This window comes from Pseudomonas oryzihabitans, from assembly GCF_001518815.1.
In the GTDB taxonomy this organism is placed as follows: Bacteria; Pseudomonadota; Gammaproteobacteria; order Pseudomonadales; family Pseudomonadaceae; genus Chryseomonas; species Chryseomonas oryzihabitans_E.
Window position 1 is genome coordinate 2,306,075 of record NZ_CP013987.1, and the last position, 56,849, is coordinate 2,362,923.

Consider the following 56,849-nt stretch of genomic DNA (forward strand, 5'->3'; position numbering starts at 1 on the left):
TGCCCATGGATCGACCAGGCCGTGGTGTCCACGTCAGGCCGCTCGGCGCCCTGCGGATCGTCCGCGTCGAGCAGCAGCAGGTCACTGGCGCGGATGCGCGAGAAGTGCTTCCACTTGGGGTTGATCAGGAACTGCTTGCCATCTGGCGAGACGGCCGCGCTGAAGTGGTTGGCGACGGCCTCGTGCATGCCGAGGTGGGCGATGACGCGAAAGGTCGCGGCCAGATCGATACGCAGCCGTTCCTCGTGAGAAAGTGCCATGGTGGTGACTCCGTAAGGCTCAGGGCTTGGGCATCAGGGTGGCGATATCCGCCTCGGTGGGCGCCTGGAAGTTGTATTTCTCCAGCAGCGCGGCGTATTCGGGAGTGGCGCTGTATTGCTTGAGCGCGTCCACCAGGGCGGTCCTGACCTCGTCGTTGCCCTTCTTCACGCCGAAGCCGTTGAGCACTGGGTAGATCAGGGTGTCCGAGGAGATCACCACGCGATTGCCGAGTTTTTCCACCAGGCCACGGGCCACGGCGGCGTCGGTGATCTGCGCCTCCACGGCCTTGGACAGCAGCGCCTGGGTGGTCTGGGGATCGGTGCCGTACTCGCTCACCGCGATGGGCTTAAGGCCGTTCTTCACGCAGTACTCGTCCGACAGCTTGTGCAACTGCTGCAGCCAGGAGGTGGCGCCCATGGAGCCGATCTTGTGGCCACAGAAGTCCTCCGGCTTCTTGGGCTGATAGCTGCTGCCCTTTAGCGAGATGATCGATTCTCCGCTCTTGAGGTAGGGGATCATGTCGATCACCTTCAAGCGCTCCGCAGTGATGTACATCGAGGAGTTGGTGATGTCGAAGCGTCCCCCCTGCAGTCCGGTGATGAGGTTGGGGAAGCGGGTGTCGAGCGTCTCCACGGAGCGGCCCATGACCTTGGCCAATCCCTCGACGAATTCGATGTCGAAGCCTGCCGGCTTGTTGTCCTGCACGTATTCGTAGGGGAAGAAGGTCAGGTCGGAACCGGCGATGAGCTTGCCTGGCTGTTGGAAGGCCCCGGCGGCGGTCGAGGCCAGGGCGATGGCAGCGCCCAGCAGGGTGGCGGCGAGAGGGCGAATCGAGACGCTGAAGCTGTGCATGGCGATGCTCCGTGACGGATAGGAAGGATCAACCGGCGGCCTGGTCGAGCCCGGCCTGCTGGACGAAGAAGGAGGCGCCGCGCGGCTTCTGTGGCAGGCGCACGCTGTTGGCCACGCTGCGCACCAGACCGCTTTCCTGACCGGCCACCAGGACGCCGGCGTGTTCGCTGGGCAGCGGGTTCTCGCCGAAGGGCAGGGCGTCCTCGGCGGCATAGACGCTGATGAACAGGGTGCGCGGCAGTTCGGTTTGGTTGGGGCTGGAGGCATGCAGCAGGCGGGTGTGCATGAAGCACACCGAACCGGCCGGCCCGAAGCAGGCGGTCGGCTGGCCGCAGTGCTCGGCGACCACCCCGTCATCGACGGCGCCGCTGAAGCGACCGTCCTGCCAGTGCGACCACAGCGGACCCTGGTGGCTGCCGGGAATGACGGTAAGCGGGCCATTCTCCGGCGTGACCTCGCTCACCATCAGCAGCGCGGTGACCACGTCGTCGTTGCTGTGCGGGGTGAACAGAAAGTCCTGGTGCCATTTCACTTGGGTGGCGGTATGGGGCAACTTCGAATTGATCTTGCTGTGGTGAAAGCGGGTGCCGTTGCCGCCGATCAGTTGGGCGGCGACCTGCGCCATCCGCGAGGAAAGAGCGACCTGGCGATAGGTCGCGGAGATTTCTGTGGGCGAGCTGACCCGGCGCAGGGATGGGTGGTCGGGCCGATGGTCCAGCTCCACGTCGAAGCGAGCCCGACCATCCTGGGTCTCGCCCCAGGCCTCGGCATGGCTGCGGCTGTCTTCGACCCAGAGATCGAAGTCGGCCTGCAGGGCGGCGATCTCCTCGGCCGACAGCAGGTTCTCGACCACCAGGTAGCCGTCTCTGTGGAACTGGTCCAGTTGCGCTTGTTCGATCATGTCGTTTCTCCGAAAGCCAGGGGTGGGGTCAAGCCAGGGACACGTCCTTGAGGAAGGCCTCGACGCGCGGGTGCTGGCCGTTACGTAGTACCTCGGGCGCGTCGTCGCAGACCACGCGGCCCTTTTCCATGAACACGATGCGATCCGAGACCTTGAAGGCGAAGTTCATCTCGTGGGTGACGATCACCATGGTGATGCCCTCCTGGGCCAGGGCCTCGATCACCTGCAACACCTCGTTGACCTTTTCCGGGTCCAGCGCCGAGGTGGGCTCGTCGAAGAGCATGATCTGCGGCCGCATCATCAGCGCCCGGGCGATGGCCACCCGCTGCTGCTGACCGCCAGAGAGCTGGTGCGGATACTTCCAGGCGTGGTCGAGCATCCCGACCTTGTGCAGCAGGGCGTAGGCCTGCTGCCGCAGGGCAGCTACGGTATCCAGGCGGTGATAGCGCGGTGCGAGCAGCAGGTTGTCCAGCACCGTCAGGTGGGGAAAGAGGTTGAAGCTCTGGAACACCATGCCGATGTCCAGGCGATGCTCGCTGTTCTCAATGAAGCGCGGTTTCTGGGCGCCGTCCTTGTGCAGGTGAAGAAAGGGCTGGCCGTTGATGCGGATCTCACCGTTATCCAGTTGCTCCAATCCATTGAGCAAGCGGATCAGCGTGGTCTTCCCCGAACCCGAGGGGCCGATCACCGAGACCACCTCGCCTGGGTGGATGCGCAGATTGACCGAGCCCAACACCTCGACGTCGTTATAGGCCTTGTGCAGGCGCGCGGCCTGCAGCGCCGGGGTGGTGGCGTCCCATTGCGGCTTGGCGCTGGCGGTCGAGGCCTGGGTGGCCAGGGCAAGCACCTGGGCGTCGGGGGTACGCACCACCTTGCGCTGGGTAACGTCGAGGAAGCGCTCCAGGCGTTTGAGCAGGAAGTCGAACAGGGTGACGATCAGCACGTAGTAGAAGGCCACCGCCACCATGGTTTCCATGACCAGGAAATTCTGCGAATAGAGGCGCTGGCCGACCATGAGGATCTCGGTGAGGGAGATCACCGACACCAGGGAGCTGAGCTTGACGATGGAGATGTATTCGTTGGCCAGCGAGGGCAGGGCCACCCGCAGTGCCTGGGGGATGACGATGCGCCACTGGGTGCCAAGAAAACGCAGACCCAGGGCTCGCGCCGCCTCACCCTGGCCCTTGGGAATCGACAACAGGCCGCCACGGTGGATCTCGGCGACATAGGCCGTCTCGCTGATCACCAGGCCGATGAGCCCGGCCCAGAAAGGGTCGGCCAGTACCACCGAGGTGGCCGGCAGCGCCTGGGGCAGGTTGTAGATGAAGATCAGCAGCACCAGCAGCGGCACGCTGCGAAAGAACCAGATGTAGCCCCGCGCTGGCAGGCTGAGTGCGGGCAGCCGGGATTGCTTGGCCAGGGCGATGAAGAAGCCCAGCGCGATGCTGATGATCCAGGTGAGAGTGCTGAGCTTGATGACCGTCCAGGTTGCCAGCCAGAATTGAGTGTCGCCGATAAGGCCGAACATGTAGTTCCAGTCAAAAGTCATCGTCGAAAGACCCGTTGCCATTCATTGAAAGTGCGTGCCCGAAGAGGCGCGCTGTAGCGGTAATTACAGAATTGGCAGTCAGTGGACTTATCGTCAATTAACAAATTACGGGCCTTTGTATAGGACTTGCCTATACAGAAAAACCGCTTTTTTAAGCCTCTGATTCATATGCCCCGATACAGGGCAAGGCGCCGTCATTCAGGGCGCTAATGCGGGATTTTGGTGCAGTCTTGCGGAAGGGTCGGGAGTTAATAGCGGGCAGGATTCGCTGGCTATACAGGCATTTGGCCGTTGTTTGAGCAGAATGTCGGATGGCTGGCACAGCTTTCGCTTCAAGGGTAGAGGCTATGCAGAACCATTCTCTGCACTGTTTTTTCCTATAGGCGATATGTGACGCATTTTACGCTGAGACAACTTCGTTACTTCGTGGCAGTGGTCGAGGAAGACAGCATTGTCGAGGCGGCGCGGCAACTCCATATATCGCAGCCGTCGATATCCGTGGCCATCAAGAATCTCGAAGAAAGTTTCGAGCAGAAGTTATTCATTCGCCATCACGCTCAGGGTGTTTCCCTGACGGCCAGCGGGCGTCGGCTCTATGAGAAGGCCAAGCAATTGTTGCGGCTTTCCCAGGAACTGGAGCAGAACGCCCGGGCAGAAAACGAGATGGTCTCGGGCACGGTGGCCATCGGTTGTTTCGAATCCGCAGCGCCGCTCTATCTGCCCAGGCTGGTCGCCGGCTTCAAGCGGCTCTATCCGGAAATCACCATCCAGCTGCAGGACGGCGAACAGCACGAGCTGATGCATGGGGTACATCGCGGCCGTTTCGACCTGGTGTTTCTGTATGACCTGGAGCTGGGCGACTCCATCACCAAGGAAAAGCTCAACGCGCCGCACAAGCCCTACGCCTTGCTGCCCATTGCCCACCCGCTGGCACACAAGAAGGCGGTGACGCTCAAGGAGCTGAGTCGTGAGCCCATGATCCTGCTGGACGTGGTACCCAGCCGCAATTACTTCATCGACATCTTCAAGGAGAAGGGCTACCACCCCACAGTGGCCTACAGTTCACCCTCCATCGAGATGGTGCGCTGCATGGTGGGGCAGGGCCTGGGCTTCTCGGTGCTGGTCACTCGGCCGACCACTGACCTTACCTACGACGGCAAGCGCCTGGCGCAGGTGAACATCCATGACGACATGCCGGCCTCGACCTTCATCATGGCCTACCTGCGCAACAACGAGCCTACCAAGGCGACCCGGCTGTTCATGGACTATTGCCGGTCCGTGGACCTCTCGCCGCTGGCGCCCGAGCCCGCGGCACGAGACTAACCCTCGCCGTTCGAGCCTTTTACCTGAGCCCGTGCGCACGATAGAGCGCCCGGGACTGGTCGATGCCAGTGCCTGTAAAGTAGAATCAATATCATCTAGGCATCATCAGGTAGCAGCCGGCATGAGTGATATGGCTCTCGAGTCCTCGCGCACCCTCCAGGCGTTCTATCGCGACCACAGCGGTTGGCTGCAGGCCTGGTTGCGTCGGCGGCTGGGCAGTGAGTGGGATGCCGCCGACCTCAGCCAGGAAGCCTTCCTGCGGCTGCTGCGCAATCCCCAGGTAGTGGCCGAGCTGCAAGAACCCCGTGCCTATCTGCTGACCATTGGCAAACGCCTGCTGATCAATTTCCAGCGTCGGCGCAGCCTGGAGCAGGCCTATCTCAATGCCCTGGCGGAATTGCCCGAGGCCTGCGCCCCGTCACCCGAGCAGCGCTGGGTGTTGCTGGAGACCCTGCAAGCCCTGGACGAACTGCTCGACGGCCTGCCATCCGCGGTGCGCCAGGCCTTTCTGCTCAGCCAGCTCGAAGGCCTGACCTATCGCGAGATCGCCGACCAACTGCAGGTCTCCGAGCGCACCATCAAGAGATACATGGCGCAGGCCTACGAGCACTGCCTGCTGGCCGAATTGTGCTGAGCGACCCCCAGGACCGCCGGCGGACGGCCATCCGCGAAGCGGCTGGTTGGTTGGCGCTGCTGGAGTCGGGTGAAGCCACTGCGCGGGAACAGGAGCTCTTGCAGGAGTGGCGCGAAGCCGATGCCGAGCACGAGCGCGCCTGGCAGGCGGCGCTGACGCTGCAACAACGCTTCGCCACGGTGCCCTCGCGGCTGGCCATGGCCAGTCTGCGGCCAGCCGATCGCGGTCGCCGCACGGCCTTGCGTCAGCTGCTTGGCCTGGCGGTGGTGATCCCGACCGGATGGTGGCTGATGCGCGAGCTGCCGCTGGACGCCTGGACCGCCGCCGTCAGCACCGCTACCGGTGAACACCGCAGCCTGACCCTGGCCGACGGTAGCCTGCTGCAACTCAATACCGCGACCGCCGTCGACTTGGATGAGACACGCCGCTACCTGCGGCTGATCCGCGGCGAAGCCTCGTTGCAGGTGCCCGGCGCCCTCCCCATGACCCTGGATACCGGCTTCGGCGCGGTGACGCTGCGCCAGGCCGAGGTCTGCGTGCAGCGGCATGACGAGGGGTGCGACGTGCGCGTCGTCAGCGGCAGCGTGGATATCCAGCCGCTGGCGGGGCCTCGCCTGGAGCTGGGAGAGGGCCGGCAGCTGCGTCTGAGCGCCCTGGGCGTCGGTGCCATCGAGCCCTTCGCCGCGACCGTGCTGAGCTGGCGCCAGGGCGTGCTGATCGCCCAGGACCAGCCGCTCGGTGAGTTCCTGGAGGAATTCAGCCGTTATCGCTTCGGCCTGCTGCGCTGGGACCCGGCGGTAGCCGATCTGCGAGTGACCGGCAGTTTCCAGCTCGCCGATACCGACCGCGTCCTGGCGCTGCTGGCCGCCACCCTGCCGGTGGACGTGCAGTGGCGGACCCGCTTCTGGGTCACCCTAGTGCCGCGCTCGACCACCGCCTGAAAAAAGCCTGTCCCCTTTTACGCGCTCGTCGGTCATTACCGGCATAGGACAAACAACAGGAGGGGGATTCGATGGTGGCGTTGGTATGGCGTCCGTTGCTGCGCACGGGCTTGCTGGTAGCGTTGAGCGGTACCCCCTGGTGGGCCGGGTCGGTCTGGGCGCAAGAGGCTGCCCGGCGCCACTATGAGATACCGGCGGGCAGCCTCGCCCAGGCGCTGACGCGCTTCGCCGCGGAGTCCGGCGTCAACCTGGCCGTGGATCCGGGGCTGGTGAGCAATCGCGCCAGCGCCGGCCTCGATGGCAACTACGGCGTGGAGGAGGGCTTCAGCCGCCTGCTCGCCGGCTCGGGGCTGCGGCTGCAGCCGCTGGGCGAGCGGGACTTCACCCTGGCGCCGGCGCCGCCGGAGAGTGGCGTCCAGGAGCTGGCCAGCACTTCCATCGTCGCCACCAGCCTCCAAGCCGACGAAGCCCCCTACGCCGGCGGCCAGGTCTCACGCCAAGGCTCCCAGGGGTTGCTGGGCAAGCGCGATTTCATGGACACGCCCTTCAGCCAGACGGCCTACACCACCCAGACCGTACAGAATCAGCAGGCGCGCACCCTTACCGATCTGATCGCCAGCGATCCCTCGGTACGTTCCACCAATCCTTCCGGTGGGCGCTTCGAGCAATTCACGATCCGCGGTCTCAGCCTCTACAACAGCGACGTGGCCTACAACGGCCTCTATGGCGTGCTGCCGACCTATTCCATCGACCTGGAGATGGCCGAGCGGGTCGACATCCTCAAGGGGCCGAGCCAGCTGCTCTATGGCATCTCCCCCCGCGGCAGTGTCGGCGGCGGCATCAACGTGGTGCCCAAGCGCGCCACCGACCAGCCCATCACCGAATTCACCGGCAGCTATGCCTCCGATAGCCAGGTGGGTGGGGCCGTGGACATCGGCCGTCGCTTCGGCGAGGACAATCGCTTCGGGATGCGCTTCAACGGCGTCAAGCAGGCCGGCGACACCACCTGGGATCACCAGCACGTCGACCGCCAGATGGGTGTGCTCGGCCTGGATTACCGCGTGGAACGCCTGCGCCTGGGGCTGGACCTGGGCCACACCGAACGTGATACCGACGCGCCCCAGGAACGGGTGCTGGTAGGCGCCAATGCCCGGGTGCCCGATGCCGACGACGTGCGCCACAACTATGCCCAGCGCTGGACCCGCGCCCAGACCAAGGACACCTTCGGTGCCTTGCGCGGCGAATTCGACGTGGACGAGTCGCTGATGGTCTACGGCGCCGTGGGGGCGCGCCGCAGCGATCATGATTTCCTGCGCCACAACGTCTCCCTCACCAACGATGCCGGCGACTTCACCGTCCAGCCGCGCGACTTCACCCGCGACGAGAATGTACGTACGGCCAACATCGGTGCGCGCAAGTGGCTGCAGACCGGACCGGTCAGCCACGAGCTCAACGTCAGCGCCGACTACTTCTACATGGACTTCGAGAACGGCGGCGGACGCTATGCCACGGGCACGAGCAACCTCTACAGCCCCCGCGACCTGCCGCCGCCAGGCGTGCAGACCCGCTCCGATGGTGAGGACTACACCGAGAACCGTTTCAGCGGTGTGGCCCTGGCCGATACCCTGGGCTTCTTCGATGATCGTTTGCTAGTCACCGTCGGCGCTCGTTGGCAGCGGGTGAAGGTGGACGACTGGTCCGACGGCGTGAAGCAGGACACCGCCTACGACGAGGAAAAGGTCTCGCCCTCGGCCGGCGTGCTGTTCAAAGCCACCGAGAAACTGTCGCTCTATGCCAACTACATGGAAGGCCTGAGTCAGGGCAAGATCGCTCCCTCGAGCTCGATCAACGAGGACGAGATCTTCCCGCCCTTCATCAGCCGCCAGGCGGAAGTGGGCGCCAAGTATGACTTCGGCGCCGTCGCCGTCACGGCCAGCGCCTTCCGCATCAAGCAGCCCGCCTACGAGACCAACGCCACCAGCCGGGTCTTCGGCCCCAATGGCAAGCGAATCAACGATGGGGCGGAGCTGAGCGTGTTCGGCGAGCCGCTGCAGGGCTTCCGCGTGCTTGGCGGCCTGATGTACATCGACAGCGAACTGAAGGGCACCGTGGGTGGCACCTTCGACGGCAATCGCGCCCCGGCCACGCCCAAGCTCAATGCCAACCTCGGCGCCGAACTGGATATCCCGGCGGTGCCCGGCTTGACCCTGACCGGTCGCGGGATCTACACCAGCTCCCAGTACCTGGACCAGGCCAACAGCAAGGAAATCGATGCCTGGCACCGCTTCGACGTGGGCGCACGTTATGCCTTCAAGGTCGACGCTACCCGCGTCACCCTGCGCGCCTCGGTGGAGAACGTGATGAACGAGCGCTACTGGGCCTCGGCGGGTGCCCCGGACGATGCCGAGCCGGGCCTGACGATTTCCACGCCACGCACGCTGGTGTTCTCGACCAGCCTGGCGTTCTGACGGCCTTGGCGTTGCGCATTCCTGGCGGCTCCGGTCTGACCCGTCGCCACCTGCTCAGGTGCTGGGGTGGGCTCGTCGCCGGCGCCGCCTTGGGCCCAGCCATGGCGGCTACCCAGCCGGCTCGCGTGGCGACGCTGTTCCAGGGCGCCACCGACAGCACCGTGGCCCTGGGGCTCAGGCCCTGCGGGGTGGTCGAGTCCTGGAGCGAGAAACCCGTCTATCGCTACCTGCGCCCGGCGCTGGCCGGTGTGCCCTCGCTGGGCCTCGAAACCCAGCCGAGCCTGGAGGACCTGGCGCTGCTGGCGCCGGATCTGATCATCGCCTCGCGCTTTCGCCATGGCCGGATCGCGCCGCTGCTGCAGCGGCTCTGTCCGGTGGTGATGCTGGAGGAAGTCTTCGAGTTCAAGCAGACGCTGCTGGCCCTGGGCACGGCCGTGGGGCGCGAGCCGGCCGCCACGGCCTTGCTGCACGCCTGGCAGGCGCGCATCGCCAGCCTGCGCGGCGCGCTGCAGCGGCACTACGAGGCTCAGTGGCCGCCAACGGTGGCGGTGCTGGACGTGCGCGCCGATCACTTGCGCAGCTACCTGCCCGACAGCTTCGCTGGACGGGTACTCAGTGAGCTGGGCTTTGCCTGGCCGGCAGCCAGCCAGGGCAGCGCCGCGCCCTCGATCAAGCTGACCTCCCGGGAAAGCCTGCCGGTGGTGGAGGCCGACGTCTTCTTCGTCTTCCTGCGTGCGGACCAGGCGTCACAGCGCAACTATGCGAGCCTGATCGAGCACCCACTCTGGCAGCGTCTGAGCGCGCCCCGGCGCGGGCAGGTCTGGCGGGTCGATGGCGTCGCCTGGAGCCTGGGCGGCGGTATCCTCGCGGCCAATCTACTGCTGGACGACATCGAGCGCGTGCTGGCTTCCAAGGAGGCCGCATGACCGCGCCTTTGCGACTGCTGTTGCTGGCGCTGGCACTGGTGCTTACCGCCTGGCTGAGCCTCTCGGTCGGCGCCCGCTGGATCGCGCCCGGCAGCGTGGTGGCGGCCGTGGTGCAGGATGCGTCGTTCGCGCTGGACGCCACCCTGGTCAACACCACGCGCCTGACGCGGCTGCTGATCGCCCTGGTAGTGGGCGCCAACCTGGCGGTGGCCGGGGCCCTGATGCAGGCCATGACGCGCAATCCCCTGGCCTCGCCGGGACTGTTCGGCATCAACGCCGGTGCCACCTTTGCGTTGGTGTTGGGGATCACCGTGCTGGGGCTGTCCAGCGCCGAAAGCTGGATGCTCAGCGCACTGCTGGGCGCGACGTTGGCGGGAACGCTGGTGTGGACGCTGGGCAACAGGGGCCAGGCACGCCTGACGCCGCTGCGCATCGTGCTGGCTGGCGCGGCCCTGGCGGCGCTGTTCACCGCCTTCAGCCAGGCACTGCTGGTGATCAACCAGGAGGGGTTGGACAGCGTCCTGTTCTGGCTGGCCGGCTCGGTGGGCGAGCGCAATCTCGCCGCCGCCACACCGTTGCTGGTGTTCGGCCTGCTGGCCCTGGTCGCTGCGTGGACACTTGCCGGCCAGCTCGATGTGCTGGTCGCCGGCGACGACCTGGCCCGAGGCCTGGGGCAGCCCATCGGCCTGATCCGGCTGCTGGCCGGGGTGCTGGTGATCTGCCTGGCCGGAAGCGCCGTGGCCCTGGCCGGCAATATCGGCTTCATCGGCCTGATGGTGCCGCATCTGGTACGCGGTCTGTTGGCGCGATCGCGCCATGAGCATCGCTGGCTGATCCCGGGCTGTGCCCTGGGCGGGGCTCTGTTGCTGGTGCTGGCCGACAGTCTGGCGCGGGTGGTAATCCTGCCTCAGGAGGTGCCCGTGGGCATCATGACCGCCCTGTTCGGCGGGCCCTTCTTTATCCATCTCGCCCGCCAGGGAGGTCGCCATGGCCGCTGAACGCGTCTGGCGGCTCGGCCATTTTTCCCGGCGCCTGGCCCCGGCCATCCTGGGACGGCTAGCCGCTGCACTGTCGGTGGCTCTGGTCGTGTTGCTGCTGTGCCTGTGCCTGGGCAAGGTCTGGCTGGCGCCGACTCAGGTGTTCGCCGCGTTGAGCGACGCACACCACGGTGGCCTGGGCTTTATCGTCACCCAGCTACGCCTGCCGCGTGCGCTGCTGGCAGCCCTGGTCGGAAGCGCCCTGGCGCTGTCCGGCCTGCTGCTGCAGGGCCAGGTACGCAATCCCCTGGCCTCACCGGACCTGCTGGGCATCACCAGCGGCGCCAGTGCCGGGGCGGTGTGCTATCTGGCCCTGCTGGCGGGTAGCTCCGGGCCCACGGGCCTGCCACTGGCGGCCATGCTCGGCGCGGGCCTTGCGGCGCTGCTGGTCTACGGCCTGGCCTGGAATCATGGCGCCTCACCGCTACGCCTGGTGCTGGTGGGGGTAGGGGTGTCGACCATGCTCGCCGCGGCCACTACCTTCCTGCTGGTATTCAGTCCGCTGACCACCACGCTGTCCGCCTACGTCTGGCTGACCGGCAGTGTCTATGGCGCCAGCTGGCCAGAGGTCCGCGCCCTGGCGCTCTGGTGGCTGGCCCTGCTGCTGCCACTGGCTGCCCTGGCACGGCACGCCATGCTGGCGCAGCTCGACGACGACCTGGCCCGCGGCCTCGGCGCACGCCTGCAGCGGCAACGTGCAGCCTTGCTGGCGCTGGCCGTGGCCCTGGCCGGGGTGGCCATCGCCTGGGGCGGTGCCATCGCCTTCGTCGGCCTCATCGCGCCTCACATCGCACGCCGCCTGGTCCCGGGTGGCTTCGCCGGTCAGGCCTGCATGGCGACCCTGGTGGGCGCCGTGCTGGTCATGCTCGCCGACCTGCTGGGTCGTACCCTGTTCCTGCCTCTGGATCTGCCGGCTGGCATCTTCGTCGCCGCCCTGGGGGCGCCCTTTTTCCTCTACCTGCTGATCCGGCAGCGTCCCTGAAGGAGTCCTCATGGCAACCCTGGCCAGCCGTGCCCTGACCCTCGGCTATGGCACCCAGACCATCATCGAGGATCTCGACCTCGAACTACCGCCGGGACGCGTCTCGGTCCTGATCGGCAGCAACGGGTCCGGCAAGAGCACCTTGCTCAAGGCCTGCGCCCGCCTGCTGGAGCCGCGCCGGGGCCAGGTCCTGCTCGATGGCCAGGACATTCATCGGCAGTCCACCGCGGCGCTGGCTCGGCAACTGGCGGTCCTGCCGCAGATCCCGGTGGCTCCCGAGGGCATCAGCGTGCGGCAGCTGGTCAGCCTGGGCCGCTATCCGTACCAGAATTGGATGCGCCAATGGTCGGCGGAGGATGCCGCGGCGGTGGACAAGGCGCTGCGCCTCACCGACCTGCTGGACCTGGCGGAACGGCCGGTGGACGATCTCTCCGGCGGTCAGCGCCAGCGCGCCTGGATTGCCCTGACCCTGGCCCAGGACACTGACTGCCTGTTGCTGGACGAGCCCACCACCTACCTGGACCTGGCGCACCAGATCGAGGTGCTGGATCTGCTGCGCCAGCTGAACCGGGAGGAGGGCAAGACCATCGTCATGGTGCTGCACGACCTCAATCTCGCCTGCCGCTACGCCGATCACCTGGTCGCCGTCCACCAACGCCGTGCCTTCGCTCAGGGCGCACCTGCGGAGGTATTGACGGAAGCCCTGGTACGCGAGGTGTTCGCACTGGAGTGTCGGATCATCGCCGATCCCTATTTCGGCACGCCGCTGTGCATTCCCTTCGGCCGCGAGGTGCCGCCATGTGCCTGAGGCCGACCCTGGATAGCGCGGCGCGGGACGAGCTGCGTGCCACCTTCGGCCTGCGCGAAGCCAGTGAGCGCGACGCGCTGCACAGCCAGCCGGTCGCCGCCTGGCTGGACGCCGCGCGCTGCGCCGAGCTGCTCGACGACCTGGCCGTGCGGATGGAAGCCCCCACGCGACGGGTCGCGGCATCGCTGCTGACCAAGCGGCTGGGCTTTCTCACCACGGGGGTAGCCTTCCATGCCCTGTCGGCCTATGACCGGCGCCTGGACCTGACGCCTGGCAATGTCTGGATCGAGGACGGCCATGCCCAGGGCCGCTGGCGAGCGATGCTGCCGCTGATCGATACCCGGCCGCTGCCCGCCCTCGACGATCACGCCACCGCACGGGCGTTGCTGGCCCGCACCCTGTTCGGCGACCTACTGCGACCGCTTTGGGAAACCCTGGCGCGGGTCGGCCGCGTCTCGCCACGCATCCTCTGGGAGAATGCCGCGGTGCGGCTCTACGCGCTGTACGACCGCCGCCTCACCGAGCTGGCCGATCCCGCGATCCGCGCCCGCTGCGCCGAGGACTTCGCCTGGCTGCTGGCCGCCTCGCCGAGCGAGCTGGGGCTGGAGACCAATCCGCTGGCGCAGTTCCGCCGCTCCGCGACCGTCAATAGCGCGGGCCGCGCGGTTCGCTTTCGGCGTACCTGCTGCTTCTACTACCAGGCGACGACGCCGGCGGAATACTGCTCCAACTGCCCGCTGATCAGGCCCCGGGAGGCCTAGGCAGCGGGGCAGGCTACTCCGGCTTGGTCCCGATCTGCTCGCGCAACAGCTGCAGATAGCGCCGTGCTCCCAGGCCCTGGGGGCGGTTCTTGATCCAGATGACGTCGATCCAGCGACGGATCTGGCTGGCCATGTTGTCGAAGCCGACCGGTTCGAGCAGGCCGGCGGCGATCAGGGGGCGTACCAGCGGGTGGGGCAGATAGGCCCAGCCCAGGCCGGCCTGGACCAGGTCGAGGGTGGCCAGGTAGCTGTCGGTCAGCCAGACCCGCTGCGACAGCACGATCTGCGGGTCCGAGGCGTTGCGGTCGCCGCCGGCCACCACGATTTGGCGGGTATCGGCCATGAGCGTCTCACCTAGTGGTCGGCCCGCGCGAGTCGAGGGATAGCCGGGCGCTGCGACCGCCGTGAGCAACTGGCTGCCCGCCTCGGCGAAGCCCTCGTGCTCGTCGATCCCCGGACGCTCGAAGATCAGCGCCATGTCGACGCTGCCCTCGTGCAGCAGCCGGATCGCCTCGGCGCGCGCCGCCGAGCGGATCTCGATCTCCAGTGCCGGAAACTCCTCGGCCAGGGTGGCGAGTGGCCGGCTCCAGGCGCCGGTCTGCAACTCGGGCGCCATCACCAGCACGAAGCGCCGCTCCAGGCCTGCGTGCAACTGCAGAGCGTGGGCATCGAGCAGATTCAGCTGACTGGCAACCTGCCGCGCCTGGGGTTCCAGGGCGCGGGCGGCAGCGGTGGGCAGGGCCTTGCGGGTGGCGCGGTCGAACAGCACCAGGTCCAGCTCGGCTTCCAGCTGGGAGATCGCCATGTTCACCGCTGATGGCACCCGCCCCAGGACGCGGGCAGCCGCGGAAAACGAGCCCTCGTCGATCACGGCGAGAAAGACCCGAAGCGTTTCGCTGGTAAAGGCCATGGTTGTCAATTTCACTGATAACGATCGTCTTTTTGTATCAGCCAGACAGGCTTAGAGTCCAGTCAGACCACAACGGAGACAGCGACATGAGCGAGTCGATGGCGGGCCAGGTGGCCCTGATCAGTGGTGCCGGCAGTGAATCCGGCATCGGCATGGCGATCGCCCGCCGCCTGGGCGCGGCGGGGGCACACCTGATCGTCACTGCCAGTAGTGCCCGGATCGCCGAACGGGTGGAGGAATTGCGCGCTGCCGGTTTCACGGTGGAGGGGCGGGCACTCGACCTTACCGAAGAGGCGGCGGTCAGGGATTTCGGTCAGTGGGCCGAGGCCCGCTGGGGCCGCATCGACATCCTGGTCAACAACGCCGGCATGACCATGCAGGGCAGTCCCGAGCCCCTGGTGGAGGTGGCGCGGATGACCCTGGCCGACTGGAATCTGACCCTGACGCGCAACCTGACCACGGCCTTCCTGCTGACCCGTGCCGTATTGCCCGGCATGCAGGCGCGCGGCTATGGCCGCATCGTCCACGTCAGTTCCGCCACCGGCACCCGGGCGGGCATTCCGCAGGCAGCGGCCTACAGCGCGGCCAAGGCCGCCATGGTCGGCATGAACATGAGCCTGGCGCTGGAGGTGGCCGGGCAGGGCATCACGGTCAATGCCGTGGCGCCCGGCTGGATCGAGACCGCCTCCAGTCTGCCGGAAGAATTGCAGGCGGCGACGCGGGTCCCCGTGGGTCGCGCCGGTCGCCCCGCCGAGGTCGCCGCGGCGGTGGCCTTTCTGGCCTCACCCGAAGCGAGCTACATCACCGGGGAATACCTGGTGGTGGACGGCGGCAACAGCCGCATTGAAAACAAGGGGGCCTGACATGCAGCCGGTCGTACTCATCAGTGGGGTACTGGGTGGCATCGGTGGTGCGGTGCGCGAGCATTTCCTGCAAGCGGGCTGGCAGGTCTTCGGCACCGATCTCGATGACGCCGCGCTGGCCGCGCTACAGGCCGATGGCAGGCTGGCCGGCTACCACGCCGCCGATCTGCGCCGGACCGGCGCGGCCCGCGAGGTGGTGGCCGCCGCGGCGACATTGGGGCGCCTGGATGCCCTGGTCAACTGTGCCGGTGTCTGGCGCGAGGGCCCGGCCGAGACCTTCAGCGAGGAAGACTTCGACCTGGTGCTGGACGTCAATCTCAAGGCCAGCTTCTTTCTCTGCGCTGCCGCCATTCCCGCCCTGCGCGAAACGCGCGGTGCCATCGTCAACCTCAGCAGCGATGCCGGCCGCCAGGGCAATCGCAACGCCGCGGTCTACTGCGCCAGCAAGGGCGCGGTGACCCTGATGACCAAGGCCCTGGCGCTGGACCTGGCGCCCAGCGGGGTGCGCTGCAACAGCGTCTCGCCTGGGGACGTGGCGACGCCCATGCTGAGTTTCCAGGCCGAGCGCTATGGCGAAGGCGATCCGGCCGGCTACCTGCAGGACCTCCTGGCCAAGTATCCGCAAGGCGAGCAGGCGCGCTTCATCCAGCCCGAGGAAGTCGCCGAGCTGGCCTTCTTTCTCTGCCAACCCGCCGCCCGCTCCATCACCGGCGCCGACATGGCCATCGATTGTGGCGTCTCGGCCGGGCACTGAGCCCGGGCCGATCCGCCCTTCACCTCAAGAGGAATCCGACATGACTACCAGTGGCATCAGCGAAGCGGCCGTCGAGACCTTCGCCGCGCGCGAGCGCGAACGCTTTCTTGCGCGCAACCCCCAATCCCTCGCCCTGGCCGAGCGGGCCCGGCAGTCGCTGTTCGGCGGCGTACCCATGCACTGGATGAGCGACTGGTCGATGCCCAGCGCGTTGTTCGTCAGCCATGCCCAGGGTTCGCGTTTCCATGACGTCGACGGTCACGACTACGTCGACTTCTGCCTGGGCGATACCGGCAGCATGTTCGGCCACTCGCCCGAGCCCATCGCGCGCGCTCTGGCCGAGCAGGGCGCGCGTGGCCTAACGACCATGTTGCCGGGCGAGGATGCGGTCGTTGCCGGGGAACTGCTCGCCGAGCGCTTCGGCCTGCCGTTCTGGCAGGTGGCGACCACGGCCACCGATGCCAACCGCTATGTCATCCGCTGGGCGCGCGCCATTACCAATCGCAAGATGCTGCTGGTGTTCGACGGCTGCTACCACGGCACCGTCGACGACGTGATGGTGCGCCACCAGGATGGCCGCACCGTGCACCGTGGCGGCCTGATTGGTCAGGCGCACAACCTGGCCGAGACCAGCCGGGCCGTGCCCTTCAACGACCTCGCAGCGCTGGAGGCAGCGCTGGTGAAGGGCGACGTCGCCGCGCTGCTGTGCGAGCCGGCCATGACCAACATCGGCATGGTGCTGCCTGAACCGGGCTTCATGGATCGGGTGCGGGCCCTGACCCGCCAGTACGGCACCCTGCTGATCATCGACGAGACCCATACCCTGTCCACCGGCCCTGGCGGCTGCACCCGCGCCTGGAATCTGGAACCGGATTTCATCACCTTCGGCAAGCCCATCGCCGGGGGCGTGCCCTGTGCGGCCTATGGCTGCAGCCACGAGATGGCCCAGGCGATGCGCCTGGCGCAGCAGCATGCCAGCGAGACCAGCCACGGCCATGGGCACAGCGGTATGGGGACCACCTTGTCGGCCAATGCCCTGGCTATGCGCTGCCTGCGTGTCTGCCTCGAAGAGGTGATGACCCCGGCCGCCTATGCGCGGATGCTACCGCTGGCGGCGCGACTCGCCGCCGGCCTGCGCGCGGTGATCGCCCGCCATGGTCTTGCCTGGTCGGTCACCGAACTGGGCGCGCGTTGCGAATTCCAGTTTTGCGCCACACCGCCCCGTACCGGTGCGGAGGCCGAGGCGGCCTTCCACGACAGTCTGCAACAGGCGCTGCATCTCTACCTGATCAACCGCGGCATCCTCATCACGCCGTTTCACAACATGACCCTGTGCTGCCCGGACCTGGCGCCCGCAGACGTCGATCTGCTGCTCGCCACCCTCGACCAGGGGCTTGCCGAACTGCTGGCGCTGCCAGGCGCCCGCGAGGTGCAGCCATGAAATTCGCCGACGCCCAGGAAGCTCGGGACTTTCTCGCTGCGCACCCCGAGGTGCGCAGCATCGAACTCATCCTGATCGACGCCAATGGTGTGCCGCGCGGCAAGCTGCTGCACCGCGACGAACTGCTGGCCATCTACGAGCAGGGTCGCCCGCTGCCCAGCTCCATCCTGGCGCTGACCCTGCAGGGCGAAGACGTCGAAGCCACCGGCCTGATCTGGGAAGTGGCCGACGTCGATTGCTGGACCTATCCACTGCCCGGCAGCCTGACCCTGCAACCCTGGCGCAGCACCCCGACCGGCCAGGTGCAGGTGAGCATGCACCCGACCCAGGGCCTGCCGGCGACGCCTGCCGATCCGCGCCATGCGCTGGTGCGGGTGATCGAGCGTCTGCAGGCCGACGGCTACCAGCCGGTGATGGCGGTGGAGCTGGAATTCTATCTGCTCGACCGCGCCCGCGATGCCCAGGGCCGTCCGCAACCGGCCGTCCAGATGAACGGCGTGCGGCCGGGTTCACCGCAGGTCTATGGCGTCTATGAACTGGAACAGTTGCAGCCTTTTCTCGACGACCTCTATGCCGCCTGCGAAGTGCAGGGGCTGCCGGTGCGTACGGCCATCTCCGAATACGCCCCCGGCCAGCTCGAACTGACTCTGCTGCACCGCGTCGATGCCCTCCAGGCCATCGACGAAGGCATTCGCTACAAGCGCCTGGTCAAGGGCGTGGCCAACCGCCATGGGCTGCAGGCCTGCTTCATGGCCAAGCCCTTCGGTGACCAGGCCGGCAGTGGCCTGCACCTGCACGTCAGTCTGGCCGATGCCGAGGGCAACAGCCTCTATGCCAGCGAAGACCCGCACGGTACGCCGCTGCTGCGGCATTCCATCGGCGGCATGCTGCACCGGATGCTGGATTCGCTGGCGATCTTCTGCCCCAACGCGAATTCCTACCGGCGCTTTCAGGCCAACAGCTACGCGCCCCTGGCCAAGAGTTGGGGCGTGAACAATCGCAGCGTCTCCCTGCGCGTACCGGGTGGTCCGGCCAGCAGCCGCCATATCGAGCACCGTATCTGTGGCGCCGATGCCAATCCCTATCTGGCCGCCGCAGCGATCCTGGCGGCTATCCACGAAGGTATCCGCGACGGGCGCGACCCCGGACCGGCCATCGTTGGCAACGGCTACGAGCAGGCCACCGACTTCCTGCCCACCGATTGGCTCACCGCGCTGCAGGCGCTGGAACGCTCTGCATGGATCAAGGAGGCGCTGGGGGACCGGTTCATCGAGGTGTATCTCGCCATCAAGCGTGCCGAGTACCGGCAGTTCATGGCCGAGGTAGGAGAGCAGGACTGGCGCTGGTATCTGACTCACGCCTGAGCGTTTTCTTCAAAGCGCCAGGCTGGCCTGCCAGCGCCGGTCCCGCTGTGAAGGCCGTCGGTGCAGGCGCTCGTCCAGCAGCGCGCCGGCCCTGGTGTGGTCGCCCCCACGTAGCAGGGCGACCAGCAGGGTGTCTTCGATGACTTCGCGCTGGGCGCCACTGCCCCCGATGCGGGCGACATCCGTGCGCAACGGCTCCAGCAGCCGTGCGCAGCCCTCATAGTCCTCGTCGGCGAAGGCCAGCAGGGCGCGGCAGAGCAGGGGTGCGACCGGACCGGCTGGCAGGTTGCCGGCGCGTAGGCGGGTTTCGAGTCCGGCAACCCGCTCCTGCACCGCCTTGCGATCACCGGTTGCCGCGGCGATCAGGGCCATATGGATGTCGGCGAAAGCCAGGCCAGGCTGCTGGAACAGTCCGGTCGCGCTGGTGGCCGTGGCCTGCCAGAGGCCCGCTGGTACCTCGTGGCCATAGAGGCCGAGGCGCCAGAGAAAGGATGCGTTGTCACTGACCCGATTGAGTGGGCCGGCGGTGGACGCCGCCGGTGCTACGAACCGCTGATAGAGATCCAGCGCACCCTGGCTGTCGCCCCGTTCCAGCGCCACCAGCGCACCATGCCAGGCGATATGGCCATGCAGGGTACCGTGCCGGGGATACTCGGGCAGCCAGCCGGCGATCAGGGCTTCCGCGGCCTGGCTGTCACCGGATTCATGCAGGACATGGGTCAGGGCATGGGCCGCGTTGACGTTGTGTCGCCGTAGCTCCAGCGCCCGCTCGGTCATCTGTCGGCCCCGCACCACGTCGCCGTTCTCGCCAAGTGACCAGCCGCGGTAGGTCAGGAACCACCAGTCATCCGCGGCGAACTGGCGGGCATGGCGTTCACAGAGGTCGACCCGCGCCTGGTCATGATCGGCGCGTCCGGAAAATGCCAGCAGGCCAAAGGCTCCCAGGGGCAGGCCCAGGATCAGGATGTCCCGCGGCCAGCGGTTGGCATGCGCCAGCGCGCCTTGCAGCGCCTGGGCGGATTCGCCGGCGATCAGCCGCTGCAGGACCTGCACATGGCTGCGCTCACGCGGTGTGCCGCGTCGCTCCACCAACCGCTGTGCCAGGGCGATGGCATCCCGTGCTGCACCTGCCTGGTTGTCGATCAATTGCAGGCGTGCCCGGGCGGCGTGGGCCAGGGCGAAGTCGGGGTCAGCGGCGATCGCCTCGTCCAAGGCTTCCGATGCCCCCGGCCAAAGCGACAGCAGCAGATCGACGCCATCCCGATAGCGGTCGGCGGCGAGGGCTGAAGAGGTGGACAGTGGCAGGTCGTAGCGGTCGGTATAAGGCGTGGGCATCGTGTGTCTGTCATCCGGGAAAGGGTGCCGCGGCTCGGGCGCCGGCGCGCTGTCAGGCGCCATGAATAGCAGCCAGGCCGGGTGCTGGATAGCGCCCGTCGCTCAAGGTGACATGAGTGAGTCTCATCGTCGGGAACGGATCTGTCTGCGCCAGGCGCGGAAGTCACTCAGGGCGTGCGCGCTGCCCCAGGGCGCGATCAGGTTCACCCTACATTAAGACGAGCGAGCGCCCGCAAACGGCCGATTGTTTTCTGCCCTCGCGCCAAAACGAAACTTCTGGCGAGTGAGGGCGAGGATACTGAAGACACTTCAGACCCCGGAGCCTTCACCCATGTCCTTCCGCCCGTTCAAAGCCATGACCTTCGACGTCGTCGGCACGCTCATCGATTTCGAAGCCGGCATCCTCAATCACGTGCGGCAGGTCAGTGGAGAAGCCGGCAAGGCGCACGGCGATGACGACATTCTTCAGGCATACCGCTATGCCCGGGCCAAGAAGGATGCAGGCTGGTTCCCGGACGACCTGGAGCGCTGCTATCACCTCATGGCGGCGCAACTCGGGCTGCCGGACAGCGAGGATCACGCCCGAGGGCTGGCGCAGTCGGTCAGGAACTGGCCGGCGTTCCCGGATTCGGTCGAAGCCCTCAAGCGCCTGCGCAAGCATTTCAAGCTGGTGGCCATGACCAATGCCCAGCGCTGGGCCCTGGACTTCATGGCCAAGACCCTGGAAAACCCCTTCGATCACGAATTCACCATCGATGACTCGCGCTACGAAAAGCCCGATCCGCAGTACTTCGCCTTCGTGCGGGGGGCGCTGTCGACCGACGGCATCCGCTTCGAGGACATCATCCACACCGCCCAGAGCCAATACCACGACATCGGTGTCGCCATGCGCCTGGGCTATCCGACCTGCTGGATCGAACGGCGCTTCGACAAGCAGGGTTCTGGTGGCACCCTCGAGTCCGAACGCACCGAGCCGACCCATCATTTTCGTTCGCTGGCGGAACTGGCTGACGCCGTCGACGCCGAGCTGCTCAGCCAATCGGCCTGAGCACGGCCATAACCCTCGCTGGCGGACGCCCTGATGACTCCCGATTCCCTCTGGAACGCCACTGCGCTACCAGCGCCGACCTTGCCCGCGCTCCAGGGCGACCACCGCTGCGATGTGGCCATCGTCGGTGGAGGGTTCACCGGGCTGGCGGCGGCCTATCACCTGGTGCAGGCCGGCCAGGAGCCTGTGGTGCTGGAGGCGAACAGCCTGGGCTGGGGCGCCAGCGGCCGTAACGGTGGCGTGGTATCGCCCAAGTTCCGCTTCAGCTTCGCCGGGATGATGGCCCGGCACGGTCGTGAGGCCGCCCTGCAGATGTACCGTCTCGGCTATGTCGCCATCGATGCGCTGGCGGAAAACATCGAACGGCTGGGGCTGCACGAGGCCGAGCTGAAGCTCTGCGGGCACATCGCCGCTGCCCATACCGAGCGCGCGCTGGCCGGCCTGCGGAGCACCGCCGAGTGGATCAGTCGGGAGACCGGTGGTGCCTCTTCGGTCATCATCTCCCGCGAGCAGGTCCGTGAACTGACGGGATCGGACCTCTACCATGGTGGCCTGCTGACGCCCAAAGCCGGCGGCATCCATCCGCTCAACTACGCACGGGGGCTGGCGCGGACCCTGGTCGAGCGCCAGGTCGGGCTCTTCGAGCACAGTCCGGTCGCGTCGGTACAGCGGGAACAGGGCGGTTTTCGCCTGCGTACCCCAACCGGTAGCCTGCTGGCTCGACAGGTGATCTATGCCACCAACGGCTACTCCAACCAGACGGCGGCGACCGCCACCTTGCATCGGCGGCTGATTCCCTTCCGCAGCGCGATCATCGCCACCGAACCGCTGGCGCCGGATGTCCTTGCCCGGATCCTGCCGGGCGGACAGGTCTGCGGCGATACCAAAAGGATGCTGCGCTGGTTCCGCCTGGTCGGGAACCGCCTGATCTTCGGCGGCCGTGGCGCCTTTGGCAGCACCGACTCCGAAGCCGCCTTTCGCGATCTGCAGCGCAGTCTGGGCACGGTGTTTCCGCTGCTTGCCGAAGCACGCATCGATTATCGCTGGTCCGGCCTGGTCGCCATGACCCTGGACTATCTGCCCCACGCCGGTCAGCTGGACGACGGCCAGTTCTATGCCGTTGGCTACAACGGCGGGGGCGTGGCGCTCTCGACCTATCTGGGCCAGCAGGTCGCAGCCCTGAGCCTGGGGGAAACGCCGGAACTGGGCCTTATGGTCAGCCAGGGCTTCAACCCCATTCCGCTGCATGCCTTTCGCGCCCCCGGTGTCCGCCTGGCGGCCGGCTGGCAGCAATTCCTCGACGCGGTCGGGCGCTGAACCCGGCCACGCGGCCCGCCAAACACAATCTGTGCGTCGGCTCTTCCAGAACAGCAGGAAGCGATACCGGCAGCGCTGAAAAGAGCATTTCCACCAGTGGGTACTATGGTGAGATGGCTGCATCGCAGACTCACGGCCATCGCGCCGCAGGAGGAACCATGCAGGGCTTCAACGAAGGCTTCGAGTCGGTCACCATCGACAAGGTGTGCAAGCACTACGGTACCCTCAAGGCGCTGGACAATGTCGACCTCAAGGTCGAGGCGGGTGAGTTCATGTCCCTGCTCGGCCCCTCCGGGTCGGGCAAGACCACCTTGCTCAGCATCCTTGGCGGCTTCAATCGCGTGAGTTCCGGCAGGATCTTCTTCGGCGACCGCGACGTGACCCTGATGCCACCGCACAAGCGCGACATTGGCGTGGTGTTCCAGAACTACGCGCTCTTCCCTCATATGAACGTGCTGGAAAACGTGGCCTTCCCGCTCAAGGCGCGCGGGGAGAAGGCGGCCAGTGCCCGCGAACGGTCGTTGCGGGCGCTGGCCACGGTCGAGCTGAAAGGCTATGAAGATCGCGACATCGCCGCGCTATCGGGTGGACAGCGCCAGCGGGTGGCGCTCGCCCGCGCCATCGTCTTCGAGCCCAGGCTGATCCTCATGGACGAACCCCTGTCGGCGCTGGACAAGCAGCTGCGGGACGTCATGCAGATCGAGCTGCGCGCCCTGCATCGGCGCCTCGGCGCCACCATGGTCTATGTCACTCACGACCAGCGCGAAGCCCTGACCATGAGCGACCGTATCGCGGTGATGAAGGGTGGCAAGCTGGTGCAGGTGGATACCCCGCGTCGCCTGCACGATCACCCGAGCGATGATTTCGTCGCCAGCTTCATCGGTGAGAGCACCCTGGTACCCCTTTCCCGGGGTGTCGGCGGCGAGTTGCTGCTGGGCCAGACGCCCCTGCGCACGGCTCGGCCCGTACCGCTTTCCGGCGAGCTCTTCCTCGCCGTCCAGGCGGAGAAGCTGCTGCTGGACAGCGAGATCGCCGGCGGCGACTGGAATCGCCTGCGCGGCCAGGTGATCGACATCGTCTTCCAGGGCGAAAGCCTGAAGATCTTCGTCGAGCTGGAAAACAAGCAGCGGATCAGCTTCCGCCAGTCCAGTCATCACGAAGGCAATCTGCAGCTGCCCCAGGTAGGGGCGTCGCTGTCCTTGCGACTGCATCCGGAAGACACCATCGTGGTACCCCGCGCAGCCTGACAAGGGCTTGGCCCAGCGGCATTGGCACTGAGCCAATGCCGGCTTTTTCATAGACCACCTGGCTCTTTACCGTCCAAGCCTTATCGCGGCCATGGGCCGCGATAAGGCAGTTGCGCCGCTGCACGCCTTCCCGTCAGGCGTGCTCTTTGCCGCCGCGACCGGCGATCAACACCATCAGCAGGGTGATGGCGACCAGCATGGTGCTGATGGCGGCGATGGTCGGATCGATTTCATCACGCAGAGCCGTGAACATCCGCTTTGTGATGGTCTCGTTGCTGCCGCCGGAGATGAACAGGGCCACCACGGTTTCATCGAGGGAGGTGATGAAGGCGAACAGCGCGGCCGAGACCACGCTGGGTTTGATCTGCGGCAGCGTCACCGCCATGAAGGCACGGAAGCGATTCATGCCCAGGCTGCGGGCGACCATTTCCTGGGTCATGTCGAAATTGCGCAGCCCCGCCAGCACGGCGATGATCACATAGGGCAGCGCCAGCATGATGTGCGCCAGGACCAGGCCAGACAGCGTACTGATGATGCCGACCCGCGCGTAGACGAAGAAGACCCCGGCGGCGATCAGGATGATGGGCACCATCATGGGCAGCAGCAGGACCAGTTGCAGCGTCCGCATGACCCGGAGTGACGAATTGCTGATCGCATAGGCCGCTGCGATGCCCATCGGCAGGCTGATCAGGGTGGTGGCCACCGCGGTGATGAAGCTCACCTTGGTAGCGGACATCCATTCGATGCTGTCGAAGAAGGCCTGGTACCAGGTCAGCGAGTAGGCCTTCGGCGGAAACTGCAGGAAGCGCGCCTCGGAGAAGGACATCGGCACCACGATCAGGATCGGCAGCACCAGATACAGCAGGATCAGCCCGACCAGCAGGGTGAACAGGAGGCGCGACGGTTTGAGCCCTTGCCGGATGTTCATCAGCGCACCCCCAGTACACGTTCGATGGGAATTACCTTGTTCACCGCCCAGAAGATCAGGAACACCACAGCCAGCAGCGTCAGGCCGACCGCACTGGCCGCGCCCCAGGCGTGGTAGAGCTCGACGTTGCGCTGGACCAGCATGGACACCAGCACGGTGCGTCCGCCGCCGAGCAGTTCCGGGGTAATGAAGAAGCCGAGGCAGATGACGAAGACCAGGATCGAGCCGGCCATCACCCCGGGTGCGGCCATCGGCAGGAAGACGCGGCGAAAGGTATAGACGGGCCGGGCGCCCAGGCTGTCGGACGCCAGCAGCAGATCGTTGGGGATCTTCTTCATCACCGAATACAGCGGTAGCACCATGAAGGGCAGCATGACGTGCAGCGTACCGATCACGGTACCCGTCGCGTTATGCACCAGCTCCAGGGGACGGCTGATGATGCCCAGGTCGAGGAGTGTCTGGTTGATGACGCCGCGGCGCTGCAGGAGCACCAGCCAGGCATAGGAGCGGACCAGCACGCTGGTCCAGAACGGCAGGATCACGCAAAGCAGGATGAGGCTCGACAGCAAGCCGCGGGTGCGGGCCGCGGCATAGGCGATGGGAAAGCCCAGCAGGATGGACAGGACCGTCACGATCACGCTGATCTGCAAGGTCGTGCTGAAGGTGTCCCAGTAGATGGCTTCGGTGAAGATGCGGGTGTAGTTGGCGAGGGACAGGCCTTCCTCGCCTTGCACGGATTGCAGGCCCAGCCAGAGCAGCGGGAGCACCAGCAATAGGGCGACCATCAGCAGCGCAGGGGTCAGCAGAAGCACCATCGTCAGATGCTCCCTGCGCTCCTCCTTGACCACGGCGGGGCTGGTGAACAGCCCCTGTTCCGACGTTTGCAAGGCGCCTCCGGGCAAGGTCTGGATCGTTGTCGACTGGGTCATGCGCGGAAGCCTCCGATCATTTGGCCTGGACGAAGGACAGCCAGCGCTCTTCTGCCTTGACGCCCTCGGCCGAGGCCCACCACTTGGCGGACAGCACCGCTTGCTTGGCCAGGTTCTCCGGCGAGGACGGCAGCACCGCCCGCCGCGCGGCCGGGATGGTGCCGAGGCTGAAGGCCTCCGGATTGAGCGGGCCGTAGTCGATGATCATCGGCAAGGCCGCCTGCAGCTTGGCGCTGATGGCTTCATTAACGAACTTCATCGCCGCCTCCCGGTGCCTGGTGCCCTTCAGGACGCAGAGTGAATTGGTTTCCAGGATGCCGTCGTTGTAGGTGAAGGCCACCGGTGCTCCGGCGGCCTGCACGGCGGAGGCGCGACCGTTCCAGATCTGCACCATGTCCACCTCGCCGTCGCTGATGAGCTGGGCGGACTGGCCGCCCGAGGTCCACCAGGTGGTGATGTCCGGCTTGATGGCTTCCAGCTTCTTGAAGGCGCGGTCGACATCCAGCGGGTAGAGCTGGTCGGCCGGCACCCCGTCGGCGCGCAGCGCGATTTCCAGGGTGGGGCGCGGCAGATTGCGTAGCGCGCGAGCACCCGGAAATTTCTTGGTGTTCCAGAAATCGGCCCAGGTCTTGGGCGCGTTCCCGTCATCGAAGGCATCGGTCCGGTAGGCCAGGACCGTGGAATAGCTGATGTAGCCGGCCATGTAGTCGTCTTTCAGCTCGGCGGGCAGCTTGGCCAGGTTGGGAATGAGCTGAGGATCCAGCTTTTCGAACAGACCCTCGGCCTGCCCCCGTACGCAGTCACCGGTGGGCAGGTCGACCACGTCCCAGCTGACGCGACCGCTTTCGACCTGGGTCTTGATGATCGGATAGGCCTTGGGTGAACTGTCCTGCTTCAGCGTCAACCCCAGGTTCCGCGCCGCCGGCTCCAGAATGGCCTTGGCCTGGGCCTCCTGATAGGCACCGCCCTGGGAAACGAAGGTGATCTCTTCAGCGCTGCTGGCGGTCGCCAGACTTGTCAGCCCGAGGGCGACGACCAGCGAGGTGACCTGGTTGCTTAGGTGAGACATGGTCTATCTCCCGTAGTGGCAGAGCTTGAGAATGGCGGAACCTTTGTTATCCCCCGATCGCGCTCAGGATGTTCTCGCCTAAGGTCACTGTAATGATTCTGTTAAATACGAATGCGCTGAAATCTCCGACGCAGGAACGCAATCTCCTGTTTTGCGGGAGGTCGGCGACATGTATTGCTTGGGGAGGCATGGGCGACCTTTGCGGGTATCGGCTTCCTCGGCATGGATACCGCCACGAACGCGCGCGCCACCTCTCGGATCAGATTGGCAGCAACCCCTCGCTCTTGACCTCGTTCAGCACGAAAAAGGTGCGTACCTGGCGCACCCCGGGTAGGGCGATCAGCCGTTCGCTGTGCAGGCGATTGAAGGCGGCGATGTCCTTGACCCTGAGCTTGATGAAGTAGTCGACGTCGCCGGCTACCAGGTAACACTCCAGCACCGGGGGCAGGGCACGTGCGGCCTCTTCGAAGGCTTGGAAGGATTCCGGCGTCGACCTGTCCAGCACCACGCCCACCAGCACCGCGGTTTCCCGTTGCACGGCCTTGGGGTCCACATGGGCCCGGACGCCGGTGATGACGCCGCTGTCGAACAACTTGCGCGTGTGGTTCCAGCAGGCGCTGGGGCTCAGGGATACCTGACGGGCCAGTTCGGCATTGCTCAGGCGCCCGTCCTGCTGCAGGGCTCTCAGGATCTTGCGTTCGACAGGGGTGAGTTCCGCGCTTTCATTCATCGAAAGATTCTCCTTTGTAAGGGGCTTCTGGCTGAAGGGCCTTGCCATTCAGTCAGTTCAGCCAAAAGGAAAGCAGATTTTGGACCGGCTATTCGAAAGCACCTTTTCCAGGGCTTTGCCTAGCATGGAAGGCGACCTTTCATCGCTGGAGCCACCGCCATGTCCCTGGATCTCGAAAAGCGTTTTCCCCGCGTCAAACTCGGCTATTTCCCATCCCCGCTGCACAAGCTGGAGCGGCTGTCGAAGGACCTCGGTATCGACCTCTGGGCCAAGCGCGACGATGTCTCGTCCGGTCTCGCCTATGGCGGCAACAAGGTGCGCAAGCTGGAGTGGCTGGCCGCCGATGCCCTGGCGCAGGGCTGCGACACCCTGGTCTCCATCGGCAATATCCAGTCCAACCACACGCGCCAGGTGGCGGCCGTCGCCGCCGTGCTCGGCCTCAAGTGCCGGTTGGTCCAGGAGGAGTGGACCAAGTGGGACGATCCGGTCTACGACAAGGTCGGCAACATTCTGCTGTCGCGCCTGATGGGCGCCCAGACGCTGCTGGAAGGCGAGGGCTATTCCACCGCGGTGAAGGCGACCTGGGAGCGCGCGCTGGACGAGGTACGTCGCGAAGGCGGCAAGCCCTATGCCATTCCCGCCGGTGCCTCGGACCATCCCCTGGGTGGCCTTGGCTATGCTCATTTCACCGATGAACTGGCTGCCCAGGAACGTGAGCAGGGCATCTTCTTCGATACCGTGGTGACAGCCACCTGTACCGGTTCTACCCAGGGCGGCATGGTGGTGGGCTTTCGCGCCCAGGAGCGGGAACGCCGCCTGATCGGCATCGACACGGCGGCGGACGCCGAGATGACCCGCGCCGCCGTGACCAAGATCGCGCGCAACACCGCCGAGATGATCGGGCTCAAGCAGGAGATCAGGGATGAGGACGTCATCATCGATCCGCGCTTCTGCGGTCCTGACTACGGCTTGCCGGACGCACCTACGGTAGAAGCGATCCGCTACACTGCGCAGATGGAGGGGATGCTCACCGACCCGGTCTACGAGGGCAAATCCATGGCTGGGCTGATCGCCATGGCGCGCAGCGGCGAGATCGCCAAGGGCAGCCGGGTGCTCTATGTTCACCTCGGGGGAGCACCAGCGCTCAACGCCTACCACAACGCCTTCGCCTGAACCCAGGCGACGTCCGGTTATCAGGAGGTCCGGCATGACGATCCAGCCCTGGACAGCGGTAGACGACCTCCGACCGGCCGTGGCGCTGGTCATCCTACATCGCGGCCTCGAACCGGCGGTGACAGTTGAATTACGTACCGGCCTACCGGGTTGCAGCGACCTGCCCGTGTTGCAACTGGAGGACGCTGCCCGTCTGCATGAGGATTGGCTGGCGCGTGGGCCACAAAGCCGGGTCGTGAATCTGCTGTCCCGCCTGGGCAGCGATTGCCTGCTGCTGGTCGTCGAGCCGGAAGGCGCGAGCGAGCTGGAATGGCTGGGATCGGTCGCGGGTCAACGGTTGCAGCATTTCTCGACCGCTACCCCCACGAGCGAACTGATCGCACGGCTGCAACAACTCAGGCGCGAACGCTTGCTGGCGGTGTTACCGCTTTGAACCTGTCCGTCACGCCAGTCGTTCGACCTGTTCGGCAATCAGCGCCTTGATCGCACGCAGACAGCGCAACTCACCGGCGAAGCGGGATCTCAGCTCCGGTCGCGCGCTGGCCAGGACCTGGTTCTCCTGCTCGGTCTGTTCCAGCAGGACTTGAGCTTGTTGCGGCAGGCGCTGACGCAGCCGCTGCAACTGGGCAGCCGCTGGCGAGCGCTTGATACCCAGCGCTTCGGCTGCATCCAGCAGTCGCTCGCGGTCGATGGCCACCAGCCGGTTTTCACCCAGGATTGGCCAGGCGAGGGTGGTTGCGTCCGGCCAACGCTGCTGATCAAAGGCGCGGCTCTCGTATACGGCCGTGCAGAGCAGGTCATAGCAGGGCGCGAGGGCCAGCCCACGGGGTGAGACCAGAAAGCCCAAATTCTTCAGATGGGCATCGGTATTGCCCACCAGCACGTTGAAGGCCAGCCAGTTGAACAGCCGCGTACGGGTCACGGCAGGTGCCACGCACAGCCGGGCCAACTCGGCCAGGCGCTCCAGGCTACCGGCCTGGTACTTGAAGTGACGGTCCAGCCCCAGCACCTGGCAGGCGTCGATGCCATGCTGCCGCTGCCAGCCCCGGGCCGTATGGACCCGGTCGAAGCGCTCGATCAGATAGACCGGTTCGGGTACGTAGCGCCGCTCGACGGCAGGAACGATCAGTCCCACGGTACCCGCCAGGCGCATGGTGAACCACTCGTTGATCACCGAATGAGCGAAGGCCTCGTGAGGGTGATCCGGCTTGAGGATATGGGTCGAGGGCCAGGCCCCCACCGGTTCCTGCAGCCCCTGCTCATCGAGGATCACCGCCAGCTTGTGTTGGGCGCCGGCCAGCGACATGCGTTTGTGCGCTTCATGGGTCAGCGGCAACTGCGGCATGGCGTGGATCCTCCGGGAGAGGTCGGCATCGCTCAGGGGGCGACGATCTCCGGGTGGAAGGTGCTGGCCGTCGGCGAGCAGGGTGAGAGAGCCGGCGGATTCGGCGCCGTACCAGCTCAGGAGCGCGAAGGCATCGGCCGCATCGAGGCGGGCATCCTGGGCGAGTAGGTGTCGCTGGCCTTCTTCGGGAAGCAGGTTGTCGAAGTACCACTGCACCGGCCGCTGCGAGCTGCCGTCGACTATTGGCCCGGACTGCAGGGGGAGCTGCGGGCAGAGTGCGAAGGCCTGCCAATCGGGCTCATATTGGAAGGACCAGATACCGTTCTCGTCCCGTAACCGACCTACCAACCGGTCGTCGATCCAGGCCAGCAGTTCACGCCTCATGGTTTGCGGGCATCTGAGAGGAGATCTACCTCAGGGGGCAGATCCACGATCAGGCGCACGCCTAGGCCTTCGAGCACCTGAAACAGCTTGCCCCACTGAACGCTTTCACCGCCGCGTTCGACCTTGCCAAGGAAGTTTTCGCTGACGCCAAGACTACCCGCGGCATCGTCCTGGCGTAGCGCCTGAGCCTTGCGCGCCTGGCGAACGAGGGGTCCCAGATCGGCGGCATTCTTTAGTATCACTTGCATGATTTATCCTCACGAGCGTGAGGACTATCTTACCGTCGTAGGTTGATTCCATACAATCCTTACGATCGTGAGGATTTTGCTAAGGCCGATAAAGATTTTCTGCTGAATCCTTTCGACCGTGAGGATTTAGTAGCTCGACACGGTCACCTTATCGATCGGAGTGCCGTTTGAACGGACCCGTTCAAATCAGGCTCGACGTCAACGCCGCGCCCCTATCTGCTGGGGCGCGAGAAAAGCACTGTGGAAGTAGCTGCGAAAGGCCTGCATGGCTGGCGTCAGCGGACGCTCCCGGTGCCAGGCCAGGCCCACGCTCATCGGCGTGATGGGCTCCACCAGCGTACGCGTCTCCAGCCGCTTGCCTTCCAGCGACCAAGGGCGATAGACCAGGTCGGAGAGGATGGCCACGCCGCTGCCATTGGCTACCATGCTGCGCACCGCTTCCACTGAACTGGTGCGCAGCAGCACCTGGGGCTCATGACCCGCCTGGCGCCAATAGCGCCTTGCGCTCTGTTCGGCCTCGTCGACGGTAAGCAGGATATAGGGCTCGCGGGCGACGTCGGCCAGGCTGACGTTGGGATGGTCCCGTAGCGGATGGCCGCTGGGTAGCCAGAGGCGGCGCTCGGAGTTGAACAGCGTTTCGGAAACGATGTCCTCGTGGGTCAGGTTGGCGGTGAGCACCACCGCCATGTCGATGCGCTTGTCCAGCAGGGCTTCCTCGATGGCCTGACGCTCCTGCTCGTGGACCGCCACCCGTACTTCGGGATAAAGCTGCGCCAGGCGTTGCAGGTGGTGGGGCAGGAAGTAGCCGATCACCGTGTAGCTGGCGGCGATACGCAGTTCGCCGCTGGCACGGTGGTCGGGCAGGGCGCTGCTCAGGGCGTCATCCACCCCGCGCAGGATGCCGTAGGCATGATTGAGGAAGTGCCGGCCGGCATCGGTCAGCGCCATGCCCTGGGCCGAGCGGACGAACAGACTGGCGCCCAGCAGTCCCTCCAGCTCTTGAATAGCGCTGGTAACAGCCGACTGGGAAATGTTCAGGTGAATGGCCGCCTGGGAGATCTGCCCCAGTTCGGCGGTCGCGGTGAAGTAACGCAGCTGACGCAGGGTAAGGGCCATGGCGATCGTCCTTGGGTATCGATTTTTCCGAACGCTGGACTTTGGATAATAAATCTTCCCAAGGGGGCAGGGCAGTCCTAAGGTCAAGGACAACGCACCGCTGCCAGGAAGACCGCAATGATCGAAGTGGATTTCAATTCCGACATGGGCGAGGGCTTCGGCGCCTGGACGCTGGGCGATGGGGTGGATGACCAACTGCTCGATCTGGTCAGCTCGGCCAACATCGCCACCGGCTTCCATGCCGGTGATCCCAGTCTCATGCAGCGCACCGTGCTACAGGCCAAGACGCGCCAGGTGGCCATCGGTGCCCATCCGGGCTATCGCGATCTGGCGGGCTTCGGTCGCCGTCCGTTGCAGATGCCCGCCGAAGAGCTGGTGGCCGACATCGTCTACCAGCTCGGCGCCCTGCGTGAATTCGCCCGGCTGCATGGCCTGCGGCTACAACACCTCAAGCCCCATGGCGCACTGTTCATGCACCTTGCGCGGGACGAAGTGGCCGCCCGGCTGCTGGTGGAGACGCTGCAGCGCCTGGAGCCCGAGCTGCTGCTCTATTGCCTGCCCAACTCAGCCACCTGGCGTATCGGTCGTGAGCTGGGGCAGCCCCTGGTGCGCGAGTTCTACGCCGACCGGGACTACGATGCCAGCGGCTCCATCGTCCTGGTGCGGCGCATGGGTGCCCTCGATCCCCAGGCGGTGGCAGACCGGGTACTGCGTGCCTGTCAGCAGGGCCGAGTCGCCACGGTGGAGGGGGGCGAGGTCGAGGTGGCCTTCGAATCCATCTGCCTGCACAGCGACACCCCTGGTGCGCTGGGCCTGGCCCAGGCCATTCGTCGGCGGCTGGACGCGGCCGGCATCGCCGTTCGCGCACCCAGCGCCGGCTAGTTCCGCGTTCGACACCGGCGCCTGAGACGCCGGGTCCTTCATCCATTGGCTACGCCTGCCTTTCCGACAACATCGCCTAGAAGAGGAATCGTAATGGCCGAACATTCGGTGCTTTCACCCCTGCCCGGGACGTTCTATCGCAAACCCACGCCCGATGCCGCGCCCTATGTGGATGTCGGCGAAACCGTCACCGCTGGCACCGTGATCGGTCTTGTCGAAGTGATGAAGCAATTCTCGGAGGTCCATGCCGAAGTCGATGGGACCCTGACGGCTTTCGCGGTCGAGGACGGTGATCCGGTCGAGCCGGGTCAACTGCTGGCCACTCTGACCGGAGCGGCCTCGTGAGCTCGGCGGCAGGGGGGATCCGCCGTCTGCTGATCGCCAATCGTGGCGAGATCGCCGTGCGCATCCTGCGCGCCGCCAAGGCCCTGAACATCGAAACCGTACTGGCCTGCAGCGAGGCTGACCAGGATTCGCTGGCAGCTCGGCAGGCCGACGCCGTGGTGGTGATCGGTCCGGCGCGGGCGGATCGCAGTTACCTGAATATCGAGACGCTGCTCGCTGCCCTGCGGGACAGTGGCGCCGATGCGGTCCATCCAGGCTACGGTTTTCTTGCCGAGAACGCCGCCTTCGCCGACGCGGTGGAGGAGGCTGGTGCCATCTTCGTCGGCCCTTCGGGCGACATCATCCGCCGCATGGGCGACAAGGCCGAGGCGCGACGGACCGCCTTGGCCGCTGGTGTCCCCGTGGTACCCGGTTCTGAAACCGAGCCGGTCGATATAGACGCCGCTGTGGTCGCCGCCGAGGTCGTGGGCTACCCCTTGCTGATCAAGGCTTCGGCAGGCGGAGGAGGCCGGGGCATTCGTCTGGCCCGGGATGCCAACGAGCTGGCCCGGGAATTTCCCATCGCCCAGCGCGAGGCCCAGAGCGCCTTTGGCAGCGGCGCCCTCTATCTGGAACGCTTCATCGAGCGTGCCCGCCATATAGAGGTACAGATCCTGGGTGATGGTCAGCGCGCGGTGCATCTGTTCGAACGCGAATGTTCACTGCAGCGCCGTCGCCAGAAACTCATGGAGGAGGCGCCGTCACCGGTTCTGACCGCCGTGCAACGCGAAACCCTCTGTACCAGTGCGGTACGGCTGGCTGAAAGTCTTGGTTATCGCGGCGCAGGCACCCTGGAATACCTGTTCGATGAAGCCAGTGGCGAGTTCTACTTCATCGAGATGAACACCCGTATCCAGGTGGAGCACCCGATCAGCGAGATGGTCACCGGCATCGACCTGGTCCAGGCCATGCTGCGCATCGCCGCGGGCGAACCTCTGGCGCTGCGCCAGGAGGATATCTACCTGCAGGGTGCCGCCATCGAGCTGAGACTCAACGCCGAGGACCCGGCGCGCAATTTCTTTCCCAGTCCCGGGACGGTCGAACGTCTCCAGTGGCCGCGTGGCGCGGGCATCCGCGTCGACAGTCATCTCTACGCAGGGTACCGGGTACCACCGTACTACGATTCGCTGCTGGCCAAGCTCATCGCCCATGGCGCCGACCGTCGCGAGGCGCTGGCCCGTGCGCGTCAGGCGTTGGACGAACTGCGCCTCACCGGCATGGCTACCACCGCGACCCTGCATCGACGCCTGCTGGACGAGCCCTGGGTGATTGAAGCCCGCTTCGATACCGGTACCCTGGAACACTGGCTGGCCGAGGAGATTCCCGCATGACGACCGATATCCGCTACAGCTTCGGCGGCGACGAGCACCTGTTCGTCGAAGTGTCCGAAAGCATGTCCCTGGAAGCCTTTTTCCGCGGCCTGGCCATGACCCGCGCGGTGCAGGAGCTGCAGCTGCCAGGCATCCACGACATCTGCCTGGCCAACGCCTCGTTCCAGATCCGTTTCGATCCCGATGTGCTGCCGCCCGACCAGCTATTGGCGGCGGTCCAGGGTGTAGAAGCCCTGGCAGTAGCCGAGCGCCAACTGGCCACCCGGCTGATCGAGATCCCGGTGCTCTACAACGATCCCTGGACCCACGAGACGCTGATGCGCTTTCGCGATCGCCACCAGGATCCGTCCGCCACGGACTTGGAATATGCGGCCCGCATCAACGGCCTGGCCGATGTCGAGGCCTTTATCGCGGCCCACAGCGGCGCGCCCTGGTTCGTGTCCATGGTGGGCTTCGTGGCCGGACTGCCGTTCATGTTCCAGATGGTGGAGCGCGAGCGCCAGCTGCAGGTACCCAAATACCTGCGGCCACGTACCGATACACCCAAGCAGACCCTCGGTCACGGCGGCTGCTTCGGCTGCATCTATTCGGTACGCGGCGCTGGTGGCTACCAGATGTTCGGCGTGACGCCGGCGCCCATCTACGATCCAGCCCAACGTCTCGACTATCTGCAGGAGCACATGGTGTTCTTCCGGCCCGGCGACATCGTCCGCTTCCGCGCCATCGACCGGGCCGAATACGACCGGATGCTGGCCGAGGTAGAGGAGGGTAGCTTCACCCTGAATATCTGTCCGGTGGACTTTTCCCTGGACGCCTTTCTCGACGATCCCCGTGGCTATCCGCGCACCCTGATGGAGGAGCCGGCATGATCAAGGTACTCAAACCCGGCCTAGCCACCGCGATCCAGGATCTCGGTCGCGAAGGCTACTATCACCTGGGTATCCCGCCGTCCGGCGCCATGGACAGCTATGCCTTGCGCGTCGCCAATCTGCTGGTGGGCAATGCCGCAGGTGCTGCCGCGCTAGAATGCACCTTGCTCGGACCGGAGCTGCAATTCGCCGAAGATGCCCTGGTCGCCCTGAGCGGCGCGCGCATGACGCCACGCCTGGACGGCGCCGAGATGCCCTTGGATGAGGCTTTCACCGTGCGAGCGGGTCAGGTGCTCAAGTTCGATTATCTCAAGGCCGGCGCCCGTGGTTATCTGGCGGTGGCCGGAGGCTTCGACGTGCCCGAGATGCTGGGCAGTCGCTCGACCTATACCTTGGGTGGGCTCGGTGGCTTCCAGGGTAGACGTCTCGCCGCAGGAGACGAACTGACTGTCGGAACCCCGACGACAGGCGCCAAGCCTGGAGCCCGGTTGCCAGGCGATCTGGTGCCGGCTTGCGGTGGCGAGGTGATCCTGCGTGTCGTGCCGGGTCTCTACCATCACCGCCTGACCGCGGACGCGGCCGAAGCCTTTTTCGCCGATACCTGGACAGTAGGCTCCGAAGCCGACCGCATCGGTTATCGCTTCAAGGGCGGCCGACCGCTGGAGTTCACGCCACGCGAGCAGCCCTTTGGGGCCGGCTCGGATCCGTCCAACATCGTCGACAGCTGTTATCCCATTGGGTCGATCCAGGTACCGGCGGGTCTCGAACCCATCGTCCTGCACCGAGACGCCGTGTCGGGTGGCGGCTACGCCATGATTGGCACGGTCATCAGCAGTGACCTGGATCTGATTGGCCAGCTGCAGCCGAATCAGAAGGCACGCTTTGTCGCCGTAACGCTGGAAGATGCATTAGCGGCGCGTCGGGTTTACCAGGAACGTTTGCAGCGCCTGGAGCAGACCTTGGCAGGATGACTGGCGGCAAGCAGCCAGAACGCTCAGCGGTGAACTGAAAGATCCTGAAGACGCGGTCGGTAACCGGCACGTCTTCAGGATCGTCGCTGAACGATCTTGAGTAGAAAAGCTGAGCAGCGATGCGTGCGGGTGATACTGGATGCCGGCGGGAAATTGTTCTGCAGCTGTGTAGAGGTCCAGCGATTCTTCAGCGGCCTGACTAGCGAAGGCAACCTCGCAAGCCAAAGACGGTTTTGTTCGCACCGCGAAGATTCGTCACAAGCTGCAATCGATGCAATGAAAACAAGCTGATCGACAATGTCAGGGTAGGGAAGTCAAAGCCGAGACCGGTCTGGCAGTAAGGGAGAAAGGCAGTGGCTTAATGGATGGCAAAGGGCAGTAGCCAGCACCAGTCCATATTCAATTTAACATAATATACATTATGCGAAGTTGTGGTTATGGAGCGCTGCACCGAGTGTCGGCCTTTTCACGTTGGCTGCTTTCTTCCATTCCCTACGATCCGGCCATTTTGCCTGACATTGCGCCTCCAGGGATTCGGATCGCCGCTTGCCACACACCTGCACCGCAAATTCCGCAGCACTCATTTGTGCAAGACGTCGTCGGCCGCTTTAATCGGATAGCGTCTTTTTGCCGGACCTCGTTGCGGTTGTCGCGCCTCTGCTATGTCACCATGCGCGAACGTCCTGGGCTTCCAACAACTATTTCATCCCGAGGAGTTTTAAATGGCTTATCAAGCCGCATCCGATCGTTATGACCGTATTCCTTACCGCCGTGTCGGCCGCAGCGGTCTCGTGCTGCCGGCGCTGTCCCTGGGTCTGTGGCACAACTTTGGCGACACCACGCCGCTGGATCGCCAACGCGCCTTGCTGCGCACCGCCTTCGACCTGGGCATCAATCACTTCGACCTGGCCAACAATTACGGTCCGCCTTACGGCAGCGCCGAGATCAATTTCGGTCGGCTGCTGCGTGAAGACTTCGCCACCTACCGCGACGAGCTCATCATCTCCAGCAAGGCCGGCTGGGACATGTGGCCCGGCCCCTATGGCCAAGGTGGCGGCTCGCGCAAATACGTCCTGGCCAGTCTGGACCAGAGCCTCAAGCGCCTGGGGCTGGATTACGTCGACATCTTCTATTCCCACCGTTTCGACGAGCACACGCCGCTGGAGGAAACCGCCAGCGCCCTGGCCACGGCGGTCCAGCAAGGCAAGGCGCTCTATATCGGCATCAGCTCCTATTCGGGAACCAAGACCCGCGAAATGGCCAAGCTGCTGGCCGACTGGAAGATCCCGCTGCTGATTCATCAGCCGGCCTACAACCTGCTCAATCGCTGGATCGAAAAGGATCTGCTGGATGCGACCGAGGAAATCGGCAGTGGCGTAATCGCCTTCACGCCGCTGGCCCAGGGGCTGTTGACCGACAAGTACCTCAACGGCGTACCAGCGGAAGCCCGGGTCAACCAGCCCGGTGGCCAGTCACTGCAGCAAGGTCATCTGTCTGCCGAGAACCTGGCCCGGGTCCGTGCCCTGGATGCCATCGCCAAGCGCCGTGGCCAGAGCCTGGCGCAGCTGGCCCTGGCCTGGACCCTGCGCGATCCGCGCGTCACCAGTGCTCTGATCGGTGCCAGTCGGCCTGAGCAGATCGTGGAAAACGTGGCGGCTTTGGACAACCTGGCCTTTACCGCCGAGGAACTGGCCGAGATCGATACCCATGCGGTCGAAGGCGACATCAACCTCTGGGCGAAGCCGTCCAGCGCGGAATAAGCCGCTATCTGGCGTACCTGGCCGTTCGACGATCAGGTACGCCAGCGTCCAGCTTGAGACGCAACCACCCTCACCCGCCCTCGCCCATTCGGCTCACGGCTGGCGTCTGCTCCCGACCAGTGCCCGTCGATACTGGCTCGGCGTCTGTCCCATCTCGTTCCGGAAATGCCGGTTGAAGTTGGACAGATTGGCGTAACCCACCTCGAAGCAGATGGTCGCGATGGACAGCTCCGCCTGCAGCAGCAAACGACAGGCCCGCTGAATACGCAGCTTGCGCGCCAGTTCGATGAAGCCGTGGCCCGTGACCTTCTTGAAAAACCGCGAAAAGCCTGCCTCGCTCATGCCAACGCGCTTGGCGATCACCGGCAGCCGGATATCCTCGGTGAGTTCGCTCAGCAGATAGTCGAACGCCTGATGGACACGTGCGGAACTGCGGGCATCCAGGGCCGGTGCATAACAGGCACTCGCCAAGACCGACATCTCGCTGGTCGGCGCCTTGATCAGCAAGCCAAGCAAGGCGAAGAGCTTGAGCAGCCGCGCGGCGCCCTGTACCTGGCCGATCCCCTCGATCAGTTCGGCGGCCTGCCGGGCCGTGTCACCGCTGAACTCCAGGCCGCGCCTGGCCTGTTCCAGCAAAGGTAGATAGTCGCCAAGCTCGGGAGCCAAGGCGCTCAGCGAGCGCAACAGCTCGCCGTTGAACTGGATGACCACGTCACGACCGGTCAATATCTCACCGGGCGGCAGATCACCAATCCAATCGTGCGGTAGGTCAGGACCGATCATGGCCACGTGGCCGGCCGCGAACGGCCCAACATAGTCGCCGGCCAGTAGCCGTCCGCTACCCTGGCGGATCAGATGGATCTCGTATTCCGGATGGTGATTCCAGCGCGCCAAGGCATAGGGATAGTCGTGCTCGTACCAGCGAAAGCTCTGGTCGGGCGCGGACAGGATCACTTCCAGCTCTGCCGGCCGCGCTTCGAGGAAGGCGGAAGCCTTCATGGTGCCACCTCTGCTTGTTATGGGCCGTTCTATCCTGCCTGAGCCTATCGATGCTTTTTTGATCTGCGACACCTAGGCACTGCCGGTCAAAAAAGTATCGGCACCCGGTCAATGGTCAGTTAGCAAGGGCTTGGGTGCTGCTGTTGTAATCATCTCCAGCCGCCAGGTTGAAATCAAATTTCCATCGGCGACCACGATGCATAACAACAACAAGCTGCCGTTGCGGCAGTCACGGAGAGAAAACCATGAAGCGCCCCTGCGCATTGCTGCTGTTGGCCGGTCTCGGATTGACCGGTGTCGCTCAGGCTGTCGAATCCGTAACCGTTGCCACCGTCAACAACAGCGACATGGTGCGCATGCAGCGTCTGTCACAGGTATTCGAAAAGCAGCATCCCGACATCAAGCTCAATTGGGTAGTGCTCGAAGAGAACGTGTTGCGGCAGCGGCTGACGACCGATATCACCACCGGCGGCGGCCAGTTCGATGTGCTGACCATCGGCACCTACGAAACACCGCTGTGGGGCGCCAAGAACTGGCTGGAGCCGCTCGACAACCTACCGGCCAGCTACGACGTCGAGGATATCTTCCCCGCAGTTCGTCAGGGTCTGTCGGTGAACGACCACCTCTATGCCCTGCCATTCTATGGCGAAAGCACGGTTACCTATTACCGCAAGGATCTGTTCAAGGCGGCTGGGCTGCAGATGCCGGACAAGCCGACCTGGTCGCAACTCGCCGACTTCGCCAGCAAGCTCAACCAGCCAGACAAGGACCAGTACGGACTCTGCCTGAGAGGCAAGGCCGGCTGGGGTGAAAATGTCGCCCTGCTCAGCCTGATGGGTAACGCCTTCGGTGCGCGCTGGTTCGACGAGCAATGGCACCCTGAGCTGACCAGTCCGGAATGGACCGCGGCGGCCAATTTCTATGTCGACAACATGAAAAAGTACGGCCCACCCGGGGCGTCCAGTAATGGCTTCAATGAAAACCTGGCGCTGTTCAACAGCGGCAAGTGCGCCCTCTGGGTGGATGCGAGCGTGGCCGGCTCCTTCACCACCGACAAGACCCAGAGCAAGGTAGCCGACCAGGTCGGCTTCGCCGCCTCGCCCCAGGAGGTGACAGACAAGGGATCTTCCTGGCTGTATGCCTGGTCGCTCGCGATTCCTGCCAGTGCCAAGCACAAGGAGGCTGCCAAGACCTTCATCACCTGGGCGACCTCCAAGGAATACATCCAGCTGGTGGCCGATCAGGATGGCATCACCAATGTGCCGCCGGGCACTCGGCAGTCCACCTACAGCCAGGCTTACCTGACCGCTGCGCCCTTCGCCAAGATCACCCTGGACATGATGCAGCACGCGGATCCGGCCCATCCCTCGGCCAAGCCGGTGCCCTATGTCGGCATCCAGTACGTGACCATCCCCGAATTCCAGGCCATCGGCACCTCGGTCGGCAAGCTGTTCTCCGCGGCCCTTACCGGCCAGATGAGCGTCGAACAGGCCCTCAATGCCGCTCAGACTTCGACGACACGCGAGATGAAACGCGCGGGCTACTTCAAGTAAAGCCCCTCTACCCAAGAGGCCGCCGCCCGCTGCACTAATGACTCGCGCGGCCGGCCTTGCTGATCGGAGCAAGATCATGAACAGACTGGAAGGAAAGAGCGCCCTCATCACCGGGGCCGCCCGCGGAATCGGCAAAGCCTTCGCCCAGGCCTACCTCAGGGAAGGCGCGACGGTAGCCATCGCCGATATCAATATCGAAAGAGCACGCGAGACCGTCGAAGAGCTGGGCGAAGGTGCCTATGCCCTGGCCATGGATGTCACTGACCAGGCCTCAATCGATACCGCCATCACCCAGGTGGTCGCAACTGCGGGCAAACTCGACATCCTGGTCAACAACGCTGCCCTGTTCGATCTGGCCCCCATCGTCGAGATCTCTCGGGAAAGCTATGACCGGCTGTTCTCCATCAACGTGGCTGGTCCGCTCTTCACCCTGCAGGCCGCGGCCCGCCAGATGATCGCCCAGGGCCACGGTGGCAAGATCATCAACATGGCCAGCCAGGCGGGCCGCCGCGGCGAACCCCTGGTCGCCATCTATTGCGCGACCAAGGCCGCGGTTATCAGCCTTACCCAATCGGCTGGGCTCGATCTCATCAAGCACCGCATCAACGTCAATGCCATCGCTCCAGGGGTGGTCGATGGCGAACATTGGGAAGGCGTAGACGCCCTCTTCGCCCATTACGAACAGCGTCCGCTGGGTGAGAAGAAACGCTTGGTGGGCGAAGCCGTACCCTATGGCCGGATGGGGACCGCGGAAGACCTGGTCGGCATGGCGGTGTTCCTGGCCTCCAGTGATAGCGACTTCGTAGTCTCCCAGACCTATAACGTCGACGGTGGCAACTGGATGAGCTGATCACCATGCGGTCAGCTCAGGTCGTGCAGTTCCTTGATGATCGCTGGCCCGATCTGGAGGTCGGCAAAGCTGACCTCCAGGCCCTCGCGCTGCGGCGAGCAGCAATAGGGGCCGACTTCCAGGACCGCGCCCTCTTCGCTCGCGAACCGGCACAGCCGTAACAGCGGCCAGGCCACCCCGTCCAGGGAATACTGGATGCGCAGCACTTGCTCATGCAGCGTCATCCGCAGCCAGAAACCCCGGACGGCATCGGGCATCGGCCCGAGCGCCCAGTCGGAATGCCCCAAGGTCAGGACGCTACCCAGATGCGCGATGCCGTCGTTGATCTCGAGCCCCGTCTTGCACCAGCGCTCGCTCCCCTGCCTTACCATCAGGCCGGCCTGATCGTACAGCTCGGTAAAGGTCCCGGTGATCCGTACCTGCGCAGTGAAATCCTCACCGGCCGCGAAGCCGCGGAAATGCCCACTGTCACGCTCGAAGCCGTATTGGGTCTTTTGCCAGAAGTCGGTCCCGCTATCGGTTCTTATGTGCAGCAGGCCATCCGTGTCGGACCAATGCGTCGGCTCGTTGAGCCATTGGGCAGGCAGGGTCTTCGTTGGGCTCATGGGGAGGCATCCGCAGCTGATGGGCTGCGAACACGATAGATCAAGGATGGGCGATGCGCCAAAGACGGTCCCAAATGGGTGACGCTACAAGGTCATCAACTGATGAGGATAGAGCTTGGTGACCATCATAAGCAGGATGATGAACATCCCCAGAAAGCCGGCTATACCCATCCAGAACCACCAGGCATAAGCTCGCTGGAAATCGGCGCCCAGCAATTCACCACGCTCGGTAGCCTGCCGGGCCAGCTTCAACATTCGGCCCTGCAACCAGAGCACCGGTAACCAGAGAGCTCCTACCGCGAAAAACAACACGAGCGAGGCGAATACCCAGCTGGCGAATGGTGACAACCCCATCAGGGTAACCAGCGCAATACCTGTGCCCAGCTGCAGGAAGCCAGCCGGCGTGGTGATCCAGGTATCGAAAAACACCACCATACGCGCGACATGGGTGATGACCTGCGGTGTGCGGCTGCGTGTGGCTGCGATCAAATAGAGATAGGAACCCATGCCGAAGCCAAACAAAAACACCGCGGCCAGGATATGCAGGTACTTCAACAACAGGTAGGTCATCGCGACCACTCCGTGATCGTGATGAACGAAGGCCCTATCGCCTCCAGGTATTCTTGCAGGCCTATTTCTCCCACGCAGACCCGAGCCCCAGATATGGGCTGGTAGCCTGCGGCCATCTTGCGAGCCAGAGCAATGGCTGCACAGCATGGAATTTCGGGTCCCTTGTTGTGGGTGGCCAGCAATTCCCAACGGTAACTCGCCGGCTGATTGCCAAGCAAACCGCCCAATTCCAGAAAGAAGGCGCTCTTGCCAGTGCCGAACGTTTCGAACCGTTACCCAAGGCGGTGCAACTGACCGGCAATCTCCCTCGGTCTGCTTACCAGTCCGCTCCGAACGGCCCGTGCCAACAGGTGGTTGGCCAGCGTACCCAGTGCCAGACCGGGACCAGCTTTGAAGCGGATGTCCCGCAGACCATAACGTTCCGGGAAGACTGCCATGTCGGGTACATCCACATCCGCCACGAGGCGTCGACCTCGAATACCCCTTATAGGTACCCATTCCAGACCATACCAGCCTGGTACTTGCTCCAATCGTCCATTTCGCTGCTGCGGAATGGGACTCCCAGCGTAGCTGAGCACACCCTGGACCGTGGAAAGCCCAGGCATTTTGGCTGATGAGGTGATGCCGTAGCACAGCTCCTCCGGCCGAAAATCGCCAGCTGTTCCGGCTAGGTAGGCATCGATGACGGCTGCAGACAATGTAGGTACGGAACTGCAACCGCTAAGAATCGCTACCCCTCGGGCACGAGCGGCCTCATTGAGCTGGGTAATACCCGCGACGAATTCACGAGCGTCGGACAGATCGCAATAGTGTGCACCCTCTTTGATACAAGCCCTGGCGACCGCATAGCTCTGCCCCTGGAAAGGCCCCGCTGTATGAATGACAAGACCTATTTGAAAGGTTCGTAAGGCTTCAGCGAAGTTGGGGCTCAACGCATCACCCTGCCAGAATCTGGTGCCAAGCTCCTGAGCCAATACGGCCACCTGCGCCGCGCGCCCTGCCAGCGTGAGCTCGATTCCGTCCGCTCGCGCCAGGCGACGGCTGATGATGGAACCGAAATTCCCATACGCGCCGACTACCATCACCTTCAGACTCACCAGAAGCCGTCCTCTCTCGCTTCAAGATCTGCCACCAGCGGCCTGGCGACACCCTTTCTGGAGCATAGGTCAACAAGGTACGGAGTGTCGGATAAGGTCCGGTAGCAAGGCGCGACACTGGTCCTTGACCAGGGAACTGTTCTGAAAGGCGCAACGTGGGATTTCGCCATAGGAGTCATAGCCGACTGGTTGCGGTGCGCTGTAAGCACCACTGAAATCGGCGCGAAGCTTTCTTGCAGGCATGAAAAAAGGGAGCCCTAGGGCTCCCTCATCCAAGTACGTCTGCTGTCCTCTTGTTTTTGTTGTCGGACGTCAACGTCATCGATCTTTAGTACGCCCCACCAGAGGTGGGAAGTGAACAGATTACTTTGGTCGCTCTGGAGCGTTCCAAAATGATCGGTTCGCGAGCCTTGGCCATCTTGTTTTTGTTGTGGGCTGTTAGCGGCGCATCTTGTTGTTCTTGTGCCAATAATAAAGCAGGCACTGTGCCAACATTTGTAAGCTGCTGAATTTACTGGTTTTTATCAATTCAGCTCCAAACCGAAGCCAGCCCGGCACTAGGATTTCGTTACCTTTTCACTCGGAAATGAAGGATCTGGTTACGACATCCACCCGCCCGGTAACGCCATCGGTCTCCGGAATGCTCAGCGACTGTAGGTCGATCGCTTGAGCGTGGCTTCATTGTTGCGCTGGGCCACTGGCCGCTCCGGATTGTCGGTCGGCAGGTACAACAGTCGTGTAGCTAGCACTTCGCGACGCGGCTTGATGTCGGGTCGCAGCGCCCCGCGCTGGGTGCGGTCGAAGTCCCGCAGATCGACGACCTGCATGCCATCCTGGGCCGGTACCACGAAGACCGGCAGGTTAGCGTGGATCATGGCGTCGTAACGGCTTTCCTCGCCGAACCAGAGCATCGCCCGAGGGTGCGGGGCGATTTTCTTGTGCCGAACCAGGATGTCGTCATCGGCCATGCGATTGAGCGTCTGGTGTTCTTGCCATTCCGGCGTGCGATCCAAGGCGATCCGCTCACGGTCGGCGCGTGCCATGGCCAGGGTCTTTAGCTGCTCCCGTACCTTGGCCACCTTCACCCGCTCTCCTCCCGCCGTATGACCGGCCCAGGTAAAGGTCAGCTGCCGCACCGGGTCGGGAAAGCCATGCACCTTGCGGATCAGCTGCTTGGTATTGAAAGCGCCACCCAAGGCCTTGCGCATGATTCGCGGCCGCGCTTCAGGAGCCAGTTCCAGTTCCAGGCGTGTCTGCTCGATCGCCTCGCTGAATGCAGCCTTGCAGGTGTTGATGGCCAGGATCTCTTCCATCAAGGGCTCGGCCAAGGCGATATAACCTGGCAGACGACTGACGGTACCCGGCGCCTGCCCCGGTTGCAGATGGAACGCCAGCAAGGCATCGCGGGTGAGTTCCACGGCGGCGGCGCCCTCGAAAGACTCCGCCGCGATGTGGTCAGGCACGCGTTGTTGTGCCAGCAAGGGCAATCGCCACGCCCGCGCGGCTATCACTTTACTGGGCCACCGCTCATTGAAGGTCTCGATACTTCGCTTGAGATCTTCGAACGCGCTCTTGATGTCTTCGTGCATAGCCGACTCCAACCTGATAACTACCAGATTGTAGCATTTACGCGAATTTACCCTCTTCCTTGATTACTCTGAGTAGGTGTTTCGACAATTAAATTACCTATGCATGGGTGGTATTACTTGGCATGGGATGGAGCTGCTGGGTGAATTGGGAGCGTCCATCCTGATCACGCAAGGTGACGGTCAAAACAGCGGATTCGCCCTCGATCTTCACTTCGCCAAAGAACTGAAAGCCTCCCAGGGGGGACGTATTGGCCTGAGGCGGCGCTTTCTGGAACACGACCTCGGGGCCGAAGGTGGCGTCCAGTGGATTGGGGCCGAAGCTACCCGCATTGAGCGGTCCCGCTACGAATTCCCAGAAAGGCTCGAATTCCTGGAAGGCAGCCCGGTTGGGGTGATAGTGGTGAGCGGCGCAGTAATGCACGTCTGCGGTCAGCCAGACGGTATTGCGGATCTTTTGGCGAGAGATGAAGCGGAGCAAGTCGGCCATTTCCAGCTCCCGCCCCTTGGGTGCACCAGGATCGCCATTGGCGATGGCTTCCCAGCGCGCCTGCCCCTGCGCATCCTTCCCATCCGGGACCTGCAAGCCGATGGGCATATCGGCGGCGATGATCTTCCAGGTCGCGGTGGACCCTTGCAGCCCCTTCTTGAGCCACTCCAGTTGCTCAGCCCCCAGGAAAGCACCAGGGCCGCCCTCCTCGCTGCCTAGGTTGCTGTCATTGCCCGCGCGATAGCTGCGCATATCCAGGACGAACACGTCCAAGAGCGGGCCGTAGGCGATCTTGCGGTAGATGCGCCCTGCCCCGTCGGCCGAAACGCCACGCATGGGCGCGTACTCCAGAAACGCCTGACGTGCCCGACCACTCAGGACCTTGATGTCCTTGACCTGGTAGCGATCGTCCAGCGTCTTGCTTGGCGACCAGTTGTTGGTGGTCTCGTGATCGTCCCATTGCCACACCTGCGGGACTTCGGCATTGAATCGCTTCAGATGGGTATCCATCAGGTTATAGCGATAGTTGCCGCGGAATTCGTCCAGCGTTTCCGCCACCTTGCTCTTGGCTTCTGTGGTGATATTGCGCCAGATGCGCCCTTCTTCAACCGTCAGCTGTGCTGGTACGGGGCCGTCCGCATAGATGGTGTCGCCACTGTGCAGGAAGAAATCCGGACGCCGCTCGCGCATGGCGCTATAGATGCGCATGCCGCCGATGTCGGGGTTGATACCAAAGCCCTGCCCCACGGTATCGCCACCCCAGACGAAACGAATATCGCGGCGTTGAGTGGGTGCCGAACGTAGGTGGCCGGCAACGGGCTCGCTGAGGGCACCGGTATCCAGATCCTCGAAGCGGACGCGGTAGAAGATCTGCTGATCAGCCGGCAGCCCCGCCAGATCGACGCGGGCGGTGTAGTCCTGGGCTGCCGTGGTGACCGGCCCCGCCGCCTTGTGCGCCGAGCGAAAGCTCGCCTGAGTATCCCACTCCACCAGCAGCCGTGCCGGCCGATCCGTGCGACTCCAGATGAGAGCACGGCCGTCCATGACATCTCCGGCCTGAATCCCATCGGTTATGGCCGGTCGCCCTGCAGGCGCTGCCCAGGTACGAGCCCCGAAGGCAGGTAGCAATAACGTAGCGCCCAGCCCCTGCAGGACACGACGACGATCAGGACGAACAAGAGACATGGCAGCAACCTCTGATGGAAAGCTGCTAGCACTACCCTGCCTTGATTACCTGTTTGTGACAGAGAAGGTTCAGGGATAATAGGTGTTTGCATATAGGGGTGGTATTAAGATCAGATGCTTGGGGTTGCATGCCCTGAAATGGCATCATGGCGCCCCTGTTGCGGCCCGCCGCCATGGCTGTCGCGAAGTTGCTTGGAGCCCCCATGTCCGCCAGACCTTACATCGTTGTTACCCCTACCAAATCCGCGCTGCACGGACGAATCGCCCCCCCCGGCTCCAAGTCCATCACCAACCGGGCGCTCTTGCTGGCAGCCTTGGCCAAGGGCACCAGCCGCCTGACCGGCGCGCTCAAGAGCGACGATACCCGGCACATGTCCGAGGCGTTGCGATTGATGGGGGTAACCATCGATGAACCGGACGCTACCACCTTCGTGGTGACCAGTAGCGGGCGCCTGCAGCAGCCGACGCAACCCCTGTTCCTGGGTAATGCAGGCACCGCGGTCCGCTTCCTGACCGCGGCGGTCGCCACCATTGATGGCACCGTCACCCTGACGGGCGACGCCTACATGCAGAAGCGCCCTCTCGCGCCCCTGCTGGACACCTTGAGTGCCAACGGCATCCAGGTGGCAGCCCCGACGGGCTGCCCTCCCGTGACGGTCACTGGCCAGCGGCGTCTCACGGCGCGCCGCTTCGAGGTGGATGCCGGCCTCTCCAGCCAATACGTCTCCGCGCTACTGATGCTGGCAGCGCTGGGTGAAGCGCCCGTGGAGGTTGCCCTGCGCGGCAGCGATATCGGCGCCCGTGGCTACATCGATCTTACCGTGGCGGCCATGCACGCCTTTGGTGCCGAGGTCGAGCAACTGGACGCCGCGACCTGGCAGGTGGCACCGACCGGCTACGTTGCACGGGACTATTTCATCGAGCCGGACGCCTCTGCCGCTACCTATCTATGGGCCGCACAGGCCTTGACCGGTGGCACCATCGACCTGGGCGTGGCCGACGCTGCCTTTACCCAGCCAGACGCCAAGGCCCGCGAGTACATCGCGGCCTTCCCGCGGCTGCCAGCGGTCATCGACGGTTCGCAGATGCAGGACGCCATCCCTACCCTGGCAGTGCTAGCAGCTTTCAACGAAACCCCGGTGCGTTTCGTGGGCCTGGCCAACCTGCGCGTCAAGGAGTGCGATCGCGTGGCCGCGCTGCACGATGGCCTGAACGCCATCCGTCCCGGTCTCGCCCAGGTGGAAGGTGATGACTTGCTGGTAGCCGCGGATCCCGCCTTGGCCGGCAGCCAGGTCGCGGCCGTGATCGAAACCCACGCCGACCACCGCATCGCCATGTGCTTCGCCCTGGCCGGACTCAAGGTGGCGGGCATTCGTATTCTGGATCCCGAATGCGTGGGCAAGACCTATCCTGAGTACTGGAATGCCCTACGCAGTCTGAACGTCCAGCTGAGCGAGGGTATCGAAGCCTAATAACCCGCATTGCGCGCTCGCTGAACGGAACCCCAGCATGTCGATCACTTCGCTCGAACAGCAGGCACTCTTGCAGCTGACGTCCCATGCCCTGGTCATCACCGACCGCGATGGGCGTATCGAGCGTTGGAACCGGGGAGCGGAGCTCCTGTGCGGCTGGCCAGCTGCGCAGGCACAGGGGCAGCTCCTGCTCGAACTGCTGACGGTTGGCCAGGGCAGCGCCTTCCTGGCGACCGCCCAGCATCAGTCGCTGGTCGATGACCACGGTCGCGGTGCGGGCTGGATCGCCGTTCAGGGCAGCGCCTCCCGTTGGGTGGAAGTCGCCACGACGGCGCTGAGAAGCGCTGACGCGGTACTCGGCTTCGCCCATGTCCTGCAGGATCGAACCGATCAGCTGGTGTCCGAGGAGCGCGTGCGCCTGGCCCAGGAGGTCGGGCGCGTCGGCACCTTCGAGTTGCTGCCGGATGAAGCCCGCCTGCTCGTGTCTTCCGGCTTCTGCCAGCTGTGGGGGCTGCCGGAGCGACGCAGCTATGGCCTGGATGAGTTGATCAGGCAGTTGCATCCCAATGACATCGGCAGTCTGCGTACCCTGACCGCGACGCCCGCTGACGACGCCCTCGACTATCTCGAATACCGTATTCGTCGGGCCGATACCGGTGAGGAACGCTGGCTGGGCCGCCGTGGCCAGTTGATGAACAGTCAGGGCGGTGGGCGCTACCTGGGCGTCTGCTACGACATCACCGAGCGCAAGCGCGATGAGGCGGCCATTACCGAACGGGATGTCTGGCTGCAGGAGCTTTACCACGGCATGCGCGAGGGGTTCTATACCGCCCAGGCGATCCGGGATGCCAATGGCCTCATGGAAGACTTCCGCTTCCTGGAGGTCAATCCGATCTTCGCCACCCTGACCGGCATCCCGCTGGACCAGGTACTGGGCAGGACGCTGCGCCAGTCGCTGCCGCAACTGGAAGCCGATCTGCTGCCCGCCTACATCGATTTCATGAACTCCGACGCCGAGTTCACCCAGTTCGACATCCTGTTGCATCTGCAACACGAGCACTGGTACGAAGTACGCGCCCACAAGCTGCCGGGCGATCGCTTCGCGGTGCTATTCATCGACATCAGCGGCCACCGCCGCCAAGCCCAGGAACTGGCCCGCAACGAGGCGCAGCTGCGCGCCATCATCAACTCCATCGACCAGATGGTGTGGGCCACCCGGCCCGATGGCCATCACTTCTACTTCAACGATCGCTGGTATGAATTCACCGGGGTCCCCGAAGGCTCCACGGAAGGCGAAGGCTGGGCCAACGTCTTCCATCCCGATGACCAGGAACGCACCTGGAAGGTATGGCACCACAGCCTCAGCACGGGCGAGCCCTACCACATCGAATACCGCCTGCGGCATCGTTCCGGTCGCTACCGCTGGGTACTTGGCCGGGCGCAACCGGTACGTGACGCCAAGGGCCGCATCGAGCAGTGGTTCGGCACCTGCACCGATATCCAGAGCATCGTCGATGCGCGGGAGGTCCTGACCCGCTCGCGCAAGGAGCTCGAACACCAGATCGAACTGCGGACCCGCGAGCGTGACCGGATGTGGCGCATCAGCCACGATCTCATGGTGATCTGTCGGGCCGACGGCGAGGTGAAGACCGTCAACAGCGCGGCCACTCGCCTATTGGGACGACGCGAGACGGACCTGGCCAGCGTTCAGTTGGCCGAATTGATTCACCCCGACGATCAGCGCCAGGTGTTCGATACCCTGAGCTGCCTGGGGCGCCAGCAGGGCTCCGCGAGCCTGAGGGCACGGCTGCGAGGGCGCGACGGCAGTTACCGGGTGCTCGACTGGACGGCCACAGCCGAGGATGACCTCATCTATGCCGTGGGCCGGGATGTCACCGAGCAGCAGGAACTGCAGGAGCAGCTGCGCCAGGCGCAGAAGATGGAAGCGGTCGGTCAGCTCACCGGCGGTATCGCCCATGACTTCAACAACCTGTTGACCGGCATCATGGGGAGCATCGACATGCTGCAGCGCCACCACAAGGCCGGGCGCCAGGACAAGTTCGATCAATACCTGCACTCGGCGTTGAGCTCCGCCCAGCGCGCGGCAGCTCTCACCCAGCGGCTGCTCGCCTTCTCCCGGCGCCAGGCGCTCGATCTGCAGCCCATTCACGTGAACGATAGCGTCAGGTCCATGGAGGAGTTGCTGCTGCGCAGTCTGCGCGGTGACATCGTGCTGGTGCTCGATCTGAACGAGGATCTCTGGCAGGCGTTGACGGACGGGCACCAGCTGGAGAGCGCCCTGCTCAACCTGGTCATCAACGCCCGCGATGCCCTGCCCCACGGCGGGACCATCCGCATCGAAACGCGCAATGTCTACCTTGCCGAGAGTGGCAATGGCCTGGATGCGGTGAGCGCCGGCGACTACGTGGCACTGCTGGTCACCGACGACGGCACCGGGATGCCGCCCGAGGTCGTGGCGCGCGCCTTCGATCCCTTCTTCACCACCAAACCCATCGGCCAGGGCACCGGTCTGGGCCTGTCCATGATCTACGGCTATGCCAAGCAGTCCAAAGGGCACGTCCGTCTTGATTCCGTACCCGGCAAGGGCACGATCGTAGGCCTGTATCTGCCCCGCTACCTGGGTGCCGACGTCGAGCCACCCCAGGCGGCCATCCCTGCCCCTACCCCCAGCGGTGCTGGCAAGACCGTTCTGGTGGTGGAAGACGAGCCCGTCGTGCGGCAGATGGTCGTGGATCTGCTACGGGAACTGGGCTACGCCACCCTGCAGGCCGAGGATGCCCGCGCCGCCCTGCCCCTGCTGGAAAGCCAGCGGCCGATCGACCTCTTGCTCTCCGATGTCGGCCTGCCCGGCATGAACGGGCGCCAGTTGGCCGAGATCGCACGCCAGCGCCGCCCCGGACTCAGGGTGCTCTTCGCCACCGGGTATGCCGAGGGTGCCCATCTGGAAGGCTATCTCGACCCGGGCATGACCCTGATCACCAAGCCCTTCAACCTGGATGCCCTGGCGCTTCGCGTCGGCGAAACCCTGGCCGCGGACAGCGACGGCCTCAGCGCCGCAATTCCTCGCCCGCAAGACGTCGATAGCTGAGCGGACTCTGCCCGGTGCCGCGGCGAAAGAAGCGCGAGAAATAGGCCGGGTCGGCAAAGCCGAGCAGATCAGCTACCTCCGCTACCGATGCCTGGGTATAGGTCAGCCTGCGCCGCGCTTCCAGCAACAGGCGCTGGTGCACGATGGCCAGGGCCGAGGCACCCGCCAGCTGCCGGCACAGACTGTTCAGATGCACGCCTGAGATACCGAGCGCCGCCGCATAGCGGCCGAGACTCCACTGCTCGCGATAATGCTGCTCCACCAGCGCCAGGAAGCGACCCAGGTGCTGTTCGGCGCGACGTGGCAAGGCTACCTCCTGCTCATGTCGATGTTGCCGAATGAGCCAGATCGCCAGGCTATCGAGCAGGGCTTCGAGCAGCACTTCGCGTCCCGGCCGGCGCCCTTCGTATTCCGCGACGAGCTGACTGACGAGCTGGTCGATCCACAGGGCGTCGTCATTGGCCAGCACCAGGCGCTCTGCCTTGAAGAACAGGCCCTGTCCGGCTCTCTGGCAGCGTTGCTTCAGGCGCTCCAGCTGCGGGACCGGCAAGGTGATCACGAAGCCTTCGACCGCTGGATCGAAGGCGAAGGCGTGCACGCACAGCAGGGGTAGCACCACCAGCAAGGGCCCGGACAGCTCGCCGTGCCAATCCTCCAGCTGCAATCGCACCCTGCCCCGGCGTACATAGAGCAACTGGGCCAGATCCGCGTGCCTATGGCTCTCGATGCACCAGCCATGCAGCCGACTGCGACTCTCGATCGTCTCGCAGTGCAGCAGATCCGGTGCCGGCCAGGCCTGAGCCTCGCCGTACAGCTTGAAAATGGGTGGATAGGCGTCGTTCACCGTCAGCCCCTGGGCGATAGCCGCACGAATCATTGGAAAGTACCAGAAAGTCAGCGCAAAGCGCCTGTCGATACCCGAAAAAATCGTTCAAAAATACCGGAGCCATACAAGAAGACGGCGATTACGCCAGATAAGAGGACCTGCTTCATGCATACCCAAGTCGTCATCATCGGCGCTGGCCCATCGGGCCTGCTGCTGGGCCAGCTGCTCACCCGCTCCGGGATCGATAACGTCATCGTCGAGCGCCAGACCGCGGATCATGTCCTCAGCCGCATTCGCGCTGGGGTACTCGAGCAGGGTACGGTCGATCTGCTGCGCCAGGCAGGTGTCAGCGAACGGCTGGAACAGGAGGGCCAGGTGCATGAAGGGGTGGAATTCGCCATCCATGGCCAGCGCGAGCGACTGGACCTCAATGATCTGCTCGGCGGCCGCTGCGTCACCGTCTATGGCCAGACGGAGGTGACCCGTGACCTGATGGCCGCCCGGGTGGCCAGCGGCGCTCCTACCCTCTACCAGGCCAGCGAGGTTCAACTCCACGAGGTCAAGGGTCAACGGCCCTCTGTCACCTGCCAGGTCGCGGGCGACGCCCTGAGGATCGACTGCGACTACATCGCCGGCTGCGACGGCTTCCACGGCGTCTCGCGCCGCACCATTCCAGAAGGTGTCCTCACCGAGTACGAGCGGGTCTACCCCTTCGGCTGGCTGGGGCTGCTGAGCGATACCCCGCCGGCCAGCGAGGAACTCATCTACGTCAATCATCCCCGCGGCTTTGCCCTCTGCAGCATGAGATCCGCAACGCGCAGTCGCTATTATCTGCAGGTGGATGCCAGCGATTCGGTGGAGAACTGGTCGGACGAGCGCTTCTGGACGGAACTCAAGGCACGGCTTCCCGCCGAGACGGCCGCCCAACTGGTGACCGGACCCTCCCTGGAAAAGAGCATCGCCCCGCTCCGCAGCTACGTGGTCGAACCGATGCAGTATGGCCGGCTGTTCCTGGTCGGCGACGCGGCTCATATCGTGCCGCCCACCGGCGCCAAGGGACTCAATCTGGCCCTGGGCGATGTGCGCAATCTGCATCTGCTGCTGGAGCGGGCCTATCACCACGGCGACGCCAGCTGTCTCGAGCGCTACTCCGAACTTTGTCTCAAGCGCGTCTGGGCCGCGGTCCGTTTTTCCTGGTGGATGACCACGGCGCTGCATCGCTTTCCCGATACCGATGCCTTCACCCAGCGGGTGCAGGATGCCGAGGTGCGTGCGCTGCTGGACTCCAGAGCCGGTCGCACTACCCTCGCGGAGAACTACGTCGGCCTGCCCTTTCCGGACTTGGATTGATCGAGCGGGCAGACAGGTGGTGAGCGGCGCCCGTCTGATGCATGATGGCGCCCCCGTTCCACCTGGCGCCCGCTCCCATGTTCGAATTCGCCCTGGACCCCATGACCCTGACGCTGCTTGCCGGGGTCGCCTTCCTGGCTGGTTACATCGATGCCATCGCCGGCGGTGGAGGTTTGCTTACGGTTCCTGCGCTGCTGATGGCAGGCATCCCGCCCCATCTGGCCATCGGCACCAACAAGCTCAGCTCCACCTTTGGCAGCGCCACCGCCGCCTATACCTTCTATCGCCGCAAGCTGTTCCAGCCCCGCCAGTGGCGACATGCGCTGGTGGCAACCGCAGTGGGCGCGGGCATCGGAGCGTTGGTGGCCCACCATTTGTCCGCGGAATTCCTCAATCAGCTGCTGCCGGTGGTGGTTTTCAGCTGCGCGCTCTATCTGCTGTTTGGCGGCACGCCCAAGGCGCCAGTGCTGAGCGATGCGCCCGTGCCGCAACGGCGGCAGTGGCCCCAGGGCCTGACGCTCGGGCATACGATGGCATGTTCGGTCCCGGGACCGGCGCCTTCTGGACCGTCAGCAGCCTGTTGCTGTATCCCCTGGATCTACTCAAGGCCAGCGGCGTGGCACGCACCATGAATTTCGTCAGCAACGGCGTGGCGCTGGTGATGTTCATCGCCCTCGGTCAGGTTATCTGGGTACTGGGGCTGACCATGGGGTTGTCGCTGACCCTGGGTGCCTATCTGGGCGCACGCAGCGCCATCGCCGGGGGTGCCAAGTTCATTCGCCCGGTATTCATCTGCGTGGTGCTGGCGCTGACCGTCAAGCTAATCTGGCAGCACTGGTTTGGTCCCGCCTAGGCGTTCGACCCGATAGAGATCGATCAGATAGCGGGAGATGGAGAACGGCGGCGGTAGCGTCGGCAGCTCGTTCAGGTGGAACCAGCGGGCATCTTCGATCTCTTCCGGCTGGCAACGGATATCGCCATCCAGGTAATCGACGTGGTACCCCAGCATCAGCGAGTGCGGATAGGGCCAGTTCTGACTACCTTGGTAGCGCAGGTTGCCTACCGTGACACCCACTTCTTCCATGATCTCCCGGTGCACGCAGGCTTCCGCCGACTCGCCCGGCTCGACGAAACCCGCCAGGGTACTGAAGACCCCTGGCGCGAAGCGCGGCGATCGTGCCAGCAGGACCTCGTCACCCCGGGTGATCAGGGCGATCATGCTCGGGGATAACCGCGGATACTGGGTCAGCTGGCAATTCGGGCATTTCAGGCCACGCTGCCCATCCAGCGCGAAGGTGCCTGTGCCGCACTGACCGCAAAAGCGGTGCTGGCGTGCCCAGGTACCGATCTGATTGGCATAGCCCAGGAGCTTGAACAGCGCATGGGGCGATTGCAGCATCAGGGGCCGAAGGGGCTGCCAGGCACAGCCCTCGATGTCCGGTGGCGAATCCAGTTCGAGCAAGGTGACGGGCTGATCCTGCCAGAGCCCCAAGCCATGACGATCACCAGCAAGGCCCTGGACGTGCGGATCGTCCGGGGCGAAGAGCACGTCCGTACTCCGGGAGAGAAAGGACTGACCGCTATGGACGACCAGCCAGCCGGTCGCGGGTTGGGTGGTCTGAAACCAACCAGACTGCCAGGCCATCATGCGGCAGCCGAGGTCCAACCCAGGGCGCGAATGCTCTGTGCCGCGATGTCGAGGATTTCCGGCGTACCGTCCTGGCCCTCGGTACCGCCACTCTCGACAAAGAACTCGATGCTGCTGAGAGCGTCGGCCAATACTTCCAGGGTGGCCGGCTCACAGGCCTGGCCGCCTTCGATCAGGCAGCGCTGGATATAGCCGGTACAGGCCCGTACCAGTTCAGCGGCACGTGGATTGCCCAGGAAGAACAACGCCCCCCGTACGGTATCGAGCAGCGCGGGGACCGTGGCCAGGTGCAGAGCATCGCCACGGGAGTCGAGGAAGGCGCCGATCGCGCGCTTGGCATCTGTCAGGCCCTTGTAGGCTTCACGGTGCAGCAACGCCTGGGCTTCGCCGAGCTGATAGTGGGCGACACTGACCTGGACATCGTCGGCTTCCAGGGGAACGTCGATCAGGGAACCCTGCCCTTCGGGATGAGCCACCAGGCTTTCCACGAGCAGCAAGGCGTCGGCCAGGGGGCTGAGATCTTCGAGTACGAAGGTCTTTTCCCGGAGCTGGGAGATGCTCGGCAGGCACTGCTGCAACACCTGCCCGGCATTCTCCTGGCCAACCATCTCCAGCGTCTTGCCAAGTAGGCCGACCTGGACATACAGCCGGGAGACATTGTCGGACAGCGGCGCACGATGCTGCACGGCGGCGTTGCGCACCTCGCTCTCGATGAGATCGATCAGGTCCTTGACCGTCTCCAGCTCTTCGCGAATGGCTGCGGACAGCGAATGCATGACTGCATGACCGGGACCGGCCAGACGCTTCTTGCCGGCTTCAAGCTGGCTATCGGTGAAACCGAGACGCTCTATGCTGTAGGCATTCATGACTTCCTGCTGGTGGGCGCTATCGGCCCCTGCCAGCGCCAGCAGGTAGAGAAGTTCCTTGAGGGTGCTGCGCGCAGGCTCATGCAGATCATTGCCCAGCATCTGGCGCAACTCGCGGTCGACACGGGCGAATAGCTGCTTGCGTTCGCGGGTGGCGGTCAGGCGGCCTTGGGCGAACCCCTCGACCGTGGCGGCCGCGACCCAGGGCAGATAGCCGCCAACATGATCGTGCAGCAGTGCAGCGGATCGTTCCAGGGCGCGCGCCATGAGTCTGAGACTGGCCACGGCATTGACGTCACGCAGGAATCCCAGCAGGCCGATCTGGTACATCTGCCGCATCCGGCGAGCCTGGGCCTGGCGTTCACGCATGCCGAGTCGGGTGGTCTCGCTGATCAGCGGACGCTGATCGAGACGAACGCTGAAAAAATAGCTTTCCGAAAGCTCGGGCTCGCCCCCGGCAAGGCGCAGGGCGTTGATCGCGGGCAGCAGCAGTTCGGGCATCTCGTCCTGGCCGCTGCGCAACTGTTCCAGGTACCGGCGCAGTACATGCAGGCCCCGACAAATCGACATCAGGTGTTCGTCGTGTTCGGGACCAGCGCCGGCGGGGATGTCATTGGCAATCTGCAGCGTTTCGTGGGCGAGCAGTTGGGCACCCGCCAGTTCGATGAGCGTCAAGGCGCCTCGAATCTGGCCGATACTCTCGACCGCGCGCTGCAACAGACTGCTGCAGTGCCGCTCGACAATGAAACGTTCAAGATGGGACTCAGCTTCCTCGATGGTCGCGAACAACTGTTCGCGGACC

At 64.5% G+C, this 56,849-nt stretch carries 51 protein-coding genes and 2 pseudogenes (2 of these 53 running past the window's edge); 31 read left to right on the top strand and 22 right to left on the bottom strand.

Translation table 11 applies throughout. The features are described from left to right. The 4 genes in view from APT59_RS10655 to APT59_RS10670 are tightly spaced (at most 28 nt apart) and all read right to left on the bottom strand, a layout consistent with a single transcriptional unit that may run on beyond the window. Positions 1-260, bottom strand: partial view of a class II aldolase and adducin N-terminal domain-containing protein gene (locus APT59_RS10655; RefSeq protein WP_059314821.1) — the beginning only. 472 nt of this gene lie to the left of the window's left edge; 260 of the gene's 732 nt are visible here — the first part of the coding sequence; the start codon lies at positions 258-260; the stop codon falls past the left edge of the window. Positions 261-279: 19 nt separating this feature from the next. After that, complete coding sequence (locus APT59_RS10660; RefSeq protein ID WP_059314822.1) at positions 280-1,113, bottom strand: ABC transporter substrate-binding protein; 834 nt, start codon at positions 1,111-1,113, stop codon at positions 280-282. A gap of 28 nt (positions 1,114-1,141) precedes the next feature. Continuing rightward, positions 1,142-2,014, bottom strand: coding sequence for a phytanoyl-CoA dioxygenase family protein (locus tag APT59_RS10665; protein ID WP_059314823.1), 873 nt, complete (start codon positions 2,012-2,014; stop codon positions 1,142-1,144). Positions 2,015-2,042: 28 nt separating this feature from the next. Next, the gene (locus APT59_RS10670; protein WP_059314824.1) at positions 2,043-3,563 is read right to left on the bottom strand and encodes an amino acid ABC transporter permease/ATP-binding protein; all 1,521 of its coding nucleotides are present in this window, start codon (positions 3,561-3,563) and stop codon (positions 2,043-2,045) included. A 390-nt stretch (positions 3,564-3,953) separates the two neighbouring features. On the opposite strand from APT59_RS10670, the gene APT59_RS10675 reads away from it, so the two are divergent. The 9 genes from APT59_RS10675 (at position 3,954) to APT59_RS10715 (ending at position 13,443) form a co-directional block, all read left to right on the top strand. Further along, positions 3,954-4,886, top strand: coding sequence for a LysR family transcriptional regulator (locus tag APT59_RS10675; RefSeq protein ID WP_059314825.1), 933 nt, complete (start codon positions 3,954-3,956; stop codon positions 4,884-4,886). 121 nt (positions 4,887-5,007) lie between these two features. Beyond that, complete coding sequence (locus tag APT59_RS10680) at positions 5,008-5,520, top strand: sigma-70 family RNA polymerase sigma factor (protein ID WP_059314826.1); 513 nt, start codon at positions 5,008-5,010, stop codon at positions 5,518-5,520. Further along, positions 5,511-6,461 carry a FecR domain-containing protein gene (locus tag APT59_RS10685; protein WP_420480516.1) on the top strand — a complete coding sequence of 317 codons (951 nt, stop codon included), beginning with the start codon at positions 5,511-5,513 and terminating at the stop codon, positions 6,459-6,461. The genes APT59_RS10680 and APT59_RS10685 overlap by 10 nt, the downstream gene beginning before the upstream one ends. 71 nt (positions 6,462-6,532) lie before the next feature. Continuing rightward, positions 6,533-8,929 (top strand): TonB-dependent receptor, encoded by a 2,397-nt coding sequence (locus APT59_RS10690; protein ID WP_059314828.1) that lies wholly within the window; start codon positions 6,533-6,535, stop codon positions 8,927-8,929. A gap of 5 nt (positions 8,930-8,934) precedes the next feature. After that, positions 8,935-9,855: an ABC transporter substrate-binding protein gene (locus tag APT59_RS10695; RefSeq protein WP_420480502.1), complete on the top strand. Its 921-nt coding sequence runs from the start codon at positions 8,935-8,937 to the stop codon at positions 9,853-9,855. After that, a complete protein-coding gene (locus APT59_RS10700; RefSeq protein ID WP_059314830.1) occupies positions 9,852-10,853 on the top strand; it encodes a FecCD family ABC transporter permease in 1,002 nt (333 codons plus the stop codon). Before APT59_RS10695 ends, APT59_RS10700 begins: the two co-directional genes overlap by 4 nt. Next, positions 10,843-11,874, top strand: coding sequence for a FecCD family ABC transporter permease (locus APT59_RS10705; protein WP_059314831.1), 1,032 nt, complete (start codon positions 10,843-10,845; stop codon positions 11,872-11,874). The genes APT59_RS10700 and APT59_RS10705 overlap by 11 nt, the downstream gene beginning before the upstream one ends. Before the next feature lie 10 nt (positions 11,875-11,884). Next, the gene (locus APT59_RS10710) at positions 11,885-12,682 is read left to right on the top strand and encodes an ABC transporter ATP-binding protein (protein WP_059314832.1); all 798 of its coding nucleotides are present in this window, start codon (positions 11,885-11,887) and stop codon (positions 12,680-12,682) included. Beyond that, entirely contained in the window at positions 12,673-13,443 is a 771-nt protein-coding gene (locus APT59_RS10715) for an IucA/IucC family C-terminal-domain containing protein (protein ID WP_059314833.1), read from the top strand. The genes APT59_RS10710 and APT59_RS10715 overlap by 10 nt, the downstream gene beginning before the upstream one ends. Before the next feature lie 13 nt (positions 13,444-13,456). Here the strand turns inward: APT59_RS10715 and APT59_RS10720 are convergent, their stop codons facing one another. Beyond that, positions 13,457-14,353, bottom strand: a complete 897-nt coding sequence (locus APT59_RS10720; RefSeq protein ID WP_059314834.1) for a LysR family transcriptional regulator — start codon at positions 14,351-14,353, stop codon at positions 13,457-13,459. An 86-nt stretch (positions 14,354-14,439) separates the two neighbouring features. Here APT59_RS10720 and APT59_RS10725 point away from each other — a divergent pair, with 86 nt between their 5' ends. From APT59_RS10725 to APT59_RS10740, 4 genes are read left to right on the top strand one after another with little or no spacing between them, the layout of a single operon-like run. Beyond that, positions 14,440-15,216, top strand: a complete 777-nt coding sequence (locus tag APT59_RS10725) for an SDR family NAD(P)-dependent oxidoreductase (RefSeq protein WP_059314835.1) — start codon at positions 14,440-14,442, stop codon at positions 15,214-15,216. Between the two features lies 1 nt (position 15,217). Continuing rightward, positions 15,218-15,970 carry an SDR family NAD(P)-dependent oxidoreductase gene (locus APT59_RS10730; protein ID WP_059314836.1) on the top strand — a complete coding sequence of 251 codons (753 nt, stop codon included), beginning with the start codon at positions 15,218-15,220 and terminating at the stop codon, positions 15,968-15,970. Between the two features lie 40 nt (positions 15,971-16,010). Then, entirely contained in the window at positions 16,011-17,411 is a 1,401-nt protein-coding gene (locus APT59_RS10735) for an aspartate aminotransferase family protein (RefSeq protein WP_059314837.1), read from the top strand. Then, a complete protein-coding gene (locus APT59_RS10740; RefSeq protein WP_059314838.1) occupies positions 17,408-18,775 on the top strand; it encodes a glutamine synthetase family protein in 1,368 nt (455 codons plus the stop codon). Before APT59_RS10735 ends, APT59_RS10740 begins: the two co-directional genes overlap by 4 nt. A gap of 9 nt (positions 18,776-18,784) precedes the next feature. Here APT59_RS10740 and APT59_RS10745 read toward each other — a convergent pair whose 3' ends face one another. Then, the gene (locus tag APT59_RS10745) at positions 18,785-20,110 is read right to left on the bottom strand and encodes a tetratricopeptide repeat protein (RefSeq protein ID WP_059314839.1); all 1,326 of its coding nucleotides are present in this window, start codon (positions 20,108-20,110) and stop codon (positions 18,785-18,787) included. A 331-nt stretch (positions 20,111-20,441) separates the two neighbouring features. Between APT59_RS10745 and APT59_RS10750 the strand changes: the two genes are divergently transcribed. The 3 genes from APT59_RS10750 to APT59_RS10760 all read left to right on the top strand — a co-directional run bounded on the left by APT59_RS10750 (position 20,442) and on the right by APT59_RS10760 (position 23,722). Beyond that, positions 20,442-21,158 carry an HAD-IA family hydrolase gene (locus APT59_RS10750; RefSeq protein WP_059314840.1) on the top strand — a complete coding sequence of 239 codons (717 nt, stop codon included), beginning with the start codon at positions 20,442-20,444 and terminating at the stop codon, positions 21,156-21,158. A 33-nt stretch (positions 21,159-21,191) separates the two neighbouring features. Next, positions 21,192-22,475 (top strand): NAD(P)/FAD-dependent oxidoreductase, encoded by a 1,284-nt coding sequence (locus tag APT59_RS10755; RefSeq protein WP_059314841.1) that lies wholly within the window; start codon positions 21,192-21,194, stop codon positions 22,473-22,475. 158 nt (positions 22,476-22,633) lie between these two features. Next, the gene (locus tag APT59_RS10760; protein ID WP_059314842.1) at positions 22,634-23,722 is read left to right on the top strand and encodes an ABC transporter ATP-binding protein; all 1,089 of its coding nucleotides are present in this window, start codon (positions 22,634-22,636) and stop codon (positions 23,720-23,722) included. 133 nt (positions 23,723-23,855) lie between these two features. On the opposite strand, the gene APT59_RS10765 is transcribed toward APT59_RS10760, so the two are convergent. From APT59_RS10765 to APT59_RS10780, 4 genes are all read right to left on the bottom strand, one after another. After that, the gene (locus tag APT59_RS10765; protein WP_059314843.1) at positions 23,856-24,650 is read right to left on the bottom strand and encodes an ABC transporter permease; all 795 of its coding nucleotides are present in this window, start codon (positions 24,648-24,650) and stop codon (positions 23,856-23,858) included. Beyond that, a complete protein-coding gene (locus APT59_RS10770; RefSeq protein ID WP_237140593.1) occupies positions 24,650-25,537 on the bottom strand; it encodes an ABC transporter permease in 888 nt (295 codons plus the stop codon). Before APT59_RS10770 ends, APT59_RS10765 begins: the two co-directional genes overlap by 1 nt. Positions 25,538-25,595: 58 nt before the next feature. Further along, positions 25,596-26,648, bottom strand: coding sequence for an ABC transporter substrate-binding protein (locus tag APT59_RS10775; protein WP_059314845.1), 1,053 nt, complete (start codon positions 26,646-26,648; stop codon positions 25,596-25,598). A gap of 259 nt (positions 26,649-26,907) precedes the next feature. Next, a complete protein-coding gene (locus tag APT59_RS10780; RefSeq protein ID WP_059314846.1) occupies positions 26,908-27,378 on the bottom strand; it encodes an Lrp/AsnC family transcriptional regulator in 471 nt (156 codons plus the stop codon). Between the two features lie 159 nt (positions 27,379-27,537). Between APT59_RS10780 and APT59_RS10785 the strand changes: the two genes are divergently transcribed. Together APT59_RS10785 and APT59_RS10790 are read left to right on the top strand one after the other, a co-directional pair. After that, a complete protein-coding gene (locus APT59_RS10785) occupies positions 27,538-28,551 on the top strand; it encodes a 1-aminocyclopropane-1-carboxylate deaminase (protein WP_059314847.1) in 1,014 nt (337 codons plus the stop codon). Positions 28,552-28,585: 34 nt separating this feature from the next. Then, positions 28,586-28,984, top strand: a complete 399-nt coding sequence (locus APT59_RS10790) for a hypothetical protein (protein ID WP_059314848.1) — start codon at positions 28,586-28,588, stop codon at positions 28,982-28,984. A 9-nt stretch (positions 28,985-28,993) separates the two neighbouring features. On the opposite strand, the gene APT59_RS10795 is transcribed toward APT59_RS10790, so the two are convergent. The 3 genes from APT59_RS10795 to APT59_RS10805 form a co-directional block, all read right to left on the bottom strand. Beyond that, positions 28,994-30,280: a HipA domain-containing protein gene (locus APT59_RS10795; protein WP_059314849.1), complete on the bottom strand. Its 1,287-nt coding sequence runs from the start codon at positions 30,278-30,280 to the stop codon at positions 28,994-28,996. After that, positions 30,277-30,528, bottom strand: coding sequence for a helix-turn-helix domain-containing protein (locus APT59_RS10800; RefSeq protein ID WP_059314850.1), 252 nt, complete (start codon positions 30,526-30,528; stop codon positions 30,277-30,279). The genes APT59_RS10795 and APT59_RS10800 overlap by 4 nt, the downstream gene beginning before the upstream one ends. 198 nt (positions 30,529-30,726) lie before the next feature. Further along, a complete protein-coding gene (locus APT59_RS10805; protein WP_059314851.1) occupies positions 30,727-31,644 on the bottom strand; it encodes a LysR family transcriptional regulator in 918 nt (305 codons plus the stop codon). A 117-nt stretch (positions 31,645-31,761) separates the two neighbouring features. Here APT59_RS10805 and APT59_RS10810 point away from each other — a divergent pair, with 117 nt between their 5' ends. From APT59_RS10810 to mgrA, 6 genes are all read left to right on the top strand, one after another. Beyond that, positions 31,762-32,526 (top strand): 5-oxoprolinase subunit PxpA, encoded by a 765-nt coding sequence (locus APT59_RS10810; RefSeq protein WP_059314852.1) that lies wholly within the window; start codon positions 31,762-31,764, stop codon positions 32,524-32,526. A 93-nt stretch (positions 32,527-32,619) separates the two neighbouring features. After that, entirely contained in the window at positions 32,620-32,871 is a 252-nt protein-coding gene (locus tag APT59_RS10815) for an acetyl-CoA carboxylase (protein ID WP_059314853.1), read from the top strand. Positions 32,872-32,888: 17 nt separating this feature from the next. Further along, on the top strand, positions 32,889-34,241 hold the full coding sequence (locus APT59_RS10820; protein ID WP_167348580.1) for an acetyl-CoA carboxylase biotin carboxylase subunit: 1,353 nt from the start codon (positions 32,889-32,891) through the stop codon (positions 34,239-34,241). Continuing rightward, positions 34,238-35,110, top strand: coding sequence for a 5-oxoprolinase subunit B family protein (locus APT59_RS10825; RefSeq protein ID WP_059314855.1), 873 nt, complete (start codon positions 34,238-34,240; stop codon positions 35,108-35,110). Before APT59_RS10820 ends, APT59_RS10825 begins: the two co-directional genes overlap by 4 nt. Then, on the top strand, positions 35,107-36,081 hold the full coding sequence (locus APT59_RS10830; RefSeq protein WP_059314856.1) for a biotin-dependent carboxyltransferase family protein: 975 nt from the start codon (positions 35,107-35,109) through the stop codon (positions 36,079-36,081). The genes APT59_RS10825 and APT59_RS10830 overlap by 4 nt, the downstream gene beginning before the upstream one ends. Positions 36,082-36,803: 722 nt before the next feature. After that, on the top strand, positions 36,804-37,841 hold the full coding sequence (mgrA, locus tag APT59_RS10835) for an L-glyceraldehyde 3-phosphate reductase (protein WP_059314857.1): 1,038 nt from the start codon (positions 36,804-36,806) through the stop codon (positions 37,839-37,841). 93 nt (positions 37,842-37,934) lie between these two features. Here the strand turns inward: mgrA and APT59_RS10840 are convergent, their stop codons facing one another. Then, positions 37,935-38,840 (bottom strand): AraC family transcriptional regulator, encoded by a 906-nt coding sequence (locus APT59_RS10840; RefSeq protein ID WP_059314858.1) that lies wholly within the window; start codon positions 38,838-38,840, stop codon positions 37,935-37,937. Between the two features lie 245 nt (positions 38,841-39,085). On the opposite strand from APT59_RS10840, the gene APT59_RS10845 reads away from it, so the two are divergent. Both APT59_RS10845 and APT59_RS10850 read left to right on the top strand, forming a co-directional pair. Then, a complete protein-coding gene (locus APT59_RS10845; protein WP_059314859.1) occupies positions 39,086-40,393 on the top strand; it encodes an ABC transporter substrate-binding protein in 1,308 nt (435 codons plus the stop codon). Positions 40,394-40,469: 76 nt separating this feature from the next. Next, complete coding sequence (locus APT59_RS10850) at positions 40,470-41,243, top strand: L-iditol 2-dehydrogenase (RefSeq protein WP_059316872.1); 774 nt, start codon at positions 40,470-40,472, stop codon at positions 41,241-41,243. 11 nt (positions 41,244-41,254) lie between these two features. On the opposite strand, the gene APT59_RS10855 is transcribed toward APT59_RS10850, so the two are convergent. From APT59_RS10855 to APT59_RS10875, 5 genes and pseudogenes are all read right to left on the bottom strand, one after another. Continuing rightward, the gene (locus APT59_RS10855; RefSeq protein WP_059314860.1) at positions 41,255-41,848 is read right to left on the bottom strand and encodes a DUF1349 domain-containing protein; all 594 of its coding nucleotides are present in this window, start codon (positions 41,846-41,848) and stop codon (positions 41,255-41,257) included. A gap of 84 nt (positions 41,849-41,932) precedes the next feature. Then, positions 41,933-42,418 carry a DUF2269 family protein gene (locus tag APT59_RS10860; protein ID WP_059314861.1) on the bottom strand — a complete coding sequence of 162 codons (486 nt, stop codon included), beginning with the start codon at positions 42,416-42,418 and terminating at the stop codon, positions 41,933-41,935. After that, positions 42,415-43,515 (bottom strand): annotated as a pseudogene (locus tag APT59_RS10865) (saccharopine dehydrogenase family protein). Before APT59_RS10865 ends, APT59_RS10860 begins: the two are co-directional and overlap by 4 nt. 644 nt (positions 43,516-44,159) lie before the next feature. Next, a complete protein-coding gene (locus APT59_RS10870; protein WP_059314862.1) occupies positions 44,160-45,104 on the bottom strand; it encodes a DNA replication terminus site-binding protein in 945 nt (314 codons plus the stop codon). Between the two features lie 97 nt (positions 45,105-45,201). Continuing rightward, positions 45,202-46,776 carry an alkaline phosphatase D family protein gene (locus APT59_RS10875; RefSeq protein WP_059314863.1) on the bottom strand — a complete coding sequence of 525 codons (1,575 nt, stop codon included), beginning with the start codon at positions 46,774-46,776 and terminating at the stop codon, positions 45,202-45,204. A gap of 203 nt (positions 46,777-46,979) precedes the next feature. Between APT59_RS10875 and aroA the strand changes: the two genes are divergently transcribed. Then, positions 46,980-48,248 (top strand): 3-phosphoshikimate 1-carboxyvinyltransferase, encoded by a 1,269-nt coding sequence (gene aroA, locus APT59_RS10880; protein WP_059314864.1) that lies wholly within the window; start codon positions 46,980-46,982, stop codon positions 48,246-48,248. A gap of 37 nt (positions 48,249-48,285) precedes the next feature. Continuing rightward, positions 48,286-51,357, top strand: a complete 3,072-nt coding sequence (locus APT59_RS10885) for a hybrid sensor histidine kinase/response regulator (protein ID WP_059314865.1) — start codon at positions 48,286-48,288, stop codon at positions 51,355-51,357. Here the strand turns inward: APT59_RS10885 and APT59_RS10890 are convergent. Beyond that, on the bottom strand, positions 51,317-52,234 hold the full coding sequence (locus tag APT59_RS10890) for a helix-turn-helix domain-containing protein (RefSeq protein ID WP_059314866.1): 918 nt from the start codon (positions 52,232-52,234) through the stop codon (positions 51,317-51,319). The genes APT59_RS10885 and APT59_RS10890 overlap by 41 nt on opposite strands. A gap of 114 nt (positions 52,235-52,348) precedes the next feature. Here APT59_RS10890 and pobA point away from each other — a divergent pair, with 114 nt between their 5' ends. Continuing rightward, a complete protein-coding gene (gene pobA / locus APT59_RS10895) occupies positions 52,349-53,533 on the top strand; it encodes a 4-hydroxybenzoate 3-monooxygenase (RefSeq protein WP_059314867.1) in 1,185 nt (394 codons plus the stop codon). Between the two features lie 77 nt (positions 53,534-53,610). Continuing rightward, a pseudogene (locus APT59_RS10900) lies at positions 53,611-54,386 on the top strand (TSUP family transporter). Here APT59_RS10900 and nudC read toward each other — a convergent pair. Both nudC and APT59_RS10910 read right to left on the bottom strand, forming a co-directional pair. Continuing rightward, complete coding sequence (gene nudC, locus APT59_RS10905; protein WP_082696326.1) at positions 54,354-55,181, bottom strand: NAD(+) diphosphatase; 828 nt, start codon at positions 55,179-55,181, stop codon at positions 54,354-54,356. The pseudogene APT59_RS10900 and the gene nudC overlap by 33 nt on opposite strands. Next, the gene (locus tag APT59_RS10910) at positions 55,178-56,617 is read right to left on the bottom strand and encodes a ferrous iron transporter B (RefSeq protein ID WP_237140594.1); all 1,440 of its coding nucleotides are present in this window, start codon (positions 56,615-56,617) and stop codon (positions 55,178-55,180) included. Before APT59_RS10910 ends, nudC begins: the two co-directional genes overlap by 4 nt. A gap of 3 nt (positions 56,618-56,620) precedes the next feature. Between APT59_RS10910 and APT59_RS22715 the strand changes: the two genes are divergently transcribed. Then, positions 56,621-56,849, top strand: the 5' portion of a protein-coding gene (locus APT59_RS22715) for a hypothetical protein (RefSeq protein ID WP_237140595.1). 116 nt of this gene lie beyond the right edge of the window; only the first 229 of its 345 coding nucleotides appear in the window; it begins with the start codon at positions 56,621-56,623; its stop codon lies off the right edge, out of view.

Bases quoted from the DNA above. Each gene is read 5' to 3' on its own strand.
- APT59_RS10660 (WP_059314822.1), bottom strand. From the start codon at position 1,113: ATGCACAGCTTCAGCGTCTCGATTCGCCCTCTCGCCGCCACCCTGCTG.
- APT59_RS10665 (WP_059314823.1), bottom strand. From the start codon at position 2,014: ATGATCGAACAAGCGCAACTGGACCAGTTCCACAGAGACGGCTACCTG.
- APT59_RS10670 (WP_059314824.1), bottom strand. From the start codon at position 3,563: ATGACTTTTGACTGGAACTACATGTTCGGCCTTATCGGCGACACTCAA.
- APT59_RS10680 (WP_059314826.1), top strand. From the start codon at position 5,008: ATGAGTGATATGGCTCTCGAGTCCTCGCGCACCCTCCAGGCGTTCTAT.
- APT59_RS10690 (WP_059314828.1), top strand. From the start codon at position 6,533: ATGGTGGCGTTGGTATGGCGTCCGTTGCTGCGCACGGGCTTGCTGGTA.
- APT59_RS10700 (WP_059314830.1), top strand. From the start codon at position 9,852: ATGACCGCGCCTTTGCGACTGCTGTTGCTGGCGCTGGCACTGGTGCTT.
- APT59_RS10705 (WP_059314831.1), top strand. From the start codon at position 10,843: ATGGCCGCTGAACGCGTCTGGCGGCTCGGCCATTTTTCCCGGCGCCTG.
- APT59_RS10710 (WP_059314832.1), top strand. From the start codon at position 11,885: ATGGCAACCCTGGCCAGCCGTGCCCTGACCCTCGGCTATGGCACCCAG.
- APT59_RS10715 (WP_059314833.1), top strand. From the start codon at position 12,673: ATGTGCCTGAGGCCGACCCTGGATAGCGCGGCGCGGGACGAGCTGCGT.
- APT59_RS10720 (WP_059314834.1), bottom strand. From the start codon at position 14,353: ATGGCCTTTACCAGCGAAACGCTTCGGGTCTTTCTCGCCGTGATCGAC.
- APT59_RS10725 (WP_059314835.1), top strand. From the start codon at position 14,440: ATGAGCGAGTCGATGGCGGGCCAGGTGGCCCTGATCAGTGGTGCCGGC.
- APT59_RS10730 (WP_059314836.1), top strand. From the start codon at position 15,218: ATGCAGCCGGTCGTACTCATCAGTGGGGTACTGGGTGGCATCGGTGGT.
- APT59_RS10735 (WP_059314837.1), top strand. From the start codon at position 16,011: ATGACTACCAGTGGCATCAGCGAAGCGGCCGTCGAGACCTTCGCCGCG.
- APT59_RS10740 (WP_059314838.1), top strand. From the start codon at position 17,408: ATGAAATTCGCCGACGCCCAGGAAGCTCGGGACTTTCTCGCTGCGCAC.
- APT59_RS10745 (WP_059314839.1), bottom strand. From the start codon at position 20,110: ATGCCCACGCCTTATACCGACCGCTACGACCTGCCACTGTCCACCTCT.
- APT59_RS10750 (WP_059314840.1), top strand. From the start codon at position 20,442: ATGTCCTTCCGCCCGTTCAAAGCCATGACCTTCGACGTCGTCGGCACG.
- APT59_RS10755 (WP_059314841.1), top strand. From the start codon at position 21,192: ATGACTCCCGATTCCCTCTGGAACGCCACTGCGCTACCAGCGCCGACC.
- APT59_RS10760 (WP_059314842.1), top strand. From the start codon at position 22,634: ATGCAGGGCTTCAACGAAGGCTTCGAGTCGGTCACCATCGACAAGGTG.
- APT59_RS10765 (WP_059314843.1), bottom strand. From the start codon at position 24,650: ATGAACATCCGGCAAGGGCTCAAACCGTCGCGCCTCCTGTTCACCCTG.
- APT59_RS10775 (WP_059314845.1), bottom strand. From the start codon at position 26,648: ATGTCTCACCTAAGCAACCAGGTCACCTCGCTGGTCGTCGCCCTCGGG.
- APT59_RS10780 (WP_059314846.1), bottom strand. From the start codon at position 27,378: ATGAATGAAAGCGCGGAACTCACCCCTGTCGAACGCAAGATCCTGAGA.
- APT59_RS10785 (WP_059314847.1), top strand. From the start codon at position 27,538: ATGTCCCTGGATCTCGAAAAGCGTTTTCCCCGCGTCAAACTCGGCTAT.
- APT59_RS10790 (WP_059314848.1), top strand. From the start codon at position 28,586: ATGACGATCCAGCCCTGGACAGCGGTAGACGACCTCCGACCGGCCGTG.
- APT59_RS10795 (WP_059314849.1), bottom strand. From the start codon at position 30,280: ATGAGGCGTGAACTGCTGGCCTGGATCGACGACCGGTTGGTAGGTCGG.
- APT59_RS10800 (WP_059314850.1), bottom strand. From the start codon at position 30,528: ATGCAAGTGATACTAAAGAATGCCGCCGATCTGGGACCCCTCGTTCGC.
- APT59_RS10805 (WP_059314851.1), bottom strand. From the start codon at position 31,644: ATGGCCCTTACCCTGCGTCAGCTGCGTTACTTCACCGCGACCGCCGAA.
- APT59_RS10810 (WP_059314852.1), top strand. From the start codon at position 31,762: ATGATCGAAGTGGATTTCAATTCCGACATGGGCGAGGGCTTCGGCGCC.
- APT59_RS10815 (WP_059314853.1), top strand. From the start codon at position 32,620: ATGGCCGAACATTCGGTGCTTTCACCCCTGCCCGGGACGTTCTATCGC.
- APT59_RS10825 (WP_059314855.1), top strand. From the start codon at position 34,238: ATGACGACCGATATCCGCTACAGCTTCGGCGGCGACGAGCACCTGTTC.
- APT59_RS10830 (WP_059314856.1), top strand. From the start codon at position 35,107: ATGATCAAGGTACTCAAACCCGGCCTAGCCACCGCGATCCAGGATCTC.
- mgrA (WP_059314857.1), top strand. From the start codon at position 36,804: ATGGCTTATCAAGCCGCATCCGATCGTTATGACCGTATTCCTTACCGC.
- APT59_RS10840 (WP_059314858.1), bottom strand. From the start codon at position 38,840: ATGAAGGCTTCCGCCTTCCTCGAAGCGCGGCCGGCAGAGCTGGAAGTG.
- APT59_RS10845 (WP_059314859.1), top strand. From the start codon at position 39,086: ATGAAGCGCCCCTGCGCATTGCTGCTGTTGGCCGGTCTCGGATTGACC.
- APT59_RS10850 (WP_059316872.1), top strand. From the start codon at position 40,470: ATGAACAGACTGGAAGGAAAGAGCGCCCTCATCACCGGGGCCGCCCGC.
- APT59_RS10855 (WP_059314860.1), bottom strand. From the start codon at position 41,848: ATGAGCCCAACGAAGACCCTGCCTGCCCAATGGCTCAACGAGCCGACG.
- APT59_RS10860 (WP_059314861.1), bottom strand. From the start codon at position 42,418: ATGACCTACCTGTTGTTGAAGTACCTGCATATCCTGGCCGCGGTGTTT.
- APT59_RS10870 (WP_059314862.1), bottom strand. From the start codon at position 45,104: ATGCACGAAGACATCAAGAGCGCGTTCGAAGATCTCAAGCGAAGTATC.
- APT59_RS10875 (WP_059314863.1), bottom strand. From the start codon at position 46,776: ATGTCTCTTGTTCGTCCTGATCGTCGTCGTGTCCTGCAGGGGCTGGGC.
- aroA (WP_059314864.1), top strand. From the start codon at position 46,980: ATGTCCGCCAGACCTTACATCGTTGTTACCCCTACCAAATCCGCGCTG.
- APT59_RS10885 (WP_059314865.1), top strand. From the start codon at position 48,286: ATGTCGATCACTTCGCTCGAACAGCAGGCACTCTTGCAGCTGACGTCC.
- APT59_RS10890 (WP_059314866.1), bottom strand. From the start codon at position 52,234: ATGATTCGTGCGGCTATCGCCCAGGGGCTGACGGTGAACGACGCCTAT.
- pobA (WP_059314867.1), top strand. From the start codon at position 52,349: ATGCATACCCAAGTCGTCATCATCGGCGCTGGCCCATCGGGCCTGCTG.
- nudC (WP_082696326.1), bottom strand. From the start codon at position 55,181: ATGATGGCCTGGCAGTCTGGTTGGTTTCAGACCACCCAACCCGCGACC.
- APT59_RS10910 (WP_237140594.1), bottom strand. From the start codon at position 56,617: ATGTCGATTTGTCGGGGCCTGCATGTACTGCGCCGGTACCTGGAACAG.